Source organism: Nocardiopsis alba (assembly GCF_000710955.1).
GTDB lineage: Bacteria > Actinomycetota > Actinomycetes > Streptosporangiales > Streptosporangiaceae > Nocardiopsis > Nocardiopsis alba.
On sequence record NZ_BAZE01000001.1, the window covers coordinates 573,753 to 614,354 of the forward strand.

Genomic DNA, 40,602 nt, shown 5'->3' on the forward strand with positions numbered 1-40,602 from the left:
GGCCTCAAGCGCCCCGACCCCGCGCCCCGATGGTTCGGGTTCCACGAGATCTTCCACTCCCTGACCATCGCGGCGTTCATCTGCCACTACATCGCCGTGTCCTTCGTGGTCTACACGGCGGGCTGACCCCGCGATCGAAGCAGGATCCGGACCGCCCTCGCCCGGAGGAACCGACGACCGCTTCCGGCCAGATCGTCACGATTGGCTTACACGACAGGACAAGAAGGACGAAACACCCTCGTATCCCCCACCCCCTACCGCTACGTTGAGGGAAGGTTCCCCCGGTCGTGTGCGGCCGAGGGTTCCAGGAGGCGACCGGAGACCACATCCCCCCGGGTCCGGTCGTCTCTGTCGTGTTCCGGACCTAGGTCGTGACCTCCTCCGCGTGCCCGGAACCCTCCTCCAACAGCACCCGGTCGATACCGGTGTAGACGTTCATCGAGGCGCCGCGCAGGAAACCCACCAGGGTCATGCCCGCCTCCTCCGCGAGTTCCACCGCCAACGACGAGGGCGCCGACACCGCCGCCAAGGTCGGGATCCCGGCCATCCAGGCCTTCTGCACCAGCTCGAACGAGGCACGACCGGAGACCATCAGCACACTCCCCCTCAGCGGGACGCGGCCCTGACGCAGAGCCCATCCGACCACCTTGTCGACCGCGTTGTGCCGTCCCACGTCCTCACAGACCGCCAGCGTCTCCCCCTCGACGGTGAACAGCCCGGCCGCGTGCAGACCCCCCGTGCGGTCGAAGACCCGCTGGGCCCCGCGGAGCCGGTCGGGCAGCTCCATCAGGATCCGCGACCCGATCCCCACCCGGTCGTCGGCCACCGGCCACTGGGCCCGGGTGCGCACCGCGTCCAGGCTCGCCTTCCCGCACAGCCCGCACGAGGAGGTGGTGTAGAAGTTCCGTTCGAGCGAGGTGTCCGGAGGCGGAACGTGCTCGGCCAGGGACACGTCCAGGACGTTGTAGGTGTTGGAACCGTCCTCGGTCGCCCCCGCGCAGTAGCGGATCACCCTCAGGTCCTCCGCCCGGCGCACCACACCCTCGCCGAGCAGGAAACCGGCGGCCAGATCGAAGTCGTGCCCCGGCGTGCGCATCGTCACCGTGAGAGGCTTCCCGTTCACCCGGATCTCCAGGGGCTCCTCCACCACGAGGGTGTCCGCGCGCTCGTCGACGGAGCCGTTCCTGATCCGCAGGATCCTCCCGCGCGTCGTCGCACGTCCCATGACCTCACCGTGTCCCTCGCCCACCGGCATCGTCCGGTTCCCCGGCGTCACGTTACCGCCGAGGGAGGTACCGGGTACAGGACGGGCCCCGCCCGACCGTCGACGGTCGGGCGGGGCCCGGAAAGGGCGTGCTCCGGTCAGCAACCGGGCAGACGCTCCAGCAGGTACATCTCGACGCGGTCCAGGGACACGCGCTCCTGCGACATGGTGTCGCGCTCGCGCACGGTCACCGCGTCGTCCTCGAGGGTGTCGAAGTCCACCGTGACGCAGAACGGGGTACCGATCTCGTCCTGACGGCGGTAGCGACGGCCGATCGCGCCGGCGTCGTCGAACTCGACGTTCCAGCGCTTGCGCAGCCTCGCGGCCAGGTCACGGGCCTTGGGCGACAGATCGGCGTTGCGCGACAGCGGCAGGACGGCGGCCTTGACCGGGGACAGGCGCGGGTCCAGACGCATGACGGCGCGCTTCTCCAGCTTGCCCTTGGCGTTGGGCGCCTCGTCCACGTTGTAGGCGTCGAGCATGAACGTGAGCACCGCCCGGTCGACACCGGCCGCGGGCTCGATGACGTAGGGGATGTAGCGCTCGTTGTTCTCCTGGTCGAAGTAGGACAGGTCGACACCGGAGGCCTCGGAGTGGGTCCGCAGGTCGTAGTCGGTGCGGTTGGCGACGCCCTCCAGCTCGCCCCACTCACTGCCCTGGAAGTTGAACCGGTACTCGATGTCCACGGTCCGCTTGGAGTAGTGGGACAGCTTGTCCGCCGGGTGCTCGTACAGGCGCAGGTTGTCCTTGGCGATGCCCAGGTCCAGGTACCACTGGTGACGGGCGTCGATCCAGTACTGGTGCCACTCCTCGTCGCTGCCCGGCTTGCAGAAGAACTCCATCTCCATCTGCTCGAACTCGCGGGTCCGGAAGATGAAGTTGCCCGGGGTGATCTCGTTACGGAACGACTTGCCGATCTGGCCGATGCCGAAGGGGACCTTGCGGCGGGCGCTCTGCTCGACGTTCTTGTAGTTGATGAAGATGCCCTGCGCCGTCTCCGGGCGCAGGTAGGCGAGGCCCTTCTCGTCCTGGACCGGGCCCAGGTAGGTGCGCAGAAGGCCGTTGAACATGCGCGGCTCGGTGAAGGAGGCCTTGGCGCCGCAGTTGGGGCAGGCGATGGCGGCCAGGCCCTCGGCGGGCTCGTGGCCGTGCTTCTCCTCGTAGGCCTCGATGAGGTGGTCCGCGCGGAAGCGCTTGTGGCAGGCCTGGCACTCGGTGAGCGGGTCCACGAACTCCTTGACGTGGCCGGAGGCCTCCCAGACCTCACGGGCCAGGATCACGCTGGAGTCGAGGCCGACGATGTCGTCGCGCTCCTGCACCATCGAACGCCACCACTGGCGCTTGACGTTGTTCTTCAGCTCCACGCCCAAGGGGCCGTAGTCCCAGGCGGCGCGCAGACCTCCGTAGATCTCGCTGGAGGGGTAGACCAGACCTCGGCGTTTGGCGAGGTTGACCAGTGCGTCCATTGCCTCTGACTTGGCGGCCATGGGTGACTCTCCATCCGGCTGGCGGTCGGTGGATCGCTGTTCGCGATACATCGTCGGGTGTGTTGGAACGCGGATCACGCGCGGAGCCACGGATGTGGCGCTCCGGGCGACCGCGTCACCCCAGGCTAGAGCAATCGGAGGGCTCTCGCGCACGTATTCGGTCACGCTCGGAGGCGGGCGACCCGCCTCCGAGACGGGTCTCAGCGGGACCGCTCTCCGTCGAGGATCTCGAAGGCGGTCGGCTCGTCGATGGCCCGGGACAGCAGGGGGACCGCGGTGATCTTGACGTCGAAGTTCGAGAGTGCGCGCCGGTAGTAGCCCGCGCCCTCCCATTCGGTGACGACCGTCCACAGCTCGGGGTCGTCGGCGGCGCGGCCGATACGGTGCCGCACGAATCCGGGTCGGGCGGCCAGCACCGCCACGGCGGCGTCGGCGTCGGTTCGAAAGGCCTCGCTGTCGGCCTCGGGCACGGAGTAACGGGTGATGACGATCACCGGACCATTGTGGCGCAGCCCATGGACGCCCCGGCCCCGGGGCGGGCGGGAGACCGGGTCTCCCGCCCGCTCCCCTACCTTCCTCGGCCCTCGCCGAAGACCCGGTCCACGACGCGGGCGGCGGCGTGACCGTCGTCGAGGGGACAGAACTGTTCGACGAACGCCCGATAGGAGTCCTCGCTGTTCCGGGCGACCTCGTCGATGTCGAGCAGGGAGGCGATGACGTCGTCGGAGCGGGTCAGGAGCGGGCCGGGCGCCGTCTCCTCGAAGTCGAAGTAGAACCCGCGCAGGTTGTCGCGGTAGCTCTCCAGGTCGTAGGTGAAGAAGAGCATGGGCCGGCCGGTGTTGGCGAAGTCGAACATCATCGACGAGTAGTCCGTGATGAGCACGTCGGTGATCAGGAACAGCTCCATGATCTCCGGGTACAGGGACACGTCGTAGACGAAGTCCTCTCCGACGATCGGCACGCTGTCCACCACGCGGGGGTGGCGGCGGACCAGCAGCACGTGGTCGTCGCCGAGCTTGTCGTACATCCGGCGCAGGTCCAGGTGCAGGTCGAGCTTGTGCTTGCCCCGCGTGTAGTACTTGTCGTCCCGCCAGGTGGGCGCGTACAGGACGACCTTCTTGCCCTCGGGCAGTCCGAGGACGCGCCGGGTGCGTTCGGCGATGCGTTCCCGGTCGGCGGAGAAGAAGATGTCGTTACGCGGGTAGCCGGTCTCCAGCACCTCGCCCTCGAAGCGGAAGGCACTGCGCAGGATCGGCGTGGCCCAGGGGCTGGGCGAGACCAGGTAGTCCCACTGGCGGGTCTCCCAGGCCAGCTTGTCGAAGTAGTCGCGCGACTTGCCGCGGATGTTCTCCACGTCGAAGCCGATGCGCTTGAGCATCGATCCGTGCCAGGTCTGTACGACCACCTGGTCGGGGTGACGGTGGAACCAGGCGGGCTGACGCGAGTTGGAGACCAGGTAGCGGCTGCGCGCGAGCTCCCTGTAGTACTCCTCGCCCTTGTGCCGGACCGGGGTGAGGTCCTCGGGCAGGTTGACCTGCCCGTCGGCGACCAGCCAGGACATCGGGTAGTCGGCCCAGCCCTCACGACGGCGCAGTTCGGCGTAGATGCTCTGAGGGCTGTCGGAGTACTGGCGGCCGGTGTAGGTGTCGAAGAGGATGCCCTCGGTGACGGGCTCGTTCCGCTGGGCCGGGTAGAAGGTCTCCCGCAGTCGACGCTGGGCGAAGGCACCGCGTTCCACGGGGCGCAGGTCGCTGCCGACCTGGATCACCGGGATGCCGCGGTTCTGGTAGGTGAGCGTGTAGGTGCGCTCGGGGCTCCGGGTCTCCAGGGGCAGATCCCCGAGGAGCGTGTCGGCGAACTCCACACCGACGTCGACGCTTCCGGCGCCGGTCTCCTCCTCCGGTGCGTCGTCCTCCTCGCCGACGCGACCCCACAGCTGGTAGGAGCCCGCGGGAAGGGAGAGCTCCCCGGACAGGGTGCGGATGCGGGAGGGATCGAAGCGGGTGGTGAATCGGTTCCCGGAACGCTCCAGGGAGAGTTCGTGCTCCTCGTCGCGGCCTCGGGCCTTGGCGACGATGCGCAGGTCGACCCCGCTGGGGAACTCGCCGCCCAGGATGAGGACGCGTTCGTCCCATTCGGCGCGGTCCACCACGGGCCTGGCCCGGCCCGCGCGGAGCTTGAGGTGTCCGGTGGCCGTGCGCAGCACGACCAGTTCCTGCTGGGCGCCGTCGGAGTTGTAGGGGGTGGTGGGCACCTCGTCGGGCAGGACGAGGGGTACCCCGACCTGGGCGTCGGTGACCAGTTCGGCGTCCCATTCCTCCTGACGGATCACCCCGCCGCACTCGCTGAGGCCTCGGGCGAACAGTTCCTCGGCGCGGACGCTCGCGCTGAAGCGACCGCCCTCGATCCGGACCGGATAGGTGAGCCGGGCGGTACCGGGACGCCGGACCAACCGCAGGGCGGTGGCGTCGGCGGCGGGCGCGGACAGCAGCTCGCCCTCCAGATGGAGTTCGGCGGTGCGGGCGTCGAAACGGTGCTCGACGACACGGGCGCGCGCGGGCTCGACCGCGATGACCAGGTGACGCTCGCGGTTCCAGTGGGGTCGGATCCACATGTCACCGCCGACCTCGTGGTATCCGGGGCGTTCGGGCTGGCCGGAGACGGGGTTGGCGATGATGCGGCGTCGGGTCAGGCCGCGGTTGAACACGACCAGTTCGATCTTCCACTCGCCGGGTTCCCACTCCCTGGCGGAGCGCAGTCGACGCGGGTCCAGGATCGCGGTGAAGCCGCCGTAGTCGTGCCGGGCGGCGTCGGGCAGGTCCGGCAGGCGGTACTCGGCGGCCAGCCGGACCTGCACCGGAACACGGATCCGGCGCTTGGTGGAGGTGTTGATCGCGAAGGCGACGATGTGCTGGTGCCAACGTTTGTGGGCCCGCAGGTGGCGGATGCCGACGCGGCCCTTGATGTGCAGCCGCCCGTCCTCCCAGTAGAGGGCCTCGGTCTTCTGCCGGACCTTGATCTCGTCGTCGAGGCGGTAGATCTCGCGGGGGACCGCCTTGGCGGGGTCCTCGGCGTCGAAGAAGGGGTACCGGATGTAGTAGCCCAGCCCCTGTCGGACGGCGGGCGCCTTCTTGATCTCGACGCTCTTGGCGAAGGTGGCGACCTCCAGCAGGTCGGCCTGTCGCCGCTTGCGCACCAGGTGGTAGAGGAGACGGTCCAGGACGGGCAGGCCCCGCAACAGGGTGTCCGGCACGTGGTCGATGTAGGCGTTGAGCAGGTCCATGACGACCTCGCGGACCGGTTCCTCGGCGTCGTCCAGACGCAGGAGGAGACGGTGGAGCTCGCCGTGGAGGAGGTTGCGGTCCCACAGTTCACGGTCGGTGCCGGGAAGTTCGAGGGCGATCTCGCGCATCGCGGTGAGCCGCCGGGTGAGGGAGGCCTCGTCGAGGGAAAGACGATCGCCGGTCCGTTCGCGCATGAGCAGTACCGGGGCCGGGAGCACGTCCACGGCGTCGGCCCTCAGGGTCAGTCTCCGAACGGCGAGGTCGGCGTCTTCGGGGGCGAGGGCCGAGGTGTCGTGGGCGAGCCAGAACTCCCGCCGCCATAGACGGTTGCCCAGGGTCGCGTCCGAGATCAGGCCGGGGACGTTCCGGGGGTCCTCGGCCAGACGCCGGCGGCCGCACAGTCGCCGGTGCGCCTTGGAGGGGGAGGCGCCCAGCTCGTTGAACCGGTGGACGTTGCCGATGACCAGGTCCGAACGGGTGTCGGCGGCGCTGTGGGCCAGGTGCGCGAGGGCGTAGCCGGTCAGGGCGTCGGCGCCGGAGAGGAAGAGCAGGTGGTCGCCGCTCGCCACCTCCGCCCCGCGGGTGCGGGCCGCGGGGTGGTGAGGGGCGGGGTCCTCGTCCAGCAGGGTGACGCGCAGGCCGGTCGGGGGCGCCGCGGCGAAGGCGCGCGCCGTGGCCAGTCCGTCCTCGCGCGCGGAGTCGACGGCCTCGTCCCCCTGGTCGTTCTCCTCCGGACGCTGCTCGTCGGTCTCGGCCGTCTCGTCGTCTCCGCCGGTGTCCGGTTCGGTGTTCTCCCCTTCGGGATCCTCCGGGACGGTGGGCGCGGTCGAGGTGGCCTCGCCGACGGCGCGGACCGGTACGAGGAGCACCTCGATGTCCGGCACGTCCATGGGGCGCGTCGTGTCCTCGATCCGGCTCTCGTCACGTTGACGGGCCAGGGAGTCGAGGCAGTTCTGAAGGTGAGGCTCGGTGACGTCGAACGTCACGATGACTGTGGGTTCGGGCACGGAAGTTGACACTCTCCGGAGGGTTCGTCGCTGGACGAAGTACGGGCACCGTAGTGCGGAAGGTCCGCGCTGCTCAAACGGTCGATAACCGACTGTAGAAGGTACTCGACCCCCCGTACGCCCCGTGGTCCCGACCGGGGGCGGGGACCGCGCGGGTGCCCGGCTCGTCTGTACCCCGTCGTCGAGGCGGGTCGATCTGGACCGGGGGCCGCCCCGGGGTCTCGGCTCCCTCATAGAACCGTCACCATGGGATCGGTGATCCGAAGCCGACCGGGGGGAGCCGCACGCCTCGCGGTGGCGGCCGGTTCCTGCTTCACTGACATGGCGGACCGGAGGTCCCGGCAGACCGGCGCGTCATCGCTCGCTCGGCTGTCACGGACACCTGCGAATCTATCAGGGAAGCGACGAACGCGTGTCCCATGAGAGCGGGTGATCCGGACCCTTCCGGGGAATCGATCGTGGACGACGAGGAACGGGCGGCGATGGTCTCTCCCGAGCACGAGGACGAGCGGCGACGGACCGATCGGGGCGGTTCCCCGACCGAGGGGGACGGCACGTCCGGCTCCGGCTCGGGAGGGTTCCGTCGGGCGGTGGAGCGGCGCAGCGCCGTCCCTCTGGTGTGGCTGCGGCAGCGTCCGCGTTGGGCGGTCCCGCTGATCTTCGGGGCGCTGTTCATCGCGGGGTTGACGGCCCCGGGGGTGATCGGCGCCCTGTGCCTGACGCTGGTGGCCGTGTTCTTCCTGTGGCTGGCCTTCCTGACGTGGCCGACGCTGGACCGGGCACGGAAGGCCCCGCGTGTGCTGATGGTGGCGGTGGTGCTGCTCTTGGCCGTGGCGCGCGCGCTCGGCTACTGAGGAGGTCTCCGAGGAGGGGGCGTCCGGGCGATCCGATGAGTTTTGACAATCATTTTCACTTTCGTCATAATGTGTGAGTGTCAGCCCAGTTCGATGGGGCGAGGAGTACCTCTCCCGACGCCCCCGCCGCCTTCCAGATCATCGACGCCCACGCCGCCTACGACGGCGTTCCCGTCCTCGACGGCGTCGATGTCGAGATACCCGTGGGCCGGACCCTCGCGGTCCTGGGCCCCAACGGATCCGGGAAGTCGACCCTGATGCGGGCCATGCTCGGCATCGTCCCCCTCACCTCCGGTGAGATCCGCGTCCACGGGACCCCCTTGAAACGCTTCCGGGACTGGCGGCGCATCGGCTACGTGCCCCAGCGGCTGACCGCGGGCGGCGCGGTCCCGGCCACCGTCCGCGAGATCGTCGCCTCCGGCCAGGTCGCGCGCCGACGCCGTCTGTCCCTGCCCACCCGGGCCGACCGGGTGGCGGTCGACGAGGCCCTGGCCGCGGTCGACCTGGGCGACCGGGCCGGCGACTCCGTCCGTGAGCTCTCCGGCGGCCAGCAGCAACGGGTGCTCATCGCCCGAGCGCTGGCGGGACGCCCCGACACCTTCGTCATGGACGAGCCGATGGCGGGGGTGGACGCCGACAATCAGCGCGCGTTGGCCGAGGCCATCTCCCGACTGCGCGACCAGGGCAGCACCGTGGTCCTGGTCCTGCACGAACTGGGCCCGCTGGAGGAGGTCATCGACCGCGCCGTGGTGCTCGAACACGGCCGGGTGGTCCATGACGGGGCCCCGCCCAAGGCCACCGGCGCGTGCGCCCGGCCGGGCCACGAACACCAGCATCCCCATCCCGACCCCAACGATCCCGACGCCCACCCGGAGATCATCCCGACGCGAGGTGCCCGACCGTGATCGAACTGCTCCAGTACGAGTTCATGCGGCGTGCGCTGATCGCCGCGGTGCTGGTGGGTCTGGTCACCCCGGTGATCGGTACCTTCCTGGTCCAACGACGGCTGGCCCTGTTGGGCGACGGCATCGGCCACGTGGCGCTGACCGGGGTGGCCCTGGGGTTGCTCACCAGTACCTCCCCCGTGCTGACCGCCGCCGTCGTGGCGACCCTCGGAGCCGTCCTCATGGAGTTGGTGCGGGTCCGCACGCGCACCAGCGGCGACGTGGCGCTGGCCCTGCTGTTCTACGGGGGCATCGCGGGCGGTGTCCTGCTGATCGGTCTGACCCCCGGAGCCAGCAACGCCACCCTCACGTCGTTCCTCTTCGGCTCGGTGAGCACCGTCGGCGAACAGGACATCTGGATCGTGGGGGCGCTGGCCGTCGGGGTCCTGACGGTCCTGGCCGTGTTCGGTCGCGAACTGTTCGTCCTGTGTCAGGATGAGGAGGTGGCGCGGGCCCACGGGCTTCCGGTGCGTTTCCTCAGCATCCTGCTGGCGGTGACCGCCGCGTTGACCGTGGTGATCGCCATGCGCGTGGTGGGCGTGCTGATGGTGAGCGCTCTGATGATCGTCCCCGTCGCCGCGGCCCAGCAACTGAGTCGCAGCTTCCGGGTGACCGTCGGGCTGGCCGTGCTGATCGGCCTGCTGTCGTCACTGGGCGGGCTGACCACGGCCTTCTACTCGGACCTGGCTCCGGGTGCCACGATCGTGCTGCTGGCCCTGGCGGTCTACTGCGTGGCGGTCGTGGTCGGAGGCCTGCTGCGCAGGGCGACCGCGCGCCGAGGAGTCCCACCCCTGCCCCAGGGCACGGGAGGACCGACGGATACGATGCCCCAGACCGATCGGGGGAGGGTGACACCATGACCACACGACGTGAGGCGGTCCGCCGGGCGCTGACCGAGTCCTCCGGTTTCCGTAGCGCCCAGGACCTGTACGCGGATCTTCGGGCCGACGGCTCCAAGATCGGCCTGACCACCGTCTACCGGGCCCTCCAGGCCATGAGCGACTCGGGCGAGGTCGACGTCCTGCGCACCGACGAGGGCGAGGCCGTCTACCGGGCCTGCGACACCGAGGACCACCACCATCACCTGGTGTGCCGGGTGTGCTCCACCGCGGTGGAGATCGAGGGTCCCGCCGTGGAGCGCTGGGCCGCCGAGATCGGCGCCCAGCACGGCTTCACCGAGGTGACCCACACCGTGGAGGTCTTCGGGACCTGCGCCCGCTGCTCGGCCTGAGACGTCCACGAACGATAGAACGCTTCTCCCCGGGGCCCGCGCACACCATGTGCGCGGGCCCCGGGCGTGCATACGGTCTCCACCCAGAGGTTACTTACCGGTAACCCCCTCGTGTCACGGCCGGACCAGGCTGGAGCCCCGTGTACAGACGAACCGCGGCCGCGCTTCTGACAGCGCTGCTCATCACCCCGCTCCTGCCCACGACCCCGGCCGCCGCCTCCCCCGAGACGGAACGTCAGGCCCCCCGCGTCACCACCTACAACGCGTTCCTCATGCCCAAGGCCCTCTACCCGAACTGGGGCCAGGACATCCGCGCCGACCTGATCCCGGCCGACGGTGTCCTCGACGGCCAGGACGTGGTGGTCCTCCAGGAGCTCTTCGAGAACTCCAGCGCCGAGCGCCTGCGCGAGGGCCTCTCCGAGGACTACCCGTACTCGACCCCCGTCGTGGGCCGCTCCAAGACCGGCTGGGACGACACCACCGGCTTCCGTGGCGAGACCGTCACCAACGGCGGGGTGAGCGTGCACAGCGTCTGGCCGATCGTCCGCGCCGAGCAGCACATCTTCTCCCGCGCCTGCGGGGCCGACTGGTTCTCCAACAAGGGTTTCGCCTACGTCGAGCTCGACACCCCCGACGGCCCTCTGCACGTGGTGGGCACCCACATGCAGGCCGAGGACGGCGCCTGCCGAAGCGGCGAGGACCGGCGGATCCGGGCCGGGCAGCTGGACCAGATCGTGTCCGTCCTACGAGGGATCCCCGAGGACGAGCCGATCTACGTCGCGGGCGACCTGAACATCGTGGGCGGGACCGAGGAGTGGAACGACGCCCTCGACCGACTCGACGCGGTGGAGCCCACCCCCGTCGACGACACCATCTCCTGGGACCCCTCCACCAACTCCATCGCCGGCCACGACTACTCCGGCCACGAGCCCCAGCAACTGGACCACGTCCTGCCGATCCGCAACCAGGCCTCCCCCGAGACCTACCTCAACGAGACCCGGGCGGTGAAGAGCGAGCCGTGGACGGTCCGTTCCTGGGGCCGCGACTACACCTACGACGACTACTCGGACCACTACCCCGTGTTCGGCTCCGCCGCGCGCCCCTGAGATCCCCGTGCGCGGGCGAGCCCATGACCGTGTGGTCGCACACACGACGTCGGGCCCCGCCCCGGTCCCTCGAAAGGACACGGAGCGGGGCCCGACGGCCGTCTCGCGAACGTGGGCTCAGTCGCCCGGACGATACCGCTCGCAGCGCTGGAGCTCCGGACGCTTGGGGCTCACCCCGTCACCGGAGGAACGACCGGTCAACCGACGGCCGATCCACGGCACCAGGAACTCACGGGCCCAGTGCAGGTCCTCCTGCCGGGCGCTGCGCCAACCCCGAGGCTCCGGCGGCGGCCAGGGGCGGTTCCAGTCGTCGTCGACCGGCAGACCCAGGACCTCGCACACACGCAGGGCCAGCCGACGGTGCCCCTCCGAGGACAGGTGCAGCCGGTCCCAGTTCCAGGCCCGGTGATCGTCGAAGATCCGCATGCTCCACACGTCGACGACATCGCAGCCGTACCGGTCGGCGACCGAACGCATGTGCATGTTGTACGTGGCGATCTTGCCGCGCAGGTGGCGCATCACCGGCTGCCAGTTGGTGTCGAAGCCGGTGAAGATGACCACGCGGGCGCCGGTCGAACGGAGCTCGGCGATCATCGACTCGAAGATCTCGACGACCTTGTCCGGATCGCTGCCGGGGCGGATGATGTCGTTGCCGCCCGCGCAGAGCGTGATCAGGTCGGGGGACATCTCGACCGCGCGCGGCACCTGCTCGTCACGGATCTGGGCGATGAGACGCCCCCGGACGGCGAGGTTGGCGTAACGCACCTCGGACACGTGGTCGGCGAGGTGTTCGGCCACGCGATCGGCCCAACCGCGATAACGACCGTTGGGGACGCTGTCGCTGTCCGGGTAGGGGTCGCTCATACCCTCGGTGAAACTGTCTCCGAGGGCGACGTAGGACAGGATGTCCTTGTTCTCGAGGTCACCGGAGCTTCCGGTCGGCACACCGCTCATAGTCCTCGATGATGCAACCCGACCCCCGGGTTACGCGACAGTAGGTTCCTGGTTCGTCACGTTTTGGGGTGGAGCTCACACCACGAACGGTACGGCGGGGGCCGCGTGGAGCGACCCCCGTCCCTCAGCCGAGCGGACCGTCTCCCTCTCCCCCGAACGGCGTGAGCTCGGGCCGCTTGGCGGTCACCGTGTCACCGGAGGAACGTCCGGTCAGCCTGCGCCCGATCCACGGCCCCAGGGAGTCCTTCACCCAGCGCAGGTCCTCACGGCGCGCGTCGGTCCAGCCGACCGTCTCCGCCGTCGGCCAGGGCTCGTCCCAGCGCTCCTCGGTGGGCACACCCAGCACCTCGGCCACCCTCAGCGCCAGCCGACGGTGCCCCTCCGGGGACATGTGCAGCCGATCGTCGTCCCACGCGCGCGGGTCGGTGAGCACGTCCATGGACCACTGGTCGACCAGAAGGCAGTCGTGGGCGTCGGCGATCGCGCGCACGTTCATGTAGTAGCGGGCGAACAGCCCGATGGCACCGCGCATATAGCCGGTGGAGACGTTCACCCCGGTGAAGAGGACGACCCGGGCGCCGCCGGCCCGCAGCCGGGACACGGTGTGCTCCAGCACGCGTGCCAGACGTTCGGGGTCTCCCCCGGGACGCAGCAGGTCGTTGCCCCCGGCGCACAGGGTGACCAGGTCGGGGGACATCTCCAGCGCCGGCGGGAGCTGGTCGGTGACGATCTGCCGGATGAGCTTGCCGCGCACGGCCAGGTTGGCGTAGCGGATCCCGCCCACGTGGTCGGCCAGATGCCCGGCCACCCGGTCGGCCCAGCCCCGGAAGACCCCGGAGCCGTCCGGATAGGGGTCGCCCACACCCTCGGTGAAGCTGTCCCCCACCGCGACGAACGACATCCCCCGCCGGAGGAGCCCCTCTTCCTCTACCGTCACTTCTTCTCCCCCTCGACCGGGTTGGGCACGGCACCGCCGTAACGACGGTCCCGGCTCGCGTAGATCTCACAGGCCCGCCACAGGTCGCGGCGGTCGAAGTCGGGCCAGAGCGTCTCCAGGAAGACGAACTCGGCGTAGGCGGACTGCCACAGGAGGAAGTTGGACAGCCGCTGCTCCCCCGAGGAGCGCACGAACAGGTCGACCGGGGGGACCTCGGGAGAGTAGAGGTGGCGGGCGAGGAGGTCCTCGTTGATCTTCTCCGGAGAGATGAGCCCCTCGGCGGCCTGACGGGCCAACTCGCGGGCGGCGTCGACGATCTCGGCCTGGCCTCCGTAGTTCACGCAGAACTGGAGGGTGAGCGCCGTGTTGTCCTTGGTCAGCTCCTCGGCGTCCTCCAGCTCCTTGATGACGCTCTTCCAGAGCATCCCCGGGCGGCCGGACCAGGTGACGCGCACACCGCGGGCGTGCAGCTCGTCGCGCCTGCGACGGATGACGTCACGGTTGAAACCGAGGAGGAAGCGCACCTCGTCGGGGGATCGCTTCCAGTTCTCCGTGGAGAAGGCGTAGGCGGACAGGTGGGGGATCCCCATCTCCAGAGCGCCCTCGATGACGTCGAAGAGGGAGGACTCCCCCGCCTTGTGGCCCTCGGTGCGCGGTAGACCGCGTTCCTTGGCCCATCGGCCGTTGCCGTCCATGACCACGGCGACGTGTCGGGGCACCAGCTCGGCCGGCAACGCCGGGGGACGCGCGCCGTCGGGGTGCGGGACGGGAGCCGTGTACTCCTGTCGACTCCGCCTGCCGTTGTCGAAGTTGAACAGACTCAAGAACGCTCCACATGCCGCAGTGATCGGATTCCGTTCTCCAGGTGCCATTGCAGGTAGGCGGCGACCATCCCGCTGCACTCGGAGCGATGCCCGCCCCCGCTGGCGTCCGCGCTGTCCCAGTCTCCTCCCAGCAGGGCCGCCATCAGGCGGATCGTGTCGGGTGAGGGGTACACGGAGCCGTGGGGACGGCACACCGAGCAGACCATACCGCCGGCGTGCACCGCGAAGGCACGGTGCTCCCCAGGGCTTCCACACCGGGCGCACTCGACCAGGGCCGGAGCGTACCCGGCCACGGCCAGGGTCCGCAGCAGGTAGGCGTCCAGGATCAGCCTGGAGTCGTGCACGCCCTCGCCCAGCGTACGCAGGGCTCCGATGAGCAGGAGGAACTGGCGCAGCGCCGGGTCCTTCTCCACCGCGACGACCTTCTCCGCGGTCTCCAGCATCGCGGTGGCGGCCGTGTAACGGGAGTAGTCGTGGACCACGGCGGCCCCGTAGGAGCGCACGGTCTCGGCCTGGGTGATGACGTCGAGGGTGCGCCCGGTGTGCAACTGGACGTCGACGTGGGTGCACGGCTCCAGGCGGGCGCCGAAGCGCGATCTGGTCCGGCGCACCCCCTTGCCGACGGCGCGCACCAGGCCGGTGCGTCGGGTCAGGAGGGTGATGATGCGGTCGGCCTCGCCCAGCTTCTGGTTGCGCAGGACGACACCCTCGTCACGGTAGAGGCTCACCCTTCCATTGTCGCGGATGTCCCGACCTCTCCGACGACTCCCGCCACTCTGATCAGCTTTATTACGTTTTGGATTCCCTTTTCCCTACATTTGCTCTACTCTCACGCGCTAGGAGTCCGATGACCAGGGCACGCCGCCCTTCCCCCGCGGCGTACGCGGTCCATGAACCGTGGAAGACCCCCTCGGACTCCCGGTCACCGAAGCCACACGTGGCCGTGGGCACGGGAGGAGTCCTCCCGGGGAGGGACACTCCCCGGTCGGCGCCAACCCCGTCGGGCCCTCCGTCCCGACCACCCCGCAGGGGTGCCCGCACGATTCCCCATCCCGGCACGGAAGGTGCAGCGATATGGCGCGAGGTCGCCGAGGCAGACGCAGGAAGAGCCCTCGTGAACAGGAGGCGGCTTCTCGTGAGGGCCACCCGGAACGACGCCGGAGAGGCCGCGCCCTGCCCTTGGTGGCGGGTGTGGCGGCGGTACCCATCGGTCTGACCCTGGCCGGGGCGTTGATCCTGCACGGGGTCGGGGACGAGACCGGCCCCGCCGACGGTTCGCCCACCCTCGGGGCGTCCGGTGAGGGGGTCGCCGACGACTCCATGGTCCCCGGCGCCGAAGAGGACGACGACTTCTTCGTCGAGCCCACCGCCTCGCCCGAGCGCGACGGCCCCGGCGGCGACAGCGGCCCGCGGAGCGACCAGGCCACCGCCTCCTACTCCCCCGAGGACACCGCTGAGAGCTCCGACCGTCCGAACTCCGACGAGGACGGCGGAGGCGACGACGGAGGCGGCACGAACGGTGGCGGTGGGAACGGAGACGAGACCCCGACCTCGTCCGGCCCCCGGGCCACCGCCGTGGTGAACCTGGTCAACGAGGAACGCGCCGCCCAGGGCTGCGACCCGGTGCACGTGGACGGCCGGCTCACCGCCGCCGCCCAGGAGCACAGCGAGGACATGGCCGCCCGCGACTACATGGCGCACGACAACCCCGACGGAGAGGGGCCCGGCGATCGGGCCCGACGTCACGGCTACTCCTCCTGGGGCGCGGAGAACGTCGCCAAGGGCCAGAGCAGCGCGGAGCAGGTGATGGAGGCCTGGATGAACAGTCCCGGCCACCGCGCCAACATCCTCAACTGCGATCTGACCGCCATCGGTGTCGGCGAGGCGTCCAACGCCTGGACCCAGAAGTTCGGCTACGAGTAGCCCGCGGGCCTTCCGAGCGCACGAGGGCGGGCCCGGGACCGTGTCGGTCCCGGGCCCGCCCTCGTCTCGGATCAGGCGCGGCCGATGGCGCTGCACATGGCGCGCAGGGAGGCCGTGGTGATGCTGCTGTGGATGCCCACGCCCCACACCACGCGACCGTCGATCTCGGCCTCCACGTAGGCGGCGGCGCGGGCGTTGCCGTCCTCGCCCATGGAGTGCTCGATGTAGTCGATGACCCGGACCTTGACGTCCACCTCGGTCAGGGCGTCGGCGAAGGCGGAGATGGGACCGTTGCCGGTACCGGACAGCTCTCGTACCTCGCCGTTGACGCGGGTGTCGGCCTCGATCCGGTAGGTGCCGTCCTCCGCGGTGCTGGAGCGGTGCGCCAGCACCGACACCGGGCCGGTCTCGGACAGGTAGGTCTTGGAGAAGATCTCCCAGATGCGGTCGGCCGGGAACTCGCCGCCCTCGGCGTCGGTGAACTGCTGGATGACCTGGGAGAACTCGATCTGCAGACGGCGCGGCAGGTCCAGGGAGTGGTCCCGCTGCATGATGTAGGAGACACCGCCCTTGCCGGACTGGCTGTTGACCCGGATGACCGCCTCGTAGTTGCGGCCCACGTCCTTGGGGTCGATCGGCAGGTAGGGCACGTCCCACGGGTAGGCCTCGACCGGGGTACCGGCCTCGGCCGCGCGGGCGTTCAGGTCGTCGAAGCCCTTCTTGATGGCGTCCTGGTGGGAGCCGGAGAAGGCCGTGTAGACCAGGTCGCCGCCGTAGGGGTGGCGCGGGGCGACCGGCAGCTGGGTGCAGTGCTCGACCGTGCGACGGATCTCGTCGATGTCGGAGAAGTCGATCTCGGGGTCCACGCCCTGGCTGAACAGGTTCAGGCCCAGGGTGACCAGGCAGACGTTGCCGGTGCGCTCGCCGTGCCCGAACAGGCAGCCCTCGACCCGGTCGGCGCCGGCCATGACCGCCAGTTCGGCGGAGGCCACCCCGGTGCCGCGGTCGTTGTGCGGGTGCACGGACAGGACCACGTGCTCGCGCCGGGACAGGTTGCGGCTCATCCACTCGATCTGGTCGGCGTAGACGTTGGGGGTGGCGCGCTCGACGGTCGCCGGCAGGTTCAGGATGATCTCGCGACCGGGGCCGGGCCGCCACACGTCCATGACGGCCTCGCAGACCTCCAGGGCGAAGTCCAGCTCGGTGTCGATGAAGATCTCCGGCGAGTACTCGTAGCCGAAGTACTCGGTCTCGCCCAGGTACCGCTCGGCGAAGCGCACGACGTGCCGGGTGCCCTCGACGGCGATGTTCTTGCAGGCCTCACGGTCGACCTTGAAGACCACGCGGCGGAAGGTGGGCGCGGTGGCGTTGTACAGGTGGACGGTGGAGCGCTTGGCGCCGACCAGACTCTGCACGGTGCGCTCGATCAGGTCCTCGCGGGCCTGGGTCAGGACGGAGATCTGGACGTCGTCGGGGATCAGGTCCTCTTCGATCAGGGACCGGACGAAGTCGAAGTCGGTCTGGCTCGCGGCGGGGAAGCCGACCTCGATCTCCTTGTAGCCCATCCCGACCAGCAGCTCGAACATCTCGCGCTTGCGGGCCGGGTCCATCGGCTCGATCAGCGCCTGGTTGCCGTCGCGCAGGTCGGTGGACAGCCAGCGGGGGGCCTTGGTGATCGTCTTGGAGGGCCAGGTGCGGTCCGGCAGGTCCACCGGCGTGAAGGCCTGGTAGCGCTGGAACGGCATGGGGCTGGACTTCTGCTGCGGCACCATAACGGTGTTGCTCCTCGGAGAGAGTGTGGCACGTGATGACGTGGTCGACACGGCAAGCCGAAGTCCCGCGGCGAGGGGGCCGACCGTCTAACGATCCCCGCCGCGGCCACTAAGGAGGAGCAGCACGCGCAGCATAACGATCGTCACGCTAGCAGACGTCCACGAGAATTCGATACTCGACGCTCACATAGTGAGATCATGCGGCCATGACCTGGGACGTTTCCACCGTCTCGTGACGATTTAAACCGATCTGCCGACATGGGTAACTCGACTTCAAGATATAGCCCTCGAAGGGTTACCCTTGGGGGGAACCCTTCAGTGCTAGGGGGGTCATACGGAGTCCGTCGGCGGGACCCAGGGTGCGGCCAACACCCGGGCCCGCTCGCTCACGCCGATCAAGACACGTAAGCCGTGCCGACGCAGGGCCGGTACCGCCGACGGACATCCTCAGCCATACGAACCCGCGCCCCGAAATCACACGATCCGGGGCGCTCGTCGTGCCCGCGCACGGGATCCCCCGAGAGACCCGATACCTTATGGCCGCATGTGGACACGGAGCGTATCCGCACACTCCTCCGGAAAGCGGGCTTCACGTGCGGAGAACCCTAAACAGGACGATCCCCCACACCCCCCGCCCGTGTTGACATCCCACCTCGGGACGATCTCCAATACCGCCACGTGTTCGAAGCCTCACACCCCGCTCATGGAGGCGACGTGAAGATCCCGACCCCCACACCCCTTCGAAGAACCCTCGTCCCCGTCTCCGTCGGCGCCCTGCTCCTGGGCGGCCTGGTCACGGGAAGCGCGAACGCCGAACCCGCCTACGGTCTCTACGAGATCGACGGGGTGGCCACCGCGCAGGAACGCACCGAGATCGCCGATACCGGCGTGGCGATCGACCACGTCGGAGACGACTCCGTCCTGATCACCGGCTCGTCGAGCGAGATCGCCGAACTCGACGCGCTCGGCTACACCGCCGAACCCCTGTCCCTCCCGGAGACCTACGCCTCCCCCGACCCGGGGTACACCACCTATCCGGAACTGTTGGAGATCATCGACGAGGTGGTCGAGAACAACCCCGACATCGCCGCCCAGGAGGTGTACGGCAGCTCCTACGAGGGCCAGGACCTGGTCGCGATCAAGATCAGCGGCGACGTCTCCACCGACCAGGACCTGCCCGAGGTCCTGTTCACCCACTCCCAGCACGCGCGGGAGCATCTGACCGTGGAGATGGCGATCTACCTGATGCGCCTGTTCACCGAGGGCTACGGCGAGGATCCGCGGATCACCGAGCTGGTCGACGGACGGGAGATCTGGATCCTGCCCAACGTCAACCCGGACGGCAGTGAGTACGACATGGCCGGGGACACCTGGCGGGACTGGCGCAAGAACCGCCAGCCCAATGAGGGCTCCTCGTCGGTCGGTACCGACCTGAACCGCAACTGGGCCTACAACTGGGGCTGCTGCGGCGGCGCCTCCGACAACCCCGACAGCATCACCTACCGGGGCCCCGAGGCCGAGTCGGCCCCCGAGGTCCGGGCCGTCGCCGACTTCGTGCGCGGCCGTGTGGTCGACGGCGAACAGCAGATCACCACGGCCATCGACTTCCACACCTTCAGCGAACTCATCCTGTGGCCGTTCGGATACACCTACGACGAGGTCACCGACGGGATGACACGGGAGGAGTACGACACCCACCGGGCCCTGGGCGAGTACATGGCCGAGGCCAACGGGTACACGCCCCAACAGTCCAGTGATCTGTACGTCACGGACGGATCCATCAACGACTGGCTGTGGGCCGACCAGAACATCGTCAACTTCACCTACGAGATGTACCCGAAGAGCCTCTCCGACGGCGGCTTCTATCCGCCCTCGTCGGTGATCGAACGCGAGACGGCCCGCAACGAGGAGGCCGTGCTCCGACTTCTCGACTACGCCGACTGCCCCTACCGGATCATCGGCGAAGAGGCCGCCTACTGCGGCTGACCCCTCTGTCTCAGAGGCCCGGGGCATGACGGAGGGGCGACGGTGTGCCAGCGAAGAACACCGTCGCCCCTCTGGGGCCTCCTCCTGCCGGTCTCGGAGGAGGCCGGACCATGGGGCCGGGGTGCAGGTCCAGCCCCATGGTGGTTCAGTGGATCGGGATCAGGCCTCCGGCAGCGGCTCGAACTCCTTGACCGCGTCGATGGCCGGGCCGTGCGGCGTGTTGGCCTCGCGCTCGATCATGATCTCGACCAACACCGGACGAGAGGTGGCCTTGGCCTCCTTGCGGGCCCACTCCAGGCTGTCCCGGATCTCGGAGGGCTCCCAGACGCGACGCCCGGAGCAGCCGTAGGCCTCCATGAGCTTGACGTTGTCGGTGCCGTACTCGTCGTAGTGGATGTCCACCTGGTAGTTCATGTCGAACGGGATCGACGCCTGACGGATCAGGCCCAGGTACTCGTTGTTGAGCATGATGATGACGTAGGGAACGTCGTACTGGGCGGCGACGGCCAGTTCCTCGACCATGTACTGGAAGCCGTAGTCGCCGACGATGCCCACGACCTCGGCGTCGGGGTCGGTGTTCTTGAGCGCCTTCTTGACACCGATGGCGGCGGGGATCTCCCAGCCGAGCGGGCCGGCCTGACCACAGATCTGGTAGTGGCGCGGCTTGTAGGCCTTCTGGTGCTGGCCGCCCCAGATCTGGTAGAGGCCGATCGCGGTGACGAAGTAGGTGTCCTCGTCGAAGACCTCGTTGATCTCCTTGTAGACGCGCGGCGCCTTGACCGGGACGCTGTCGAAGTCCTCACGACGGGTCAGGGTGGTCTTGAGCTCTCCGACGCGGGAGATCCACGACTCGACCCGAGCCTTGGCGTTCCGGCGCTTGGCGGCGTTCAGCAGTTCCTGGAGGAACAGCTTGGCGTCGGAGACTACGCCCAGGTCCGGCTCGAAGACACGGCCGATCTGGGTGGCCTCGATGTCGACGTGGATGAACTTGCGCTCACCGCGGTAGACGTCGATCTGGCCGGTGTGGCGGTCGGCGAAGCGCGCGCCCACGGCCAGGACCAGGTCCGACTCCAGGAAGGAGGCGTTGCCGTAGCGCTGGGAGGTCTGGACACCGGTCATACCGGAGTACAGCGGGGAGTCCTCGTCGAAGGAACCCTTGCCCATGAGGGTGACCTGGACGGGCACCTGGAGGTAGTCGGCGAGCTCGCGCAGCTCGTCGGAGGCCTCGGCCAGGATCACGCCGCCGCCGGCGAGGATGAGCGGACGCTCGGCCTCCAGCAGCAGGTCGAGGGCCTTCTCGACGCGGGGCAGGTGCGGCTCGACCGTGTTGATCTTGAGCGCGGCGTCCAGCTCGGGGTCGTACTCGATGACCTGCTGGGCGACGTCCAGCGGAATGTCGATCAGGACGGGGCCGGGACGACCCTCCTGGGCGATCCGGAAGGCCTCGCGGAAGATCCACGGAGCGGTCGCGGCCTCCTTGATCTGGACGGCCCACTTGGTGACGGGCTTGGCGATCTCGACGATGTCGACCGCCTGGAAGCCCTCCTTGTCGAGCAGGTCGGTGCGCTGCTGACCGGTGATGCACACGATCGGGACCGAGTCCGCGATGGCGGTGTACAGACCGGTGATCATGTTGGTGCCGGCGGGACCGGAGGTACCGATCGCCACACCGACCTTGCCGGTGGTGCGCGACCAACCGTCGGCCATGTGGGTGGCGCCCTCTTCGTGGCGGACGGTCAGGTGCTCGATGCCGCCGACGTCCTCCATCGCCTTGTAGAGCGGCAGGATCGCCGCGCCGGGGCAGCCGAAGGCGGTGTCGACGCCTTCGTCCTTGAGGACCTCCACGACCGCGTTCATCGCGGGCATTTTCGCCATGGGTGCGAACCCTTCAGTGCTGGGGTGTCCGGTGCGCCGGGGACGACCGTGTTCGATCGGTCGCCCCCGGCCCGGGGAAACAGGTGCCAGGGGTGGGGCGGCGTGTTCGCCGGCCTCCCGGGTGGGCCAACACCCGGGGGCGAGACGACGCCCCGGTCATACGGTGTGCGGTCGCGGTGACTACTCGCCGCGGCCGGAGAGCTGCTCGACGATCTTGAGGAGCGCCGAGTGGTCGAGGCCGCCGTGCCCCTGGTTCTTGAGCGCGGCGACGTTCTGGGCGACCTGGGCACCGAGCGGCACCGCTACGCCGGCGGCGTGGGCGGAGTCGGTGACGATGCGCATGTCCTTGTCGTGCAGGGCGATCCGGAAGCCCGGGGTGAAGTTGCGCTCGCGCATCCCCTTGCCCTTGCGCTGGAGGACGGTGCTGCCGGCGAGACCGCCGCCGAGGACCTCCAGGCCGGACTCGGTGTCCACACCGTGGGCCTCCAGGAACACCAGGGCCTCGGCGAGGAGCTGGATGTTGCCGGCCACGATGAGCTGGTTGGCGGCCTTGACCGTCTGACCGGAGCCGCTGGGGCCGACCAGGACGGGGGTGGTGCCCAGGACGTCGAAGACCGGACGGGCCGCGTCGAAGTCCTCCTGGGAACCGCCGACCATGATCGAGAGCTTGGCCTCGATGGCACCGGCCTCGCCGCCGCTGACCGGGGCGTCCAGAACACGGAAGCCGCGCTCGGCGCCGATGCCGGCGACGGAACGGGCGACGTCCGGGCGGATCGTGCTCATGTCGATGACGAGCGTGCCGGGCTTGGCGTTCTCGAAGACGCCGCCCTCACCGGCCAGCACGGCCTCGACGTCCGGGGAGTCCGGGACCATCGTGATGACGACCTCGGCGTCGGCCACGGCCTCGGCGATGCTGCCACCGCGCAGACCGCCCTCGGCGACCAGGGAGTCGACACGCTGGGGGCTGCGGTTGAAGCCGGTGACGGTGTGACCGGCGCGGACGAGGTTGACGGCCATGGGCAGACCCATGATGCCGAGGCCGATGAAGGCGATCTTCTTCGCGGACATGGCGGAGTCCTTGTCTGTCTGTCGGTACGCCCGGTGGCGTGTCTCGCACCGGACTCTGTGTGGCTTGGAAGCCTCGGGTACACCGGATCTTCGCAGTGCACCCGAGGCGGTCGGGCGGCCGGGCCGCGCGTCAGCGCAGCCAGCCGAAGCTCTCGGTGGTGGGGACGGTGGGCTTGTACTCCAGGCCCACCAGGCCCTGGTAGCCGCCGGCCTGGGAGGCGCTCAGCAGCTCGTCGATGGCGAGGTCGCCGGTGCCGGGCTCGCCGCGGCCGGGGGCGTCGGCGATCTGGATGTGACCGAAGGACGCGGCGTGCTCACGGACCACGGCGGCGACGTCGTCGCCGTTGACGGCCAGGTGGAAGAAGTCGGCGAGGAGCGCGACGTTCGCGGCGCCGGCCTCCTTGGCCTTGGCGACGAAGGCGAGCCCTTCCTCGGCGGTCTTGAAGGGGTAGTCCTCGGAGCCGCTGATCGGCTCGATGAGGACGGTGCCGCCGACCTTGGCGACGCCTTCGGCCGCGGCGAGGGTGTTCTCCAGGGCGATCCGGTCCTGCTCGGCCGGGTCGACGCCCTCCTGCCGCAGGCCGTAGAGGGCGTTGAAGCCGGTGGTCCCGGTGCGCTCGGCGATACCGACGACCACGTCGATGTTGGCGCGGAACTCGGCGGCGCGGTCGGGGTGGGAGAGCACGCCGCGGTCCGGGCCCGGGAGCCGGCCGGCGAAGAAGTTCAGGCCGGTGAGTCGGACGTCCGCCTTCTCGATGGCGCCGACGAAGGCGTCGACCTCGGCCTGGGCGGGCGTGGCGCTCTCGAAGGGCCACCAGAACTCGACGGCGTGGAAGCCCGCGTCCCGTGCGGCCTGGGGGCGCTCGTTGACGGGGAGCTCGGTGAACAGCAGGGAGCAGTTCACCGTGTACCCGAGTGTGTGGCTCATGCGTTGCCTCCAGCAGCTACTTCCACATTGCGGAAATCAGATTTCGCTTTAAGGAATGATCTGAGTGTGCGCTGAGCCACCGCCCCTTGTCAACCACTCCGGTCCGCTCACTTTGAACGGAGTGTGACCTCATGTGCCCCAAGCGCACCACCAGCCTCGGAAGCCGACGTGAACTTCACTACTTCTTGCGCCGAGGTCACAGATTTCGGAGTTTTTCGCAGGATGCCCCTTGCGAGTGTTGACAAGGTCACACTGGCATGAACTAGAGTCCCCCCAATCCGTAATACGGAATCCGCAATCTGCTCTACGAAATGCACGGAGCCACGGGAGTACACATGCCCGAGACCACCCCGGACGCGTCGGGGGCGGCCGTCCCCGACCCGGGACTGGCCCGCCTGAACCGGCTGTCCAAGGAGGAGCTGCGCACCGAACTCGCGCAGTGCCTCAACGTGGACCGCTGGGTGGAGGCGCTCGCCTCCGAAGCGCCCTTCGCCGACAGGGAGACCCTGCTCGCCAGTGCCGACGGGCACGCCCGAGCGATCACCTCCGAAGAGGCCGCCACCGCCCTGGCCCGCCACCCCCGCATCGGGGAGAAGGCCGAAGGCGAGGACACCGAGTCCGCGTGGTCGCGCGGTGAACAGTCCGCGTTCGCGGCCGACACCGACGACGCCTCCGCTCGTGTCCAGCGGATCTTCACCTTCGCCCAGGGCGAGTACGAAGGCCGCTTCGGCCAGATCTACCTCGTCTGCGCGAGCGGACGGACCGGCCGCGAACTCCTCGCCGACCTGGTCGCCCGTCTGGACAACGACACCGAGACCGAGCTCTCCGTCGTCGGCGAGGAACTGCGCAAGATCGCCGGGCTGCGCCTGGTCAAACTCCTGGAGGCAGCATGAGCCACGTGACCACACACGTCCTCGACGCCGCGCTGGGCAGCCCCGCCCGCGACGTCCCCGTCCGTCTGGAGGCCGCCGCCGACCGCGAGCGCACCTCGTGGAAGCCGGTCGCCGAGGGCCGCACCAACGATGACGGCCGTGTCCCCGACTTCGGACCCGAGCGGCTTCAGGCCGGGTACTACCGGGTCGTGTTCGACACCGAGGCCTACTTCACCGCGACCGGGCAGAAGGGGTTCTACCCCGAGGTCACCATCGTGTTCGACCTCGCCGACGAGGACTCGCACTACCACGTGCCGCTCCTCCTGAGCCCGTTCGCCTACTCGACCTACCGGGGCTCCTAGCGGTACGGACGCCCCACGGGACCTGGCTCACCCCGTGACCGGCGTCCTCCCGCCCCGGTGAAAGCGACATCCGGACCAAGGAGGAGATCCAGGCAGAACACCCGACCCCAGTCCCCCCACATCTTCGAGTGCGTGACAGGTCCTTCCGCATGACCACAGCGGTCCTCCCTCATACGCACACTGCGCAGGCCGAGGCACATGGCGGCGCAAGCGATGAAAAGAATCCACATGGATGGAGTTCACCCTGATGGGCATCAAGCTCGGAGACAACCAGTACGGCAAGGCCGAGGTCCGTCTCGTCCACATCAACCGCGACACCGACGTCCACCGGATCAAGGACGTCAACGTCACCTCCCAGCTCCGCGGAGACCTGGAGGAAGTCCACACCATCGGTGACAACGGCACGTGTCTGCCGACCGACACCCAGAAGAACACCGTCTACGCCAAGGCCCGCGAGTGGGGCGGCGTCGGCGCGATCGAGGACTTCGCCCTGCGTCTGGCCCGCCACTTCGTGGACGAGCACGACTACGTGCACGGCGCCCGCCAGGAGATCGAGGAGTACTCCTGGGACCGGATCAACACCTCCAGCGGCCCGCACGACCACGCGTTCTCCCGCAACGGCGCCGAGACCCGCAACACCATCGTCAACAAGGACGGTGACAAGGAGTGGGTGGTCTCCGGATTCGAGGGCCTGACCGTCCTCAAGTCCACCGGCTCGGAGTTCCACGGCTTCCCCAAGACCCGGTACACCACTCTTCAGGAGACCACCGACCGGATCCTGGCCACCGACGTCGCCGCCCGCTGGCGCTACGTCGGCACCGACCACGACTTCGACAAGACCTACGCCTCCGTGCGCGCGCTGTGCCTCGAGGCCTTCGCCGAGACCCACAGCCTCGCCCTCCAGCAGACGCTGTACGCGATGGGCAAGGCCGTCCTGGAGGCCCACCCGGAGATCGCGGAGATCCGCTTCTCCATGCCCAACAAGCACCACTTCCTCGTGGACCTGTCCTCGTTCGACCTGGACAACCCGAACGAGGTCTTCTTCGCCGCCGACCGGCCCTACGGCAAGATCGAGGCCGTCGTCCAGCGTGACGACGCCCCCGAGGCCGGCGACGCCTGGAAGACCGTCCCGGGCTTCCTCTAAAGGACCCGTTCAGGGCACGTTCCCTCCCGGACCCCGCCGCGCGGGACCGAGGACCGAACGTCCCCCGTGGAACGGGCCGACACCCGTTCCACACCTTCCTACTCCGGGGCCCGCGCGTGCGGCCGGGCCCCGGCTCCCGAACCGGAGTGCACCTCCACGACCGAGGCCTGTCCCTCCTCGTGCGACACGCGTGTCCCGCCCGGGATCAATATCCGAGGTTCTCCTCGCCTGCCCGTCTTCATGGGCCCCACCGACCTCCGTCGTACTTCTTGAATCGGGTGTACCGAGGTCGGCGCGACATCAACGGATCCCCCGAATCCGAACCCAGGTCATCCCCTGACCGCCGATCGCAAAGGCTGGAAACTGGCCATGTCGAACAGTCCGTCCGCGAAGGACTCGGCCACAACAACCGCCACGACCCCCGCTCGCCCCGAGGACGAGAAGCTGCCCGCGCGGCTTCTGCTCGTCTACGGACTCCAGCACATTCTCACCATGTACGCCGGTGCGGTGGCACCGGCACTCGTAGTAGGCGCCGCCGCTGGGCTCGCGAACGACCCCGCCGCCATGGGAATCCTCGTCAGCGGTGCGCTTCTCGTGGCGGGTATCGCCACTCTTCTCCAGACCGTGGGACACCGCCGACTCGGCGCGCAGCTGCCGATCGTGGTCGGCACCTCCTTCGTCCCCGTCAGCGCCATCACCGCCCTGGCCGCCGGTCAGGGCGGCGAGAACCTGCCCATCGCCTTCGGCGCCTCGATGGCCGCCGGTGTCTTCGGGCTCATCCTGACCCCCTTCTTCGGTCAGCTCATCCGCTTCTTCCCCCCGATCGTCACCGGAACGATCATCACCGTGATCGGCATCAGCCTGATGCCGGTGGCCGCCCGCTGGATCATGGACGGGTCGACCACCACGTTCAACGGTGAGCAGGTCGACGCCGCTCCGATGGCCAACCTGGGTCTGGCCGGCCTGACCCTCGCCGTCATCCTCATCGGTTCTCGACTCTTCCCGGGCATCTGGGGTCGTCTGTCGATCCTTCTCGGTCTGCTCGTCGGCACCCTCGTCTCGATCCCGCTGGGCATGGCCGACTTCAGCCGTGTCGGCGAGGCCGACATCGTGTTCAACCCGGCCTCGGTGTTCTACTTCGGTGCCCCGCAGTTCCAGGTCACCGCGATCATCACCATGTGCATCATCATGCTGGTGGTGCTCACCGAGGGCGCGTCCCACATCATCGCGGTCGGTGAGATCACCGGCACCAAGATCGACGCCAAGCGCATCTCGGCCGGTCTGCGCGCCGACGTGAGCGGTTCGATCATCGGTCCGATCTTCAGCGCCACCCCGACCAGCTCCTTCGCCCAGAACATCGGTCTGCTGGCCCTGACCGGTATCCGCAGCCGCTACGTGGTCGCCACCGGCGCCGCCATCCTTCTCGCCCTGGGCATGTTCCCCGTGCTCGGTGGCGTGATGGCCGCCATCCCGACCCCCGTGCTGGGCGGTGCCGGTCTGGTGCTGTTCGGCAGCGTCGCCTCCAGCGGTGTGAAGACTCTGGCCAAGGTGGACTTCACCAACAACCTCAACCTGATCCTGGTGGCGTCCTCGATCGGTGTGGCCATCATCCCGCTGGCCTACCCGACCTTCTACGCCTTCCTGCCCGAGTCGGTCGAGCTCATCGCCCACTCGGGCATCATCGGTGCCGCGATCGTGTCGATCCTGTTGAACATCTGCTTCAACGTGATCGGTCGACCGGCCTCCGGTACGCCCGCCGACATCGACCAGGCCGACATCGGTACCGCCGGCCCCGGTGAGGCCAAGTACACCGATCAAGCCGGAGCCACCTACCGGAGCAGCGACTCCGACCGTCCCGAGGCCGACCGGACCCCCGGCCGGTAGACCGAGAACGTCCGGGCGGCGAACCCGCCCGGACCTTCGGGGCCTCCCCCTCTCATGGCGGGCGCACGGTGACCGTGCGCCCGCCCTTCGTTCTCGGAACCGTTTCGAGCACGCCACCGAATCCGTTAAGCGGAGGTGAATGGTATGTCTGTGAAGATGACCGACTGGGATCTGCGCAAACTCCGTGTGCTCCGCACCCTCCAGGAGCTCGGCACAGTCCGGGCCACCGCCGAGGCCCTGTCCATGACCCCCTCCGCCGTCTCCCAGCAGCTCTCCTCCCTGTCCCAACAGGTGGGTGTGGCCCTGCTGGAGGCGCACGGTCGGCGAGTCCGGCTGACCGACGCCGCCCACGTGCTGCTGCGCCACACCGACGTGGTCCTGGCACAGTTGGAGCGGGCCGAGGCCGAACTCGACGGGTTCGTGCGGGGCGAGGCCGGACGGGTCCGGATCGGGGCCTTCGCCACCGCCATCCCGACCCTGGTGGTCCCGACCCTGAAGATCCTGCGGCGTACCCGCCCGGATCTGCGCACCCGGGTGCACCAGGCCGACGCCGCCGAGGTGTACGAATTGTTGGCCGCGGGTGAGATCGACATCGGTCTGTCGCTGGCCGCCCAGGCCCCCAGTGACCAGGATGGACGCTACGAGCGCGGCGAGCTTCTCGCCGACCCCCTGGACGTGGCGTTGCCCGTCCAGCACCGGCTGGCCTCGGCCCCGGCCTTGGGTCTGCGCGACCTGGCCGACGAACCGTGGATCTACGGGGCGTCGGGGCCGTGGCGGGACATCACCATCGCCGCCTGCGCGCAGGCCGGTTTCGTTCCGGAACAGGGGCACGTGGCCTCGGACTGGCGGGCCATCCTCGACATGGTCGCCGCCGGGCTGGGCGTGGCCCTCATCCCCCGCCTGGCCGCGGCGGCCGACACACCGGAGGTGGCCCTGCGCACCCCCCAGATCGACCAGCCGCGCCGTCACGTGGTCTGGGCCGTGCGGGCCGGGGCGGGGCAGCGACCACAGATCGAGGCGACGCTTCGGGCCCTGGCCGAGACCGCGTCGACCCTGCGAGCCGCGAATGTTCAGTCCAGGTGAACGTAATGATCATAAACTTTCGCTGGAATTAACCGGTTTCTCCTGACAATCTAGAAAAGTCCCACCCATCGATACGACAGGAGAACCATGAGCGGGGCCCAGCCCTTCGATCCTCGTGCCTACAACGCCCAGCCCTACCAGGGCGGTGACCCCTACGCCGACTACAAGGACACCAAGCTCGACTTCTCGGGCCTGGTCGACCTCGCCGACCGGCGTCTGGGCGGCAGCGTCGTCGCGGCCAACGACGAGTTCTTCGCCCACCGCGAGAACCTCCTCAAGCCCGAGCCCGGCAAGTTCGACCCGCACGCCTTCGGCCACAAGGGCAAGGTCATGGACGGCTGGGAGACCCGCCGTCGCCGCGGTGTCAGCGCCGAGCAGCCGCACCCGACCTCCGAGGACCACGACTGGGCGCTCATCCGCCTGGCCCTGCCCGGCGTGATCCGCGGCGTGAACATCGACACCGCCCACTTCCGCGGCAACCAGCCCACCGAGGTCTCCCTCGAGGCGACCCACGTCGAGGGCACCCCCACGACCGAGGAGCTGCTGGCCGCCGAGTGGACCGAGCTGGTCCCCCGTACCCCCGCGTACGGCCACGCCGCCAACGCCTTCGAGATCTCCTCGACCCGTCGCTGGACGCACCTGCGCCTCAAGCAGTACCCGGACGGCGGCATCGCCCGTCTGCGCGTGTACGGCGAGCAGGTCGCCGACCCGACCTGGCTGTCCGCCCAGGGCTCCTTCGACGTCGCGGCCCTGCTCAACGGCGGTGTCGTCGAGGACGCCTCGGACCGTTTCTTCTCCCCGCCGGAGAACATCATCACCCCGGGCCGTTCCCACAAGATGGACGACGGCTGGGAGAACCGCCGTCGCCGTGACAACGGCAACGACTGGGTGGTCTTCCGTCTGACCGCGCAGGCGAGCGTCCGCGCGATCGAGGTCGACACCGCCTACCTCAAGGGCAACTCCGCCGGATGGATCACCATCCTGGGCCGTGACGCCCACTCCGACAAGCCGGACGAGTGGTTCGAGATCGTGGGCCGCACCGCCCTCGAGCCCGACAGCCCGCACCGCTTCGTGCTGGACGCCCCGGCGACCGTCACCCACGTGCGCACCGACGTCTTCCCCGACGGAGGCATGTCGCGTCTGCACGTCTACGGTTCGCTGACCGAGACCGGCACCGCCGACCTCAAGGCCCGTTGGGAGGCCGCGCGCGGCTGATCGCCCGGTCGACGCGCGAGCGCCGAAGGGGGAGGGCACCACGAACGGTGCCCTCCCCCTTTCGCCTGCCCGGGCCTCGCCCGCGCCCTCTCCCCCGGAACGCGAGAGGGCGCCCCGCCGTGCGGCGGGGCGCCCTCATCGGAGCGTCGCTCAGGAGCGCGCGATCATGCGACCGGAGACGCTGTCGGCGGTGATCTCGACACCGCGCAGGAGGGTGCGACGCACCCGGCCCTTGAGGTCGGCGCCGTCGTAGGCGCTCACCGGGTTGCGGTGCGCCAGGGAGCGCGCCTCCACGTGGAAGGCCTCCTCCGGAGCGAACACCGCCAGGTCGGCGTCGTTCCCGACCGCGATGGAACCCTTGCCCTCGACCCCGGCCACGGCCGCGGGAGAGGCGGACATCCACCGCACCACCTCGGCGAGCGGCACGCCACGGCCGGACGCCTCGGTCCACACGGCCGCGAAGCCCACCTGGAGACCGGCCACGCCGCCCCAGGCGGTACCGAAGTCACCGGTGTCCAGGTGCTTCAGGTCCGGGGTGCTCGGCGAGTGGTCGGTGACCACGCAGTCGATCAGCCCGTCGCGCAGCGCCCGCCACAGCAGGTCGCGGTTGGCCGAGTCTCGGATCGGCGGACAGCACTTGTAGCTGGTGGCCCCCGCCGGGACCTCCTCGGCCGCCAGGGTGAGGTAGTGCGGGCAGGTCTCGACCGTGAGAGCCACCCCCTCCTCCTTGGCCCGGGCGATCAGCGGCAGCGCCGACGCGCTCGACAGGTGCAGGATGTGCGCCCGCACCCCGGTACGCCGGGCCGTCTCGATCACCAGGGAGATCGCCGCGTTCTCCGCCTCGTCCGGACGGGAGGCCAGGAAGTCGGCGTACTCACGACCCGAGGCCGCGGGCGCCGAGTCCAGCACCTTCGGGTCCTCGGCGTGCACGATCAGCCGGCCACCGAAGGCCTGGATGGCGGTGGCGGCAGCCTCCAGACGCTCGGCGGTCAGGTGGCCGAACTCGTCCACGCCCGAGGGCGAGAGGAACGCCTTGAACCCGTACACGCCCTCCGACCACAGGTCGGACAGCACGCCCGTGGTGTCCGGACCGGTGTTCTCCGGCACGGCACCGCCCCAGAAGCCCACGTCCACGGCGAGCTTGCCCTCGGCCGCGGCCCGCTTGGCCTTGAGGCCCTCGGTGGTGGTCGTGGGGGGAACGCTGTTGAGGGGCATGTCCACGATCGTGGTCACACCGCCCAGGGCGGCCGCGCGCGTGGCGCTGGCGAAACCCTCCCACTCGGTGCGGCCGGGCTCGTTGACGTGCACGTGGCTGTCGACCAGCCCGGGCAGCAGGACCTCGTCCTCGGCCAGACGCAGCTCGCGGTCGGCGTCGACCGTGGCGTCCACGCCGTCGAGGACGTCGGTGATCCGGCCACCGTCCACCACCACGCTGACGGGACGCTCCCCCTCAGGGGTGACGGCGCGGGCGGCCCGCACCACCAGTTCGTGTTCTGCCATCCCTACTTCTTCTCCTGTCCGGCCCGGCGGGTGGCGAGGTTCTCGATGCTCGCGGCGTCGGTCCCGCAGGCCTCGACCACCTCAGTCTCCTCCAGCGCGCCACAGCGCAGGCCACCGGCCAGCACCGAGGCCAGCGCCTGGGCGGTGGCGGGCTCGTCCATCACGTTGCCGGAGGCCTGGCCCAGGTAGGCCTTGAGTCGGGCGGCGGCCGGGGCGAAGGCCTCGCGGTAGAACGCGTAGGTGGCCAGGAAACGGATGGTGAGCTGGTTCGGGTGCAGGTCCCAGCCCTGGTAGTAGCCGCGCTCCAGCGAGCGACGGATCAGGTCGGCGTGCAGCCTCCAGGCCGAGTGGACCTCCTGACGGGTGCCGACCGGCAGGATGTTGCTACCGCCGTCGGACAGCCACACGCCGGTGCCGGCGGCGGCCACCTGCATGACGGCCTTGGCGTGGTCCGCGGCCGGGTGGGCCAGGCTCTGGTACGCGGCGGTGATACCGCAGGAGGCGCTGTAGTCGTAGGTGCCGTAGTGCAGGGCGGTGACCCGACCCTCGCCGGCCTGGATCATCCGCGCGACCGCGGCGGTGCCGTCGGTCAGCAGGATCGACTGCGGGGTCTCGATCTGGAGCTCGAAGCCCAGACGCCCGGCCGGAAGACCGAAGCGCTCCTCCAGGCGGCCGCTCAGCCAGGTCATGGCCTCGACCTGCTCCACCGAGGTGATCTTGGGCAGGGTGAGCACCAGGTTCTCCGGGAGGGAGCCGTGCTCGTCCAGAAGGGTCTGGAGGAAGAGGCCGAGCGTACGCACGCCGCGGTGACGGCCGGGGGCCTCCATGCCCTTCATGCGGATACCGAAGTAGGGGGTGGCCTCCCCGTTCCTCAGGTCGGCGGCGAACGCGCGGGCGACGGCGCGCGCGTCGGCGTCCTCGGCCTCGTCACCGGGGTCGCCGTAGCCGTCCTCGAAGTCGGCGCGCAGGTCCTCGATGGGCTCCCGGGTGAGCTTCTCCCGGACCCGGGGCAGGGCGTCGGCGACGGCCTCTTCGCTCAGGCCGGTGGCCTCGGCCAGGTCGGAGGCCTTGGGGGCGAACTCCTCCAGCGCTTCCAGGGCCTTCTTGCCCCAGTCGGTGGCCAGGCCGGCGCCGACCTTGTCGGCGGGGACGTAGACGCTGTGGATGGGCTGGCGACCACCGTTGTTGCCCGGGTACTCCCGTGCGAGGCGCTCGTCGGCCTCGGCCAGGCGGGTGTCGAGTTCGGTGGCCAGGTCGGTCAGACCGGACGGGATGTCGCTCGCCACGTGTGGTGTCCTCCTCCGTCGACGGAACCGGGCTCCCCCTACGGGAGCCGGGATCAGTTTTCTACATGCGGATATTAACTTCTGCTATTCGGAAGAACAAGGGGTTCGGGCGGTATCATGATGCGAGACGGAGATCTTCCATGGGCGAGTAAGAGCGAAAAGCGCCTTTCGTATTGCAGAATGAACCAGTGACCTAGCGGCCCTCAGCATGGGAGCACGACCCTTGTCAGCCTCACAGACCCCCCCTATGGACCAACCCCGCAGCACCGTGGAGACGTCCCGTCGTCCCGGTGGCGTCCAGTCCCTCGACCGCGCGTTCTCCCTCCTGGAGATCATGGCCGAGCAGGGCGGCGAGGCCTCCTTGAGCCAACTCGCCGACTCCTCCGGACTCCCGCTGCCCACCATCCACCGGATCATCCGGACCCTGGTCGGCAACGGCTACGTGCGCCAGCTCCCCTCCCGCCGCTACGCCCTGGGCCCCCGCCTGATCGGACTCGGTGACAAGGCCGCCCAGATGCTCGGCACCTGGGCCCGCCCCCACCTGGCCCAACTCGTCGAGGACCTCGGAGAGACCGCCAACCTCGCCATGCTCGACGGCGACAAGGTCATCTACGTCGCCCAGGTCCCCTCACCCCACGCCATGCGCATGTTCACCGAGGTCGGACGCCGCGTCCTGCCCCACTCCGCCGGCGTCGGCAAGGCCCTCCTGTCCCAGCTCAGCGACGAAGAGGCCCTGGCCACCGTCCGACGCACCGGCATGCCCGCCGCCACCGACCGCACCATCACCGACCCCGACGCCTTCCTCGCCGAACTCCACCGCATCCGCGAGACCGGCTACGCCATCGACGACGGCGAACAGGAGGTCGGCGTCCGCTGCGTCGCCGTCCCCGTCAAGGACGCCCCCTCCGGCATGGCCGTCTCCGTCTCCGGCCCCGAGGCCCGCGTGGGATGGGACTTCGTCGACCGGGCCGCGCCCATCGTGCAGAACTGCGCCACCGTCCTGGCCATCGACCTCAACAACCAGAGCTGACCCGCCCCGCCCGTCCCTGGACCGTGTCCGACGACGCGAAGCGGGACCCGGCCCGCGACAGCACGAGGGGCCCTGACCGAAAACGGCCAGGGCCCCTCGTCCATCCTCAGGTCTGCTGGTCGAAACCCAGCTTCCGCAGCTGCTTGGGATCGCGCTGCCAGTCCTTGGCCACACGCACCCGCAGGTCGAGGAAGACCCGCTGCCCCAGAAGACCCTCGATCTGCTTACGGGCACGAGAGCCCACGTCGCGCAGACGCGAACCCTTCGTACCGATCACGATCGCCTTCTGGCTGGGGCGCTCCACGTACAAAGACGCGTAGATGTCCACCAATTCCTTGCCCGGCTTGGTGTTCTCACGCTCGTACATCTCGTCGACGACCACCGCGATCGAATGCGGAAGCTCGTCCCGGACCCCCTCCAAGGCGGCCTCCCGGACCAGCTCCGCGACGAGCATCTCGTCGGGCTCGTCGGTGAGATCGCCGTCCGGGTAGAGCGGCGGCCCCTCCGGAAGATGCGAACAGAGCACGTCGGTGACGGTGTCCAACTGATAGCCGCCCCGCGCCGACACCGGAACGATGTCGGCCCAGTCCCCCAACTCGTCGACGGCCATCAAATGCTCACCGAGAGCCGCCTTGTCGACCAGGTCGGCCTTGGTCACCAGGGCCACCACCGGGGTGCGGGTCTGCGCGGCCAACTCCTTGGCGATGTAGGTGTCGCCCCGGCCGATCGGCTCATCGGCCGGCAGACAGAACGCGATCACGTCCACTTCGACCAGCGTGGACCGCACCAGGGAGTCGAGCCGTTCCCCCAACAGGGTCCGGGGCTTGTGCAGCCCGGGAGTGTCCACGATGATCAGCTGCGCCTCGGGGCGATGCACGATCCCGCGCACCGTCCGTCGAGTGGTCTGGGGACGGTTGCTGGTGATCGCCACCTTCTGCCCGACCAGCGCGTTCATCAAGGTGGACTTGCCGACGTTCGGGCGGCCCACGAAGCACACGAAGCCGCTCCGGAAGCCCTCCGGATAGGAGGGGAGTTCCAGAGGGACCCGCAGCTTCTCGAGGTCGAGGTCGTTCATGTGTCCTTCTCAGCGCCGGGTGATGCTCGCGGGCACCCCGTCGGGGGCGGCGATCACCACCACCTGGGTCTTCAGATCGTCCATCACCGAGCGGTCGTCCTCGGTCAGGGCCTCGGCCGTGGTGACGACCGCCGCGGCCTCCAGCGCGGTGGCCTCGCTCGAGACCGCCGCCGCCACCGCCGCCTGGAGCGCGGAGAGCCTGAGCGAGGGCAGGTCCACCGTGGTGGCCACGTACGTGCGCCCCGTCTCGTCGCGCACCGCGGCGCCCTCGGAGGCCGCGTTGCGGGCCCGAGAGGCCCGCGCGAGCGTGATGAGCTTGCCGTCCTCGGGGCCGAGCCCCGTCGTGTCCGTCACTGGTCCGTGCTCCTCGTGTGCTTGTCCTTGTCCCCTTCGGACTCGGTCTCCTCGACCGGGAGCCGTTCCACCAGAACCGTCGTCATCCGGTTGCGGCGGCTGCTCTTGCCCTCCAGGGTGAGTCTGAGTCCAGCGTATTCCGCCTGGGCGCCTCCGGCCGGGACCCGACCCAGCACGAACGCCACCAGACCGCCCACCGTCTCCACGTCGGACACCTCCAGGTCCCGGTCGGGGAAGAGCTCGGCGAGCTCGCCCAGAGGCAACCGCGCGGTCACCCGGACACGATCCTCGTCCAACCGCTCCACCGGAGGGATCTCGTGGTCGTACTCGTCGGTGATCTCACCGACGATCTCCTCCACGATGTCCTCCAGGGTCACCAGTCCGGCGGTACCGCCGTACTCGTCGATGGCGACCGCGACGTGGTTGCGCTGCTTCTGCATCTCGCGCAACAACTCGTCGATGGGCTTGGTGTCGGGAATGTAGGTGGCACGACGCATCACGTCGCCCGCCGTCAACGGAACCTCCTCGGCCCCACCGGCGGCCGCCGCCCACCGATCGCGCAACCGCTCCACGAGGTCCTTGAGATAGACGATGCCGACCACGTCGTCCTCGTCCTCGCCCGTGACCGGGATCCGCGAGTATCCGCTGGCCAGCGCCAGGGTGAGGACCGCGTCGGCGTCGGCCGCGCGGTTGGTGAAGACGATGTCGGGCCGGGGCACCATGACCTCGCGGACGGAGGTGTCGTCGAGCTTGAACACGGAATGGATCATCTGCCGTTCCTCGGCGTCGATCACCTCTCCGCGCTCGGCCAGGTCCACCAGCTTGCGCAGCTCGACCTCACTGCTGAACGGCCCCTCACGATCGCCCTTTCCACGCGGGGTGAGCGCGCGTCCCGCCCCCACCAGCAGTCGGGCCGGCGGACCGAGCACGAACCGGAGCGGATGCACGACGGTGGCGCTGACCCTGGCGATGGGCCCGGCGAACTGACGGCCCAGGATCCTGGGGGTGACGGCGATGAGCACGCACTCCACCACGATCATCACGAGCGCGGTGACCACCAGCGCGGGCCACCCCGGCCCCCACAGGAACAGCATGCCCACGGCGGCCGCCAGGACCGCGCAGACCTCGCACACCACGCGCAGGAACAACAGCGTGTTCAGGTGGGCGGTGGTGTCCGCGGCGACCCGCTCCCAGGCGGGGCTCGCCTTGACGGCCCGCTCACCGTAGGTCGCCTCCATGCCGACCGCCATCACCCTCGTGACGGCGACCTCCGCCGCCACCAGGAAACCGGCGATCCCGGTGAGGGCCAGGGCCACCGCGAGGGCCACGATCCACACCCAGGGCTCCGCCCCGCCCATCGAGGCGGGGTCCGGCCACAGTGAGGCGCTCATCGGGCGGTCTCGTCCCCTTCGGACGTGCTCTCCCCGGCCGCCTCGCGCTCACGCCAGGCGGCGAGGATCTCGCCTTGGAGACCGAACATCTCCTTGTGCTCCTCGGGCTCGGCGTGGTCGTAGCCGAGCAGGTGGAGGATGCCGTGGGTGCACAGCAGGTCGATCTCGGCCTCGGTGCCGTGACCGGCCTTCTCCCCCTGACGCTCCGCGACCTGCGGGCAGATGATCACGTCACCGAGCACACCGGGGTCGCTGGTGCGGCCGGGGCCGCCGGGACGCAGCTCGTCCATGGGGAAGGAGAGCACGTCGGTGGGGCCGGGCTCGTCCATCCAGCGAACGTGCAGATCGGTCATGGGGCCTTCGTCCACCAGCACGACGGACAGCTCGGCCAACGGGTGGACGCGCATGGCGTCGAGCACGTGCCGGGCCAGACGGGAGAGCCTCTCCTCGTCCACACTGGAGACGCCTGACTCGTTGGCGACGTCGATACTCATCGGTTGCGGGTGCCTCACTTGGTCGGTGGTGATCGGCGGGACGGGCCGCCGGACGTTCTTCGGAGAACGGACGCCGTACCGACAGCGGTGGGCCCGCACGTGGCGGGCCCACCGGCCGGTGTCATCCGTACGTCCTCTCAGTCTGCCCGGTCCGGGCCGTCCTCGGTGCGGTCCGTACACGGGATGTCGCCGGAGGGGCGCCGTCCACGCCGAGGTCGGGACCGGCCGGCCCCGTCGCCGTTCACGCCCTGGGCCGCGTCGTAGCGACCGTAGGCGTCGACGATCTGGCCCACGAGCCGGTGCCGGACGACATCTTCACTGCTCAATCGGCAGAAGGCGATGTCGTCGATGTCACGCAGGATGTTCTCGATGGTCCGGAGCCCGCTGGTCTGTCCACCGGGCAGGTCCACCTGGGTGACGTCACCGGTGACCACGATCTTGGAGCCGAAGCCGAGCCGGGTGAGGAACATCTTCATCTGCTCGGGCGAGGTGTTCTGCGCCTCGTCCAAGATGATGAACGAGTCATTAAGGGTTCTACCCCTCATATACGCCAGGGGGGCGACCTCGATGGTGCCGGCGGCCATCAGCTTGGGGATGGAGTCCGGGTCCAACATGTCGTGCAGGGCGTCGTAGAGCGGCCGCAGGTAGGGGTCGATCTTGTCGTAGAGGGTGCCCGGAAGGAATCCCAGACGCTCACCGGCCTCGACCGCCGGACGCGTGAGGATGATCCGGTTGACCTCCTTGTCCTGGAGGGCCTTGACCGCCTTGGCCATCGCCAGGTAGGTCTTACCGGTCCCCGCCGGGCCGATGCCGAAGACCACGGTGCTGCGGTCGATGGTGTCGACGTAGCGCTTCTGGTTCAGCGTCTTGGGGCGGATCGTCTTGCCCCGGTTCGACAGGATGTTGGTGGTGAGCACGTCCGCGGGGCGCTCGTTCCCGGGCGAGCGCAGCATGTGGATCATGCGCCCGATCGTGTCGGGGGTGATGTGCGTGCCGCTCTTGGCGAGCTCGATCAGCTCCTCCACGAGGCGGACCACCACGGCGGTCTCCTCGGGGGTGCCCGTGATCGTGAACTCGTTGCCGCGGACGTGGATGTCACTGTCGAAGGCCCGCTCCAGGGCCCGGAGGAGTTCGTCTCCCGAGCCGAGCAGACCGACCATCGTATGTTCGTCCGGCACCACGACCTTGACCTGGGTCTCCTGGTCCTGGTGCGCGTGATTTGACTCGGCCATGGTGTGGCCTTGCGGCCGCTGTCCTTACCCTTCGGTCACGTACCCCACGGCGGGGGCTTGTCCCGGGCCCGGCACCGAGGTCGGTCGACGGCGCCGCCGTGGTCACCACGGGTGTTCGAGACACCCGGAGCGACCGATGAGCCCTGGTTCGATTCTACCAACGCGGGCCCGGCGGGCACGATCGGTTAAAACGGGCGGCCGCCGGGCCGGACGGGCGTTCGTCGACGGTGTCGAAGGGGCCGGACCGGGCGGAACCGGTCACCGTCTATCCGGGGGGCCAGTTGAGACCGCGGCCGCCGAGCACGTGGGCGTGGAGGTGGAAGACGGTCTGTCCGGCGCCGGGGCCCGTGTTGAGAACGATCCGGTAGCCGGTCTCGGCGATGCCCTCGGCTTCGGCCACCTGGTGGGCCTCACGGACGATCTCGTCCAGCAGGCCGTTGTCGGCGATGGCCGCCGCGACAGCGTCACGGTGGTGTTCGCGCGGGATCACCAGGACGTGGGTGGGGGCCTGGGGGTTGATGTCGCGGAAGGCGAGGGTGCGCTCCGTCTCGCGAACGATGTCCGCGGGCACCTCCCCCTTCACGATCTTGCAGAAAAGGCAGTCGGGGTCGACCATCGCGTACCTTCCGTCGCTCGGCCCGACCGTTCTCCGTCGGGCCCTCCGGGTGCGTTCGGGCACCATGATGCCGCAGGGATCGGTCGGTCGCAGGGTTCCGGCCGGGGAGATGAACTCTCAACCTTTCCGCAACCGGGCCGATCTCCGTTCCCTCGACGGCCGCGAGCGGCGACACGATAGGCTTTCTGTCCGTGCGCGTCATGAGCGCCGATCTCGTCGCCTTTCGACCGGATCGGGCCCCTTCGAATCGGAACGCGCGTCTACCTGGAAAAGAAGAGGTATGCCCTTTCGTAAACCCCGCGACAAGGGTGTGCGTCGAACTGACGTGACGACAGAAACCATGGTGGCCGGAGCCACCACGGCGCCACTCGCGGTCGAGTGGGACGCCGACCACGCCGTGACGGAGCTCTACCGGGAGCACTACCGCCCCCTCGTCAGGCTGGCCGCGCTTCTCGTCCGGGACCATGCGACCGCGGAGGAAGTCGTTCAGGACGCCTTCGTGGCCATGCACGGAGCCTGGCGCCGTCTACGGGACCCCAGCAAGGCCCTGTCCTATCTGCGTCAGGCCGTGGTGAACAAGGCCAGGTCGGTCCTGCGCCACCGCGCGGTCGTGGAGAAGCACGCCCCCAAGGCCCTACCCGACGCCCCCAGCGCCGAGCACGGCGCCATGAACCTGATGGAACGCGAAGCGGTCATCAGGGCCCTACGCAAGCTACCCACTCGTCAGCGAGAGGCCATCGTGCTCCGGTACTACGGTGACCTGTCCGAAGCGCAGATCGCGGACGCCATGGGCATCAGCCGAGGTGCGGTCAAGAGCCACTCCTCCCGTGGTATCGCCGCGCTCCGCTCTGCACTGGAGCAGACCACATGAGCAGTCCAAACGACCAGAACGACCTGGAGTTCGAGGAACAGCTCCGCCGGATGCTCCAAGCGGAGGCGGACACCGTCTCGCCCTCGGCCGAGGGCCTCAACCTGATCCGTGAACGCACCGAGCGGCATCGGCGTTCGTCCTGGTTCGGCCTTCCCTGGCTACGTCCGGTCGCCGCGGTGGCGGCGGCGGTCCTGATCGTGGCCTCGGTGATCATCTCCAGCCCCCAGGTGCGCGACCAGGTGTTGGAGATGGTCCCCGCCGGCGCGGATCGTGAGGGTACGCCTCCGGTGGCGGGCGAGGAACGCGACGGCGACGTCGTGGCGACGTCCGACGAGTCCGACCCCGCCATCGAGGGTGGTGGGGCCTCGGAGGAGCCGGAGAAGGACCGAGAGGGTTCGCCCAGCCCCGACGCCGAGGAGGGGTCGGACGAGGAGAAGGTGGAGTCCGCCGCCTCCTGCCGTCCCACGGACATGGCCTCCCCCTCGCCCTCGGGTTCCGACAGGGAGAGGGACCGAGAGGGTTCCTCCTCTCCCGAGGATCGCGACTGCGATCCGGAGAAGGAGCCCACGGCCGACCCGAGCTCTCCGAGCACCGACCCCGGTTCCGACCCGGACAAGGAGCCCGAGGACAACGAGTCGCCGAACGGCGACGGTTCCGGGAACGGCGGCGGAAGCGGCGGTGGAGGTTCCGAAGAGGACAACGTCACCGTCGAGTGACCGCGACGGTCCGTGTCATGACACGGTCGTACG

General features: G+C 69.3%; 37 protein-coding genes (1 of these 37 cut by a window edge). 17 read left to right on the plus strand and 20 right to left on the minus strand.

From position 1 onward, the window contains the following. Positions 1-126, plus strand: the 3' portion of a protein-coding gene (trhA, locus tag TR33_RS02430) for a PAQR family membrane homeostasis protein TrhA (RefSeq protein WP_014908203.1). It extends 657 nt beyond the left edge of the window; the window shows 126 of its 783 coding nt (coding positions 658-783); the start codon falls outside the window, past its left edge; its stop codon occupies positions 124-126. Between the two features lie 238 nt (positions 127-364). Here trhA and fdhD read toward each other — a convergent pair whose 3' ends face one another. From fdhD to TR33_RS02450, 4 genes are all read right to left on the minus strand, one after another. Beyond that, positions 365-1,225 (minus strand): formate dehydrogenase accessory sulfurtransferase FdhD, encoded by an 861-nt coding sequence (fdhD, locus tag TR33_RS02435; RefSeq protein WP_026124935.1) that lies wholly within the window; start codon positions 1,223-1,225, stop codon positions 365-367. Between the two features lie 137 nt (positions 1,226-1,362). Next, positions 1,363-2,751 carry a glycine--tRNA ligase gene (locus TR33_RS02440; RefSeq protein WP_014912415.1) on the minus strand — a complete coding sequence of 463 codons (1,389 nt, stop codon included), beginning with the start codon at positions 2,749-2,751 and terminating at the stop codon, positions 1,363-1,365. A gap of 200 nt (positions 2,752-2,951) precedes the next feature. Further along, entirely contained in the window at positions 2,952-3,245 is a 294-nt protein-coding gene (locus tag TR33_RS02445) for an antibiotic biosynthesis monooxygenase (protein WP_014908442.1), read from the minus strand. A 74-nt stretch (positions 3,246-3,319) separates the two neighbouring features. Then, a complete protein-coding gene (locus TR33_RS02450; protein ID WP_042281114.1) occupies positions 3,320-7,042 on the minus strand; it encodes a CDP-glycerol glycerophosphotransferase family protein in 3,723 nt (1,240 codons plus the stop codon). A 419-nt stretch (positions 7,043-7,461) separates the two neighbouring features. On the opposite strand from TR33_RS02450, the gene TR33_RS02455 reads away from it, so the two are divergent. The 5 genes from TR33_RS02455 to sph all read left to right on the plus strand — a co-directional run bounded on the left by TR33_RS02455 (position 7,462) and on the right by sph (position 11,177). Continuing rightward, positions 7,462-7,896, plus strand: a complete 435-nt coding sequence (locus tag TR33_RS02455) for a DUF6703 family protein (RefSeq protein WP_014913195.1) — start codon at positions 7,462-7,464, stop codon at positions 7,894-7,896. Positions 7,897-7,973: 77 nt separating this feature from the next. Then, positions 7,974-8,801, plus strand: a complete 828-nt coding sequence (locus TR33_RS02460) for a metal ABC transporter ATP-binding protein (RefSeq protein WP_017534171.1) — start codon at positions 7,974-7,976, stop codon at positions 8,799-8,801. Beyond that, positions 8,798-9,700, plus strand: a complete 903-nt coding sequence (locus TR33_RS02465) for a metal ABC transporter permease (RefSeq protein ID WP_014912274.1) — start codon at positions 8,798-8,800, stop codon at positions 9,698-9,700. Before TR33_RS02460 ends, TR33_RS02465 begins: the two co-directional genes overlap by 4 nt. Then, positions 9,697-10,071: a Fur family transcriptional regulator gene (locus TR33_RS02470; protein ID WP_017534172.1), complete on the plus strand. Its 375-nt coding sequence runs from the start codon at positions 9,697-9,699 to the stop codon at positions 10,069-10,071. The genes TR33_RS02465 and TR33_RS02470 overlap by 4 nt, the downstream gene beginning before the upstream one ends. Before the next feature lie 140 nt (positions 10,072-10,211). Continuing rightward, positions 10,212-11,177, plus strand: coding sequence for a sphingomyelin phosphodiesterase (gene sph, locus TR33_RS02475; RefSeq protein ID WP_084570179.1), 966 nt, complete (start codon positions 10,212-10,214; stop codon positions 11,175-11,177). 117 nt (positions 11,178-11,294) lie between these two features. Here sph and TR33_RS02480 read toward each other — a convergent pair whose 3' ends face one another. The 4 genes from TR33_RS02480 to recO form a co-directional block, all read right to left on the minus strand. Next, positions 11,295-12,131 carry an SGNH/GDSL hydrolase family protein gene (locus tag TR33_RS02480; protein ID WP_042281115.1) on the minus strand — a complete coding sequence of 279 codons (837 nt, stop codon included), beginning with the start codon at positions 12,129-12,131 and terminating at the stop codon, positions 11,295-11,297. Between the two features lie 124 nt (positions 12,132-12,255). Beyond that, positions 12,256-13,032 (minus strand): SGNH/GDSL hydrolase family protein, encoded by a 777-nt coding sequence (locus tag TR33_RS02485; RefSeq protein WP_014908463.1) that lies wholly within the window; start codon positions 13,030-13,032, stop codon positions 12,256-12,258. A gap of 32 nt (positions 13,033-13,064) precedes the next feature. Beyond that, on the minus strand, positions 13,065-13,892 hold the full coding sequence (locus tag TR33_RS02490; RefSeq protein WP_017534175.1) for an isoprenyl transferase: 828 nt from the start codon (positions 13,890-13,892) through the stop codon (positions 13,065-13,067). Further along, positions 13,889-14,620 (minus strand): DNA repair protein RecO, encoded by a 732-nt coding sequence (gene recO, locus TR33_RS02495; protein WP_042281118.1) that lies wholly within the window; start codon positions 14,618-14,620, stop codon positions 13,889-13,891. Before recO ends, TR33_RS02490 begins: the two co-directional genes overlap by 4 nt. A 346-nt stretch (positions 14,621-14,966) precedes the next feature. Between recO and TR33_RS02500 the strand changes: the two genes are divergently transcribed. Next, a complete protein-coding gene (locus TR33_RS02500) occupies positions 14,967-15,815 on the plus strand; it encodes a CAP domain-containing protein (RefSeq protein WP_017534176.1) in 849 nt (282 codons plus the stop codon). Positions 15,816-15,886: 71 nt separating this feature from the next. Here the strand turns inward: TR33_RS02500 and leuA are convergent, their stop codons facing one another. Continuing rightward, on the minus strand, positions 15,887-17,587 hold the full coding sequence (gene leuA / locus TR33_RS02505; RefSeq protein ID WP_014912652.1) for a 2-isopropylmalate synthase: 1,701 nt from the start codon (positions 17,585-17,587) through the stop codon (positions 15,887-15,889). A 714-nt stretch (positions 17,588-18,301) separates the two neighbouring features. Here leuA and TR33_RS02510 point away from each other — a divergent pair. Further along, complete coding sequence (locus TR33_RS02510) at positions 18,302-19,573, plus strand: M14 family metallopeptidase (protein ID WP_042281121.1); 1,272 nt, start codon at positions 18,302-18,304, stop codon at positions 19,571-19,573. 159 nt (positions 19,574-19,732) lie between these two features. Here the strand turns inward: TR33_RS02510 and gcl are convergent, their stop codons facing one another. The 3 genes from gcl to TR33_RS02525 form a co-directional block, all read right to left on the minus strand. Then, positions 19,733-21,448, minus strand: a complete 1,716-nt coding sequence (gcl, locus tag TR33_RS02515) for a glyoxylate carboligase (protein WP_017534177.1) — start codon at positions 21,446-21,448, stop codon at positions 19,733-19,735. Positions 21,449-21,628: 180 nt separating this feature from the next. Further along, entirely contained in the window at positions 21,629-22,612 is a 984-nt protein-coding gene (locus tag TR33_RS02520; protein ID WP_326337421.1) for a 2-hydroxy-3-oxopropionate reductase, read from the minus strand. Positions 22,613-22,646: 34 nt separating this feature from the next. Then, complete coding sequence (locus TR33_RS02525; RefSeq protein ID WP_014908684.1) at positions 22,647-23,444, minus strand: hydroxypyruvate isomerase family protein; 798 nt, start codon at positions 23,442-23,444, stop codon at positions 22,647-22,649. Positions 23,445-23,779: 335 nt separating this feature from the next. Between TR33_RS02525 and TR33_RS02530 the strand changes: the two genes are divergently transcribed. From TR33_RS02530 to alc, 6 genes are all read left to right on the plus strand, one after another. Beyond that, positions 23,780-24,337, plus strand: coding sequence for a 2-oxo-4-hydroxy-4-carboxy-5-ureidoimidazoline decarboxylase (locus tag TR33_RS02530; RefSeq protein ID WP_014911918.1), 558 nt, complete (start codon positions 23,780-23,782; stop codon positions 24,335-24,337). After that, entirely contained in the window at positions 24,334-24,678 is a 345-nt protein-coding gene (uraH, locus tag TR33_RS02535) for a hydroxyisourate hydrolase (protein WP_017534178.1), read from the plus strand. The genes TR33_RS02530 and uraH overlap by 4 nt, the downstream gene beginning before the upstream one ends. Positions 24,679-24,925: 247 nt before the next feature. Next, complete coding sequence (pucL, locus tag TR33_RS02540; protein ID WP_014908692.1) at positions 24,926-25,822, plus strand: factor-independent urate hydroxylase; 897 nt, start codon at positions 24,926-24,928, stop codon at positions 25,820-25,822. Positions 25,823-26,191: 369 nt separating this feature from the next. Next, the gene (locus TR33_RS02545; protein WP_014909479.1) at positions 26,192-27,706 is read left to right on the plus strand and encodes a nucleobase:cation symporter-2 family protein; all 1,515 of its coding nucleotides are present in this window, start codon (positions 26,192-26,194) and stop codon (positions 27,704-27,706) included. 156 nt (positions 27,707-27,862) lie between these two features. Further along, the gene (locus TR33_RS02550) at positions 27,863-28,789 is read left to right on the plus strand and encodes a LysR family transcriptional regulator (protein ID WP_026124939.1); all 927 of its coding nucleotides are present in this window, start codon (positions 27,863-27,865) and stop codon (positions 28,787-28,789) included. Between the two features lie 87 nt (positions 28,790-28,876). Then, positions 28,877-30,004, plus strand: coding sequence for an allantoicase (gene alc, locus TR33_RS02555; RefSeq protein WP_017534182.1), 1,128 nt, complete (start codon positions 28,877-28,879; stop codon positions 30,002-30,004). A 150-nt stretch (positions 30,005-30,154) separates the two neighbouring features. Here the strand turns inward: alc and allB are convergent, their stop codons facing one another. Together allB and TR33_RS02565 are read right to left on the minus strand one after the other, a co-directional pair. Next, a complete protein-coding gene (gene allB, locus TR33_RS02560) occupies positions 30,155-31,504 on the minus strand; it encodes an allantoinase AllB (RefSeq protein WP_042281123.1) in 1,350 nt (449 codons plus the stop codon). Between the two features lie 2 nt (positions 31,505-31,506). Then, the gene (locus tag TR33_RS02565; protein ID WP_017534184.1) at positions 31,507-32,790 is read right to left on the minus strand and encodes a DUF6986 family protein; all 1,284 of its coding nucleotides are present in this window, start codon (positions 32,788-32,790) and stop codon (positions 31,507-31,509) included. Positions 32,791-33,037: 247 nt separating this feature from the next. Between TR33_RS02565 and TR33_RS02570 the strand changes: the two genes are divergently transcribed. Further along, the gene (locus tag TR33_RS02570) at positions 33,038-33,820 is read left to right on the plus strand and encodes an IclR family transcriptional regulator (protein ID WP_017534185.1); all 783 of its coding nucleotides are present in this window, start codon (positions 33,038-33,040) and stop codon (positions 33,818-33,820) included. Positions 33,821-33,926: 106 nt separating this feature from the next. Here the strand turns inward: TR33_RS02570 and era are convergent, their stop codons facing one another. The 6 genes from era to TR33_RS02600 all read right to left on the minus strand — a co-directional run bounded on the left by era (position 33,927) and on the right by TR33_RS02600 (position 38,982). After that, entirely contained in the window at positions 33,927-34,895 is a 969-nt protein-coding gene (gene era, locus TR33_RS02575) for a GTPase Era (RefSeq protein WP_014909919.1), read from the minus strand. A gap of 9 nt (positions 34,896-34,904) precedes the next feature. Next, positions 34,905-35,249 (minus strand): cytidine deaminase-like protein, encoded by a 345-nt coding sequence (locus TR33_RS02580; protein ID WP_014910533.1) that lies wholly within the window; start codon positions 35,247-35,249, stop codon positions 34,905-34,907. After that, positions 35,246-36,640, minus strand: coding sequence for a hemolysin family protein (locus tag TR33_RS02585; RefSeq protein ID WP_014911378.1), 1,395 nt, complete (start codon positions 36,638-36,640; stop codon positions 35,246-35,248). The genes TR33_RS02580 and TR33_RS02585 overlap by 4 nt, the downstream gene beginning before the upstream one ends. Beyond that, complete coding sequence (ybeY, locus tag TR33_RS02590) at positions 36,637-37,134, minus strand: rRNA maturation RNase YbeY (protein ID WP_014911437.1); 498 nt, start codon at positions 37,132-37,134, stop codon at positions 36,637-36,639. Before ybeY ends, TR33_RS02585 begins: the two co-directional genes overlap by 4 nt. A gap of 137 nt (positions 37,135-37,271) precedes the next feature. After that, the gene (locus tag TR33_RS02595; protein WP_042281125.1) at positions 37,272-38,366 is read right to left on the minus strand and encodes a PhoH family protein; all 1,095 of its coding nucleotides are present in this window, start codon (positions 38,364-38,366) and stop codon (positions 37,272-37,274) included. A gap of 265 nt (positions 38,367-38,631) precedes the next feature. After that, positions 38,632-38,982, minus strand: coding sequence for a histidine triad nucleotide-binding protein (locus TR33_RS02600; protein WP_014910486.1), 351 nt, complete (start codon positions 38,980-38,982; stop codon positions 38,632-38,634). Between the two features lie 340 nt (positions 38,983-39,322). Between TR33_RS02600 and TR33_RS02605 the strand changes: the two genes are divergently transcribed. Together TR33_RS02605 and TR33_RS02610 are read left to right on the plus strand one after the other, a co-directional pair. After that, entirely contained in the window at positions 39,323-39,853 is a 531-nt protein-coding gene (locus TR33_RS02605; RefSeq protein WP_014913082.1) for a SigE family RNA polymerase sigma factor, read from the plus strand. Further along, positions 39,850-40,569 carry a hypothetical protein gene (locus tag TR33_RS02610; protein ID WP_042281128.1) on the plus strand — a complete coding sequence of 240 codons (720 nt, stop codon included), beginning with the start codon at positions 39,850-39,852 and terminating at the stop codon, positions 40,567-40,569. Before TR33_RS02605 ends, TR33_RS02610 begins: the two co-directional genes overlap by 4 nt. Positions 40,570-40,602 lie beyond the last annotated feature (33 nt).

Excerpts from the sequence above, each read along its gene's own strand:
- TR33_RS02455 (WP_014913195.1), top strand. The coding sequence starts at position 7,462 with ATGAGAGCGGGTGATCCGGACCCTTCCGGGGAATCGATCGTGGACGAC.
- TR33_RS02480 (WP_042281115.1), bottom strand. The coding sequence starts at position 12,131 with ATGAGCGGTGTGCCGACCGGAAGCTCCGGTGACCTCGAGAACAAGGAC.
- TR33_RS02585 (WP_014911378.1), bottom strand. The coding sequence starts at position 36,640 with ATGAGCGCCTCACTGTGGCCGGACCCCGCCTCGATGGGCGGGGCGGAG.
- era (WP_014909919.1), bottom strand. The coding sequence starts at position 34,895 with ATGAACGACCTCGACCTCGAGAAGCTGCGGGTCCCTCTGGAACTCCCC.
- TR33_RS02530 (WP_014911918.1), top strand. The coding sequence starts at position 23,780 with ATGCCCGAGACCACCCCGGACGCGTCGGGGGCGGCCGTCCCCGACCCG.
- TR33_RS02595 (WP_042281125.1), bottom strand. The coding sequence starts at position 38,366 with ATGGCCGAGTCAAATCACGCGCACCAGGACCAGGAGACCCAGGTCAAG.
- pucL (WP_014908692.1), top strand. The coding sequence starts at position 24,926 with ATGGGCATCAAGCTCGGAGACAACCAGTACGGCAAGGCCGAGGTCCGT.
- fdhD (WP_026124935.1), bottom strand. The coding sequence starts at position 1,225 with ATGGGACGTGCGACGACGCGCGGGAGGATCCTGCGGATCAGGAACGGC.
- TR33_RS02570 (WP_017534185.1), top strand. The coding sequence starts at position 33,038 with ATGGACCAACCCCGCAGCACCGTGGAGACGTCCCGTCGTCCCGGTGGC.
- gcl (WP_017534177.1), bottom strand. The coding sequence starts at position 21,448 with ATGGCGAAAATGCCCGCGATGAACGCGGTCGTGGAGGTCCTCAAGGAC.
- allB (WP_042281123.1), bottom strand. The coding sequence starts at position 31,504 with ATGGCAGAACACGAACTGGTGGTGCGGGCCGCCCGCGCCGTCACCCCT.
- TR33_RS02605 (WP_014913082.1), top strand. The coding sequence starts at position 39,323 with ATGGTGGCCGGAGCCACCACGGCGCCACTCGCGGTCGAGTGGGACGCC.
- leuA (WP_014912652.1), bottom strand. The coding sequence starts at position 17,587 with ATGGTGCCGCAGCAGAAGTCCAGCCCCATGCCGTTCCAGCGCTACCAG.
- TR33_RS02485 (WP_014908463.1), bottom strand. The coding sequence starts at position 13,032 with ATGTCGTTCGTCGCGGTGGGGGACAGCTTCACCGAGGGTGTGGGCGAC.
- TR33_RS02600 (WP_014910486.1), bottom strand. The coding sequence starts at position 38,982 with ATGGTCGACCCCGACTGCCTTTTCTGCAAGATCGTGAAGGGGGAGGTG.
- TR33_RS02525 (WP_014908684.1), bottom strand. The coding sequence starts at position 23,444 with ATGAGCCACACACTCGGGTACACGGTGAACTGCTCCCTGCTGTTCACC.
- ybeY (WP_014911437.1), bottom strand. The coding sequence starts at position 37,134 with ATGAGTATCGACGTCGCCAACGAGTCAGGCGTCTCCAGTGTGGACGAG.
- TR33_RS02550 (WP_026124939.1), top strand. The coding sequence starts at position 27,863 with ATGACCGACTGGGATCTGCGCAAACTCCGTGTGCTCCGCACCCTCCAG.
- alc (WP_017534182.1), top strand. The coding sequence starts at position 28,877 with ATGAGCGGGGCCCAGCCCTTCGATCCTCGTGCCTACAACGCCCAGCCC.
- TR33_RS02610 (WP_042281128.1), top strand. The coding sequence starts at position 39,850 with ATGAGCAGTCCAAACGACCAGAACGACCTGGAGTTCGAGGAACAGCTC.
- TR33_RS02545 (WP_014909479.1), top strand. The coding sequence starts at position 26,192 with ATGTCGAACAGTCCGTCCGCGAAGGACTCGGCCACAACAACCGCCACG.
- TR33_RS02500 (WP_017534176.1), top strand. The coding sequence starts at position 14,967 with ATGGCGCGAGGTCGCCGAGGCAGACGCAGGAAGAGCCCTCGTGAACAG.
- TR33_RS02440 (WP_014912415.1), bottom strand. The coding sequence starts at position 2,751 with ATGGCCGCCAAGTCAGAGGCAATGGACGCACTGGTCAACCTCGCCAAA.
- TR33_RS02470 (WP_017534172.1), top strand. The coding sequence starts at position 9,697 with ATGACCACACGACGTGAGGCGGTCCGCCGGGCGCTGACCGAGTCCTCC.
- uraH (WP_017534178.1), top strand. The coding sequence starts at position 24,334 with ATGAGCCACGTGACCACACACGTCCTCGACGCCGCGCTGGGCAGCCCC.